49 protein-coding genes and 1 pseudogene (2 of these 50 only partly in view) are annotated in these 57,671 nt (G+C 71.2%); 36 read left to right on the top strand and 14 right to left on the bottom strand.

The features are described from left to right. Both ACIBSV_RS10025 and ACIBSV_RS10020 read right to left on the bottom strand, forming a co-directional pair. Positions 1 to 588, bottom strand: partial view of an NAD(P)H-binding protein gene (locus ACIBSV_RS10025; protein WP_395861181.1) — the 5' portion only. Its footprint begins 84 nt before the window's first position; 588 of the gene's 672 nt are visible here — the first part of the coding sequence; the start codon lies at positions 586 to 588; its stop codon lies off the left edge, out of view. 144 nt (positions 589 to 732) lie between these two features. After that, positions 733 to 1,704: a GlxA family transcriptional regulator gene (locus ACIBSV_RS10020; RefSeq protein WP_395861179.1), complete on the bottom strand. Its 972-nt coding sequence runs from the start codon at positions 1,702 to 1,704 to the stop codon at positions 733 to 735. 71 nt (positions 1,705 to 1,775) lie between these two features. On the opposite strand from ACIBSV_RS10020, the gene ACIBSV_RS10015 reads away from it, so the two are divergent. The 4 genes from ACIBSV_RS10015 (at position 1,776) to ACIBSV_RS10000 (ending at position 6,367) form a co-directional block, all read left to right on the top strand. Continuing rightward, positions 1,776 to 2,417 carry an HD domain-containing protein gene (locus tag ACIBSV_RS10015; protein WP_395861177.1) on the top strand — a complete coding sequence of 214 codons (642 nt, stop codon included), beginning with the start codon at positions 1,776 to 1,778 and terminating at the stop codon, positions 2,415 to 2,417. A 114-nt stretch (positions 2,418 to 2,531) separates the two neighbouring features. Then, positions 2,532 to 3,134 carry a DJ-1/PfpI family protein gene (locus tag ACIBSV_RS10010; protein WP_395861175.1) on the top strand — a complete coding sequence of 201 codons (603 nt, stop codon included), beginning with the start codon at positions 2,532 to 2,534 and terminating at the stop codon, positions 3,132 to 3,134. 136 nt (positions 3,135 to 3,270) lie between these two features. Beyond that, positions 3,271 to 3,480 carry a hypothetical protein gene (locus ACIBSV_RS10005; RefSeq protein ID WP_395861173.1) on the top strand — a complete coding sequence of 70 codons (210 nt, stop codon included), beginning with the start codon at positions 3,271 to 3,273 and terminating at the stop codon, positions 3,478 to 3,480. A 382-nt stretch (positions 3,481 to 3,862) separates the two neighbouring features. Next, a complete protein-coding gene (locus ACIBSV_RS10000; RefSeq protein WP_395861171.1) occupies positions 3,863 to 6,367 on the top strand; it encodes a hypothetical protein in 2,505 nt (834 codons plus the stop codon). 115 nt (positions 6,368 to 6,482) lie between these two features. Here ACIBSV_RS10000 and ACIBSV_RS09995 read toward each other — a convergent pair whose 3' ends face one another. Together ACIBSV_RS09995 and ACIBSV_RS09990 are read right to left on the bottom strand one after the other, a co-directional pair. Continuing rightward, the gene (locus ACIBSV_RS09995; RefSeq protein ID WP_395861169.1) at positions 6,483 to 6,992 is read right to left on the bottom strand and encodes a DUF4157 domain-containing protein; all 510 of its coding nucleotides are present in this window, start codon (positions 6,990 to 6,992) and stop codon (positions 6,483 to 6,485) included. A 559-nt stretch (positions 6,993 to 7,551) separates the two neighbouring features. Next, positions 7,552 to 8,989 (bottom strand): annotated as a pseudogene (locus ACIBSV_RS09990) (hydrolytic protein). Positions 8,990 to 9,191: 202 nt separating this feature from the next. Between ACIBSV_RS09990 and ACIBSV_RS09985 the strand changes: the two are divergent. The 18 genes from ACIBSV_RS09985 (at position 9,192) to ACIBSV_RS09900 (ending at position 30,437) form a co-directional block, all read left to right on the top strand. Next, positions 9,192 to 9,917: a response regulator transcription factor gene (locus tag ACIBSV_RS09985; protein WP_395861167.1), complete on the top strand. Its 726-nt coding sequence runs from the start codon at positions 9,192 to 9,194 to the stop codon at positions 9,915 to 9,917. Between the two features lie 305 nt (positions 9,918 to 10,222). Further along, positions 10,223 to 13,462 (top strand): hypothetical protein, encoded by a 3,240-nt coding sequence (locus ACIBSV_RS09980; RefSeq protein WP_395861165.1) that lies wholly within the window; start codon positions 10,223 to 10,225, stop codon positions 13,460 to 13,462. Further along, positions 13,459 to 14,163 carry a DUF4255 domain-containing protein gene (locus ACIBSV_RS09975; RefSeq protein ID WP_395861163.1) on the top strand — a complete coding sequence of 235 codons (705 nt, stop codon included), beginning with the start codon at positions 13,459 to 13,461 and terminating at the stop codon, positions 14,161 to 14,163. Before ACIBSV_RS09980 ends, ACIBSV_RS09975 begins: the two co-directional genes overlap by 4 nt. Then, positions 14,160 to 16,376: an ATP-binding protein gene (locus ACIBSV_RS09970; RefSeq protein WP_395861161.1), complete on the top strand. Its 2,217-nt coding sequence runs from the start codon at positions 14,160 to 14,162 to the stop codon at positions 16,374 to 16,376. Before ACIBSV_RS09975 ends, ACIBSV_RS09970 begins: the two co-directional genes overlap by 4 nt. 169 nt (positions 16,377 to 16,545) lie before the next feature. Further along, positions 16,546 to 18,084: a phage tail sheath family protein gene (locus ACIBSV_RS09965; RefSeq protein WP_395861159.1), complete on the top strand. Its 1,539-nt coding sequence runs from the start codon at positions 16,546 to 16,548 to the stop codon at positions 18,082 to 18,084. A 38-nt stretch (positions 18,085 to 18,122) separates the two neighbouring features. Continuing rightward, a complete protein-coding gene (locus ACIBSV_RS09960) occupies positions 18,123 to 18,563 on the top strand; it encodes a phage tail protein (protein WP_395861157.1) in 441 nt (146 codons plus the stop codon). Next, a complete protein-coding gene (locus ACIBSV_RS09955; RefSeq protein ID WP_395861155.1) occupies positions 18,560 to 19,039 on the top strand; it encodes a hypothetical protein in 480 nt (159 codons plus the stop codon). Before ACIBSV_RS09960 ends, ACIBSV_RS09955 begins: the two co-directional genes overlap by 4 nt. Then, on the top strand, positions 19,036 to 19,194 hold the full coding sequence (locus tag ACIBSV_RS09950) for a DUF6760 family protein (RefSeq protein WP_228387052.1): 159 nt from the start codon (positions 19,036 to 19,038) through the stop codon (positions 19,192 to 19,194). The genes ACIBSV_RS09955 and ACIBSV_RS09950 overlap by 4 nt, the downstream gene beginning before the upstream one ends. Before the next feature lie 2,557 nt (positions 19,195 to 21,751). After that, positions 21,752 to 22,114: a hypothetical protein gene (locus ACIBSV_RS09945; protein WP_395861153.1), complete on the top strand. Its 363-nt coding sequence runs from the start codon at positions 21,752 to 21,754 to the stop codon at positions 22,112 to 22,114. A 60-nt stretch (positions 22,115 to 22,174) separates the two neighbouring features. Next, positions 22,175 to 22,600, top strand: coding sequence for a phage tail protein (locus ACIBSV_RS09940; protein ID WP_395861151.1), 426 nt, complete (start codon positions 22,175 to 22,177; stop codon positions 22,598 to 22,600). 60 nt (positions 22,601 to 22,660) lie between these two features. Then, positions 22,661 to 23,398, top strand: a complete 738-nt coding sequence (locus ACIBSV_RS09935; RefSeq protein ID WP_395861149.1) for a LysM peptidoglycan-binding domain-containing protein — start codon at positions 22,661 to 22,663, stop codon at positions 23,396 to 23,398. Next, complete coding sequence (locus ACIBSV_RS09930) at positions 23,395 to 25,164, top strand: VgrG-related protein (RefSeq protein WP_395861147.1); 1,770 nt, start codon at positions 23,395 to 23,397, stop codon at positions 25,162 to 25,164. Before ACIBSV_RS09935 ends, ACIBSV_RS09930 begins: the two co-directional genes overlap by 4 nt. A 48-nt stretch (positions 25,165 to 25,212) precedes the next feature. After that, on the top strand, positions 25,213 to 25,533 hold the full coding sequence (locus ACIBSV_RS09925) for a PAAR domain-containing protein (protein WP_395861145.1): 321 nt from the start codon (positions 25,213 to 25,215) through the stop codon (positions 25,531 to 25,533). Further along, on the top strand, positions 25,530 to 25,970 hold the full coding sequence (locus ACIBSV_RS09920) for a GPW/gp25 family protein (protein WP_395861143.1): 441 nt from the start codon (positions 25,530 to 25,532) through the stop codon (positions 25,968 to 25,970). The genes ACIBSV_RS09925 and ACIBSV_RS09920 overlap by 4 nt, the downstream gene beginning before the upstream one ends. After that, positions 25,970 to 27,943, top strand: a complete 1,974-nt coding sequence (locus ACIBSV_RS09915; RefSeq protein WP_395861141.1) for a putative baseplate assembly protein — start codon at positions 25,970 to 25,972, stop codon at positions 27,941 to 27,943. The genes ACIBSV_RS09920 and ACIBSV_RS09915 overlap by 1 nt, the downstream gene beginning before the upstream one ends. Beyond that, positions 27,940 to 28,503 carry a phage tail protein gene (locus ACIBSV_RS09910; protein WP_395861139.1) on the top strand — a complete coding sequence of 188 codons (564 nt, stop codon included), beginning with the start codon at positions 27,940 to 27,942 and terminating at the stop codon, positions 28,501 to 28,503. Before ACIBSV_RS09915 ends, ACIBSV_RS09910 begins: the two co-directional genes overlap by 4 nt. Before the next feature lie 592 nt (positions 28,504 to 29,095). Continuing rightward, on the top strand, positions 29,096 to 29,629 hold the full coding sequence (locus ACIBSV_RS09905) for an NADase-type glycan-binding domain-containing protein (RefSeq protein ID WP_395861137.1): 534 nt from the start codon (positions 29,096 to 29,098) through the stop codon (positions 29,627 to 29,629). Positions 29,630 to 29,840: 211 nt separating this feature from the next. Then, a complete protein-coding gene (locus ACIBSV_RS09900) occupies positions 29,841 to 30,437 on the top strand; it encodes an aminotransferase class I/II-fold pyridoxal phosphate-dependent enzyme (protein ID WP_395861135.1) in 597 nt (198 codons plus the stop codon). Positions 30,438 to 30,519: 82 nt separating this feature from the next. Here ACIBSV_RS09900 and ACIBSV_RS09895 read toward each other — a convergent pair whose 3' ends face one another. Further along, complete coding sequence (locus ACIBSV_RS09895; protein WP_395861849.1) at positions 30,520 to 30,816, bottom strand: hypothetical protein; 297 nt, start codon at positions 30,814 to 30,816, stop codon at positions 30,520 to 30,522. On the opposite strand from ACIBSV_RS09895, the gene ACIBSV_RS09890 reads away from it, so the two are divergent. Continuing rightward, the gene (locus tag ACIBSV_RS09890) at positions 30,761 to 31,144 is read left to right on the top strand and encodes a DUF4232 domain-containing protein (RefSeq protein WP_395861133.1); all 384 of its coding nucleotides are present in this window, start codon (positions 30,761 to 30,763) and stop codon (positions 31,142 to 31,144) included. The two genes, ACIBSV_RS09895 and ACIBSV_RS09890, sit on opposite strands and share 56 nt — an antisense overlap. Positions 31,145 to 31,191: 47 nt before the next feature. Here the strand turns inward: ACIBSV_RS09890 and ACIBSV_RS09885 are convergent, their stop codons facing one another. Together ACIBSV_RS09885 and ACIBSV_RS09880 are read right to left on the bottom strand one after the other, a co-directional pair. Further along, entirely contained in the window at positions 31,192 to 31,323 is a 132-nt protein-coding gene (locus tag ACIBSV_RS09885) for a hypothetical protein (RefSeq protein ID WP_395861131.1), read from the bottom strand. A 93-nt stretch (positions 31,324 to 31,416) separates the two neighbouring features. Then, positions 31,417 to 32,151, bottom strand: coding sequence for a dienelactone hydrolase family protein (locus ACIBSV_RS09880; RefSeq protein ID WP_395861129.1), 735 nt, complete (start codon positions 32,149 to 32,151; stop codon positions 31,417 to 31,419). Positions 32,152 to 32,260: 109 nt separating this feature from the next. Between ACIBSV_RS09880 and ACIBSV_RS09875 the strand changes: the two genes are divergently transcribed. Beyond that, entirely contained in the window at positions 32,261 to 32,815 is a 555-nt protein-coding gene (locus ACIBSV_RS09875) for a MarR family winged helix-turn-helix transcriptional regulator (protein ID WP_395861127.1), read from the top strand. 180 nt (positions 32,816 to 32,995) lie between these two features. On the opposite strand, the gene ACIBSV_RS09870 is transcribed toward ACIBSV_RS09875, so the two are convergent. Continuing rightward, entirely contained in the window at positions 32,996 to 33,454 is a 459-nt protein-coding gene (locus tag ACIBSV_RS09870; RefSeq protein WP_395861125.1) for a MerR family transcriptional regulator, read from the bottom strand. Between the two features lie 288 nt (positions 33,455 to 33,742). Here ACIBSV_RS09870 and ACIBSV_RS09865 point away from each other — a divergent pair, with 288 nt between their 5' ends. Beyond that, a complete protein-coding gene (locus ACIBSV_RS09865) occupies positions 33,743 to 34,843 on the top strand; it encodes an SDR family NAD(P)-dependent oxidoreductase (protein WP_395861123.1) in 1,101 nt (366 codons plus the stop codon). A 54-nt stretch (positions 34,844 to 34,897) separates the two neighbouring features. Here the strand turns inward: ACIBSV_RS09865 and ACIBSV_RS09860 are convergent, their stop codons facing one another. Beyond that, positions 34,898 to 35,614, bottom strand: coding sequence for a hypothetical protein (locus ACIBSV_RS09860; RefSeq protein WP_395861121.1), 717 nt, complete (start codon positions 35,612 to 35,614; stop codon positions 34,898 to 34,900). A 777-nt stretch (positions 35,615 to 36,391) separates the two neighbouring features. Between ACIBSV_RS09860 and ACIBSV_RS09855 the strand changes: the two genes are divergently transcribed. The 5 genes from ACIBSV_RS09855 to ACIBSV_RS09835 all read left to right on the top strand — a co-directional run bounded on the left by ACIBSV_RS09855 (position 36,392) and on the right by ACIBSV_RS09835 (position 46,679). Continuing rightward, positions 36,392 to 38,707, top strand: coding sequence for an Orn/Lys/Arg decarboxylase N-terminal domain-containing protein (locus ACIBSV_RS09855; RefSeq protein ID WP_395861120.1), 2,316 nt, complete (start codon positions 36,392 to 36,394; stop codon positions 38,705 to 38,707). A gap of 174 nt (positions 38,708 to 38,881) precedes the next feature. Further along, positions 38,882 to 39,382, top strand: a complete 501-nt coding sequence (locus tag ACIBSV_RS09850) for a hypothetical protein (protein WP_395861118.1) — start codon at positions 38,882 to 38,884, stop codon at positions 39,380 to 39,382. Positions 39,383 to 39,435: 53 nt separating this feature from the next. Then, complete coding sequence (gene secD, locus ACIBSV_RS09845; RefSeq protein ID WP_395861116.1) at positions 39,436 to 41,769, top strand: protein translocase subunit SecD; 2,334 nt, start codon at positions 39,436 to 39,438, stop codon at positions 41,767 to 41,769. A 987-nt stretch (positions 41,770 to 42,756) separates the two neighbouring features. Continuing rightward, entirely contained in the window at positions 42,757 to 44,997 is a 2,241-nt protein-coding gene (locus tag ACIBSV_RS09840) for a hypothetical protein (RefSeq protein ID WP_395861114.1), read from the top strand. Between the two features lie 302 nt (positions 44,998 to 45,299). Further along, complete coding sequence (locus tag ACIBSV_RS09835; RefSeq protein ID WP_395861112.1) at positions 45,300 to 46,679, top strand: hypothetical protein; 1,380 nt, start codon at positions 45,300 to 45,302, stop codon at positions 46,677 to 46,679. 306 nt (positions 46,680 to 46,985) lie between these two features. On the opposite strand, the gene ACIBSV_RS09830 is transcribed toward ACIBSV_RS09835, so the two are convergent. The 3 genes from ACIBSV_RS09830 to ACIBSV_RS09820 form a co-directional block, all read right to left on the bottom strand. Further along, on the bottom strand, positions 46,986 to 47,588 hold the full coding sequence (locus tag ACIBSV_RS09830) for a hypothetical protein (protein WP_395861110.1): 603 nt from the start codon (positions 47,586 to 47,588) through the stop codon (positions 46,986 to 46,988). A gap of 413 nt (positions 47,589 to 48,001) precedes the next feature. Then, positions 48,002 to 48,754, bottom strand: a complete 753-nt coding sequence (locus ACIBSV_RS09825) for a DUF4389 domain-containing protein (protein ID WP_395861108.1) — start codon at positions 48,752 to 48,754, stop codon at positions 48,002 to 48,004. 366 nt (positions 48,755 to 49,120) lie between these two features. Then, the gene (locus ACIBSV_RS09820) at positions 49,121 to 49,852 is read right to left on the bottom strand and encodes a hypothetical protein (protein ID WP_395861106.1); all 732 of its coding nucleotides are present in this window, start codon (positions 49,850 to 49,852) and stop codon (positions 49,121 to 49,123) included. Positions 49,853 to 50,316: 464 nt separating this feature from the next. On the opposite strand from ACIBSV_RS09820, the gene ACIBSV_RS09815 reads away from it, so the two are divergent. From ACIBSV_RS09815 to ACIBSV_RS09790, 6 genes are all read left to right on the top strand, one after another. Continuing rightward, a complete protein-coding gene (locus ACIBSV_RS09815; RefSeq protein WP_395861104.1) occupies positions 50,317 to 50,478 on the top strand; it encodes a hypothetical protein in 162 nt (53 codons plus the stop codon). 84 nt (positions 50,479 to 50,562) lie between these two features. Then, positions 50,563 to 50,865: a hypothetical protein gene (locus ACIBSV_RS09810; RefSeq protein ID WP_395861102.1), complete on the top strand. Its 303-nt coding sequence runs from the start codon at positions 50,563 to 50,565 to the stop codon at positions 50,863 to 50,865. A 532-nt stretch (positions 50,866 to 51,397) separates the two neighbouring features. After that, positions 51,398 to 52,942 carry a rifampin monooxygenase gene (gene rox, locus ACIBSV_RS09805; protein ID WP_395861100.1) on the top strand — a complete coding sequence of 515 codons (1,545 nt, stop codon included), beginning with the start codon at positions 51,398 to 51,400 and terminating at the stop codon, positions 52,940 to 52,942. A gap of 488 nt (positions 52,943 to 53,430) precedes the next feature. Continuing rightward, positions 53,431 to 54,072: a transcriptional regulator gene (locus ACIBSV_RS09800; protein ID WP_395861098.1), complete on the top strand. Its 642-nt coding sequence runs from the start codon at positions 53,431 to 53,433 to the stop codon at positions 54,070 to 54,072. Positions 54,073 to 54,077: 5 nt separating this feature from the next. Further along, positions 54,078 to 55,211: an aminotransferase class I/II-fold pyridoxal phosphate-dependent enzyme gene (locus ACIBSV_RS09795; RefSeq protein WP_395861096.1), complete on the top strand. Its 1,134-nt coding sequence runs from the start codon at positions 54,078 to 54,080 to the stop codon at positions 55,209 to 55,211. Continuing rightward, positions 55,208 to 56,149 (top strand): ornithine cyclodeaminase family protein, encoded by a 942-nt coding sequence (locus ACIBSV_RS09790; protein ID WP_395861094.1) that lies wholly within the window; start codon positions 55,208 to 55,210, stop codon positions 56,147 to 56,149. The genes ACIBSV_RS09795 and ACIBSV_RS09790 overlap by 4 nt, the downstream gene beginning before the upstream one ends. 198 nt (positions 56,150 to 56,347) lie before the next feature. Here ACIBSV_RS09790 and ACIBSV_RS09785 read toward each other — a convergent pair whose 3' ends face one another. Together ACIBSV_RS09785 and ACIBSV_RS09780 are read right to left on the bottom strand one after the other, a co-directional pair. Further along, entirely contained in the window at positions 56,348 to 57,340 is a 993-nt protein-coding gene (locus tag ACIBSV_RS09785; protein WP_395861092.1) for a hypothetical protein, read from the bottom strand. 124 nt (positions 57,341 to 57,464) lie between these two features. Beyond that, on the bottom strand, positions 57,465 to 57,671 hold the 3' portion of the coding sequence (locus tag ACIBSV_RS09780; protein ID WP_395861090.1) for a TetR/AcrR family transcriptional regulator. Its footprint extends 456 nt past the window's final position; 207 of the gene's 663 nt are visible here — the last part of the coding sequence; its start codon lies off the right edge, out of view; its stop codon occupies positions 57,465 to 57,467.

Genomic DNA, 57,671 nt, shown 5'->3' with positions numbered 1-57,671 from the left:
CATCGCGCGACCCAGATTCTCGGTCGTGGTCACGTACTTGGGGGCCACCCGGCGCAGCAGCGGGTACAGCCGGGAGATCACCACGTAGAGCCTGCGATAGGTCGGGGTCCGGGACATCTCGCCGTGCGTCGCGTGGATGAAGCCGGGGCGGAACATGTACGCGCGGAACGGCATCGCGAGCAGTTCGTTCTCGGTGCGGCCCTTGACGCGGGCCCACATCGAGCGGCCGCGTTCGGTGCTGTCGGTGCCTTCGCCGGAAACGTAGACGAAGGTGAGCGCCGGGTTGGCGGGGAGGGCTCGGGCCGCGGCGAGGGTGTAGTCGTGGGTGATCCGGCGGTATTCGTCCTCGCGTTTGCCCACGGACGAGATCCCGAGGCAGAAGAAGCACGCGTCCACGGCTTCGAACTCGGGGGCGAGCGCCGAGAAGTCCGTGAAATCCGCGTGCACGATCTCGCGGAGCTTGGGGTCGGCCGTGCGGAGCGGTGCCCGGACGACCGCGGTCACGCGGGTGACGCGGTCGTCGCGCAGGCATTCGCGTAGGACGCCTTGGCCGACCATGCCGGTGGCGCCGAAGAGGAGCACGTGCACTGGGATCTCTCCTGGATAAGGGGTGGGCCGCGATGCTCGTCAACGGCCAACCGCACTCGGCCGCGAGGTCGGCGAGACGTCGGGTCAGGACCGGGTCGGCGAGCTTGGACTGGGCGTACGCGAGGTTGGGGCGGTAACGACGGATCAGAGCGGGCGGTCGCCGGTGTCGAAGGTGCCGCGGTAGATGCTGGGCGGCACCCCGAGTCGGCGTTTGAACAGGGTGCGCAGGTTGGCCGGGGTACCGAGGCCGGATTGCCGGGCCACGGCGTCCATGGGCAGGTCGGATCCCTCGAGGAGTTCGCGGGCCCGGTCGATGCGGGCGTCGAGCAGCCACTGCATGGGCGGCAGGCCGGTCTCCGCGTGGAAGCGCCGGATCAGGGTGCGCCGGGACAGCCGGGCCCGTCGGGCCATCTGATCGACGGTCAGCGGCTCGTCCAGGTGGCGTACCGCCCACGCGCGTACCTCGTCGAGGCCGCCGCCGCGCTCGGGCGGGGTGGGGTGGGCGATGAACTGCGCCTGACCACCCGCGCGATGCGGGGCCGCGACGAGGGCGCGGGCACGCTGATTGGCGACTGTGGCGCCGAGGTCGGTGCGGATGATGTGCAGGCACAGGTCGATGCCCGCCGCGACGCCGGCCGAGGTCAGCACGTCGCCCTCGTCGACGTAGAGCACCTGCGGTTCGAGAAGCACGGACGGATGGCGCCGGGCCAGTTCGGCGGCACGTTGCCAGTGGGTGGTGACGCGTCGTCCGTCCAGCAGTCCCGCGCCGGCGAGCAGGAACGCGCCGGTACAGATCGACACCATGCGGGTGCCGCGGGCGGCGGCCGCGGCGAGGGCCGTGCGCAGCGGCGGCGACGGGGGATCGGGTGGGACCAGGCCGGGCACAACGATCGTGTCCGCGTGCGCGAGGGCGTCCAGGCCGTGCTCGACGAGCAGCGCGGGCCCGCCGTGGACCGGGACGGGGCCGGGGTGCTCGGTACACACGGTGACCGCGTACGGGCTGCCCGGCCAATCACCGAACGCCTGGATCGGGATGCCGAAGTCGAGCGCCAGGACTCCGGGCTGGGCCAGCACGACGACCCGGTGCGGTCGGCAGGGCGGGGCTGGGGCGGGCATGGCACGATACTATCGAGACGTGGCAATCGTGTCACTCCCCTGGTCGGCGACCCACTGTCTACGGTCGGGGTATGAACACAGTCGCCGCCGTTCCCACCACACCGACGGCCCGCCGCGCGATCGAGTACGTCCGGGCCTGTGAATCGGCGCCGATCGCCGAACACAGCTTCCGCAGCTACCGATTCGCTGCTCTGTACGCCGCGCACCAAGGGCTGCGCCCCGGCGCGGACTTCGACCCCGACCTGCTGTTCCTCGCCTGCGCGCTGCACGACCTCGGGACGTCGTCGCACGCCGAGGGAAGGCAGCGATTCGAGGTCGAAGGGGCCGACCTGGCCGCGGCGTTCCTGACCGACAACGGGCTCGCGTCCGCCGACGTCGATCGGGTGTGGGAGGCGATCGCGCTACATACCTCGGCGGGCATCGCCGAGCGCCGCGGCGTCCTGACATACCTGACCCGCAAGGGCATCACCATCGACTTCGGCGTCGACACCGAGTGTGTCACCGATGCCCAGGCCCGGGCGATCCACGCCGAGCACCCTCGACTGCGGATGGCCGAGACTCTGGCCGAGGAGATCGTCCGGCACGCCCGGCGCGGTCCGGAGAACGCGCCTCGCTACAGCCTCCCGGGCGAACTGCTCCGCGAGCGGGGGTGGGACGGGAGCGGGCGGACACAGATGGAGGAGGCGGCGGCGAGTTCGCGGTGGGGGGCGTGAACGGGGCTGTCGGCTCCCGGTCGCGGCGTCGCGGCGGGACACGGTGCGCCGAACGACCGCGAACGGAAATCCCCGGAACGGAATCCCCATGACCACGAGCGAACGGGCGGTCCGATGACGACCTACGGTGTGCTGATCTTCGACGAGGCGGAGGAACTGGACTTCGCCGGGCCGTGGGAGGTGTTCGGTGCCTCCTCGTTGCTGCGCGGTGGGGTCGACAGCCTCGTGCTGATCGCCGAACGCCTCGATCCGGTGCGGTGCAGCCGGGGCATGCGGGTGCTGCCGGACCGCACCCTGGACGACCACCCGGACCTGGACGTACTGCTCGTCCCGGGTGGGCGCGGTGCGCGCGTGGTCCAGCCGGACAACCCGGTCGTCACAACCTGGCTGTCCCGGACGGCGGCGCGGACCGACTGGGTCGCGGGAGTGTGCACCGGTGCGTTCCTGCTGCACGCGGCGGGCCCGGCGCGCGGTCGGCGGGTGGCCACGCACCATGCCTACGAGGACGAATTGCAGGCACGCGGCGACGTCACGGTGGTGCGCGACGCGCGCTACGTCGTGGACGACACCCTGCTCACCAGCCAGGGCGTCTCGGCCGGCATCGACAGCGCCCTGTGGTTGGTCGGCCGGATCCACGGCCGCGACCACGCCCGGGACGTACGCCGATACATGCAATACGACCCGGCGCCGCCGTACCTGGCCGACGAACCACTGTGACCACGGGCGCGACGCGACCCGTTGGGGACGGCGTCCATCTTCTTTACCGGAGGTTCAGCGGGTGGTCGGTTACGGGCGGTGTCGAGGGGCGCAAGCTCATTGGTGGCACGGCTACTTCGGGGGAGTGGGAATCGGCATGGACGCACTGCTGCTTGTCGCGGTCTCGGTGGCGTTGGTCGGGGTGATCGGACTGCTCGTGGTGCTCTCGTTCGGCCGACGCGAGGGCGACTCGGGGTCGCGGGACCTGCTGCGGGTCGGAGAGGACGCCGGCAACGACCCGGTTGCGGCGGGCAATCGGGCTTCGGGCAGCACCGCCTGGATGCGTGGCGGCGGGGGCGGACTGTGAGGTGATTCCGGGTCGGGCCGCCCGAAGCGGGCGGCCCGGCATACGTCCGACGGGGGTCGCCGGGACGATCGGATGAACCCTGTGACCGCCCGGCGGCGCGCCACGTTCGAGGCCCGGGTCGGTTCACCCGTCTCGACCGCGACGAGCACCACGTCCTCGAAGCGCTCGCCGCGGACGGCCGCATCGGCTTCGCCCGGCGGTCGGGACGGCGAGTCCGGCACCGATGTTGGGCGGTCTGACGCCGGCGGGCGTCGGAAACGATCCGGAGCCGCCGTCGAGGGCAGCGATCTCTGCCCTCGAAGGCACCCTCGCGGACATGTGCCTCCCGCCACGGTTCACGAGACCATGACCTCGGCCCTCGTCGGCGTAGGAGGTCGGGTCCATGAGGCAGCGACAGGGCGAGCGGCCGGGCGCCGACGCGCACGACCACGCCGGACGCGACGGTCGCGAGCGGCCGCAGCACCGACCGACGCGGCCCCTCTCCCCCGCGCCCGCAACCCCCGGCCGGCTCACTCCCGCCACCGCGCTCGCCTTCCAGGGCTCGATCGGCAACGCCGCCGTGACCCGGATGCTCCGCGCGGATCCCGCCTCGCCCCCGCCGCTGCCCATCCAGCGCATGGACGGCGGCAACGGCGGCGCGGGGCAGCCCCCGCAACAGCCGCCCGCCGCGCAGCAGCCGACGCCCGAGCAGGTCAAGGCCGCGATCACCGCACTGGTGGACAACCCGCCCATGGTCAACTACGGCGCTCGCCGACAGGGCCGCGCGCATGGCGAGTTCTGGATGCGCTTCGCCCGCTCCAAGCAGGGCGAGGAGGCCGAGGAGACTCTGTCCGAGACCAGCGCCCTGCTCTTCGACAGCATGAAGGGCGCCCAGGAACAGGCCCGCGACGAGGACCCGGACAACGCCGCGGAGGACACCAACAACCGCGAAGTGCAAGGCATGCTGATCAACGACCGCCTGGTGTTCGCCTCGAACTACAACTCCTCGATCGACACCCTCGTGGAACGGGGGACACAGCAGGCCGGTGCGGATCCGACCCTGCAGGAGCTGCTGGAGATCGAGCAGAGCGACGAAGGACGTACCCGGGGCCTGCGCGGTCACGAGGCCGAGAACCTGCGCGCGAAGTTGTCCAGCTTTCGCCGCAAGAACGAGGCGATCCTCACCGAGCAGCGCGGCGCCGGCGAGCAGGGCCGAGGGCCGGACGCCACGGCCATGGCGCTGCGGGCCAAGACGGACTCGCCCGTCATCGTCGTGGACATCGAGGACCCGGACCTGCACACCATGCTCACCGACCGCGACCACGAGGGCCGGGTTTTCCTGCTCCGATTCGCGGCACTGGACCCCAGGACCATCACCAGGGGGAGGCACCAGGGGCAGCAGACGCAGGAGGGCTCGGTGCACGCGGAGCAGAAACTGCTCCTGGCTCTGCGCCACGCCGGCATCCACCCGCGGCGGGACGTCCGGGGGCCCATCGCGATCATGGGCAAGTACCGCCCCTGCATGGGCTGCGCGGCCGCGCTGATGTACTACCGGGAGCGGATGGGATACGCGGGTCTGAGCTTCGACGAGAACTACGGACACTACTTCCAGGGCTCCGTGGATTCCCTCTACACACACCAGCGCCACGTCATGGACCGGAACTACTACGACTATATCCGGCAGATGGTGCAAACCGACATCACCAGCACTCCCGCGATGGCGAACGAGGCTGCCCCGCAGGGAGCCCAGTTCCGGCGCGGCGGCCCCACCCTGCGCGTGCCCGGGCGCTACGCGTCGCGACAGGCCGACGTGACCCCGCCCACCAGCGACGCCGAACTCGACGACGACGGGATGTACACCCGGGTGCAGCGGCCGCTGGCGGACACCTGGACGCTGGACACGGCTCCCGCCGGGATCGGTCAGGGCTCGGCGACCCACACGATCCCGCGCCGCAAGTACGAGCGGCTCACCGATGATCAGGCCCGCGAACTCGACGGACTCTGGAACGGCACGAAGGGCGCTCCGCCCACCGACGAGAGCCGGCGGAGGGCGATAGAACTCGCGGATGAGTACAACACGCGCGACCGGATGACCCTCGAATACCTGGCGGGCGTCGTCGGCCTGCACCACGACCGCTTCGGCGGCTACATCGCCCGCTACCGCAGCGAGGGCCACTGGAAGCACGTGCCCTCGCGCTCCGGCAAGGTCGAGAGTGTGCCGAAGAACCGGAAGAAGGGCGCTCCCGAGAAGCAGTTCACCAAGGGCGGCGACCTGGACGAGGCCGGCAAGGACGTCATCAAGGGGGTGATTCGCAGCCTGCCCCGCAACTCCTGGTGCGCGGACTGGGAACGGATCCACCGCGGCGGCGCCGGCGGCGAACTCAACCCCACCCAGGCACCCGACGACCTGCTCAGGACACTCGCCCGACTCCGGCGCGACCAGGCCTACAACGTGCCGAGCATGTCCAAGTACCTGCACACGGGCGACAAGGGCGACAATCTACGCAAGGCCATCAGCCGCAAGGGCGACAAGTTGCTCGCCGCACACGAGGCGTCCACGAAGCCCGTGAAGACCGAGGACGTCGACATGGATCCGCCGCCGTCAGGCCGCCCGGCCGGATCCTCGTCCCGTCCCCGAGGCGGACAATCGCAGCGGCCTCCCACCCGTCCGGGGCCGAGCTCGCACGGCGGCCGGGCCGGGAACAGCATGGCCGAAAGCAGTGCGACCGGTGCCGGGCGCGCGCGACCGGTTCCCGAGGTCCCGGGCTACACCCTTCGCTTGGACGCGCGCAGCGGCCAGCCGTACTACCTCGACGAGGACTCCGGCTTCCACTACGCGTTCATCGACGGTCGCATGGTCCGCCTCTACGACGACGATGACATCGAGATGAGCGACGCCGGAAGGTGATGCCGTGCCGCCGGCAACGCGCCTCCGGTGGCCCGTACGGCGTCCACCACCCGCGCCCGGCACCGACCGGTCGGGAAGGTCACGGCGGCCGCCTCGGTGCGGGGTCGACCGTCGGCTACGCGGTGCCGGTGTCCACGAGAGTGGGGGTCGGGCCGCTCATCACCTTCCGTGCCTGCGCCTCCGCGGCCCTCTCCCAGCGGTCGTCGGGGTCGGAGACGGCCAGGCCGCGATGGTCGACCTCGCCGCCGACCGGGCCCTGCCGCTGCTGGAGGTAGTGGCCCAACTCGTGGGCCAGGGTGTGTTTGTCGCCCCCGTCGGAGCCCATGACCACGTGGTGGCTGGAGGTGTACGCGCGGGCGCCGACCTCGGCCGCGGAGCTTCGGGCCAACTGCCCGCTGTGCAGGCGTACTCCGGAGAAGTCGGCACCGCCGAACCGGGCCTCCATCTCCGCCCGCAGTCCGTTGCCGAGCGGTCTGCCCGGGCTGCGCAACACCTTGTGCACCAACGAACGTTGCACCGGCGGCTGTTCGGCGACGTGGCCGCAGTCGGGCCCGTGCTCGTGGCGTTCCCGCCGGATCATCCGCGCCACCGCGGCATTGCCGACCGATCGCTGCAGGTCGGCCACCCGGGCGGGGCTCGGCGCGGATCCTGGCGCGAGTCCGACGGGCCTGGATGCACCGGATCCCCTGCGCCGCTCCGGCTCGGGGGTCGAGCCCGCCGGGGTGCGCGGCCGGTCGGCGGCGGGTGTACGCATATCCGAGCCCTCCCGAATCCGAAGAGGTCCGTCGATCGCGGCGGAGCGGAGCGAGCGGCGGGCCGGCGAACGTCCTGCGATGCCTTCCTACGGCGTGGCCGGAGGCGGCGAACAGGGCCCGGCGGGCAGCCTTTCGGGCAAAGCGGGTTGCCCGTCGGATCCAATCCCAGGAACCGGTGACCCACAGGCATACGTACGACCGTGCTTGGGGAATGCCCCATCCCGAGGCGCGGTTGCGCCTCATCGACCGCGGAATCGCCGCCGGATGCCCGACGAGCCCTTGTCGGGGGCAACGACGACGACACGCGGCGACCCCACGAGAAGGCACGAGAACACGCGTCTCGGCAGGCCGATTTCGGCCGGCCTGCCGATGTCGGCTCTTCTCATGAGTGCCGGAGGAGGTTAAAACTGTCCGGTGTGACGGATGTTGTCATTGGGTTCTGCTGAGCACACCACTGACGTTGAGGACTTCATGGCACCCGGCCGCCTGCTGTCCCGTGGCGGGTGTCCCGGGCTTGGCGCAGGTCACGGCTGCCGTGACGGTCGCGTTCGCGGGAATCTGGATGGGGGTCACCCAGTGGTAGTCCTGATTGCGGAATGTCTCCAGTGCAATCGTGGTGATCTTCTGCTCGCCGAAGGAAATCGTCACCAGGCCCTCGTCGCCCTGGAAGTTCGAGACCACGATGTCCGTGATGGCAAAGACGTTTCCGTCCGGGACGCGGTATGTGCCCGCCTTGTCGGCTCCGCCGTCCGTCTGCACGTCGATGGTCGCCGAACTCTGCCGCCCGGCCCCGCCGCTCGTGCCCGTTCCGGTGCCCGAGCCGCCACTCGCGCCGGGTTTCGCCGGGCCGTTCGCGGGGGCCGTCGACTCGCCTTGGCCGACGCCCTGGCCCTCGGCGGCATTCGGCGCGGCGTTCGCCTGCTGCTCCCGGGCGTCTCGCGCCACCTCCTTCTCGGCGGCCTTGGTTCCGGCCTGTTTCGCGGTACTTCGCACCGAAGGCCGAACCAATGCGAACCAGGCGACCAGCAGGGCCAACAGCACCGCCAACAGGATCAACAGCCACTTCGGCAGCACCGGGAGCTGCACGAACTCCCCCGGCAGGGCCACCGGTTGCGCGGTGATCGCATCCCGGGAAGGCTGCTCGACGACGGCCACGCCCCCGGGCTTCGCGGCAGGCTCGGGGGAGGCTGCGGAGGCGATTCCCGACGCGGTCGCGGACGTTCCGTCGGGGCCTGCCGGGCCGACGCCCGCCACCGCTTCGACAGCCTCGACGATCCCGGCCTCGGCCTCGAACGCCCACGACCGACGCCCCGAACCAGATCAACTTCCGGGCCCGGAGCCGCAATCGCGCCTCGGCGGACTCGCCGGGCGCCAACCGCAGTCGCTCTGGCGTACACGCGAGAGCGAGTTCCTCTCCGGCCTGTCGCCCCACCAGGGCGACGTCGACGGCGGTGTTCCCCTGGTTCCGCACCGCGACGCGATACCGCCCCTCGAGCCAGCCGCGCCGGCGCCGGGGATCCAGCTCCGCGCGCAATTCCCGGAACGCCTCGACGACGACGGTGGTCTCCGGTACCACCACCGACTCCGGGTGTTCCGCCGGCAGGACGCGGACGCCCAGAGGTATCTCCCCGGCCCGCACCTCGGGCGACCTGGGCGGCGCGAGGCGGATCGTCACCTCCTCGGACGTGCCCGGGTACAGCGAGACGCGCGCGGGTTCGACGGTGCTCCACGCGGCGCAGTCGCCGACCACCTCCAGCGCGTACGCCTCGACGATGTCGCTGTCGTTGCGCACGGTCAGGGTCGTCGTCGCCTCACCGCCGGGCGACACCGTCACCGGTGGGATTTCGATTTCGGCAGGTGTGGTCACGACCCGAACGTAGGTCGCCGACCCCTCCCCACCGCAGAGACGGGAGGGCAACGGGCGGGCAGACGCGCTGCCCCCGGCGCGCACGGCCGCACTGCGCCCACCTGTCCGGCACGCGCCCACGACCGCTGACCGACGGCAGTTCGACGGGACGCCCCAACGCCCCCCACCCAGCGGCAGAACTCCAACGAACGGACACCGAGCGATGACATTCCAGGCCTCGACGTCGGAGCCACAGACCCCTCGCCCACCGCACGGCCCCGCGACGACCACGAAGATCGTGCGCGACCCCGCGCCGGCCGAGGCGCCCGGCCGCGTCTCCGTCGCCGTGTACGCGGAGGACCTCATCCTGCACACCGGCGTCGTGCAACAGCTCCGCCGGCGCCCGGAGATCAAGCTGCTCACGGACGCCGAGGCGGAGGGGGCGCAGACCTCCATCGTCGTCGTGGACACCGTCGACGACGCCACCGTGCAGCTCCTGCGCCGTCTGCAACGCAACACCTCCACCCGCACCGGACTGGTGGTCGGCGTGTTCGAGACGAGCTCGCTGCAGACGATGATCGAGTGCGGAGTAGCCGCCGTCTTACGCCGCTCCGAGGCCGACCAGGACCGGCTGGTCCACCTGGTGACGGCCATGGCGAACGGGGAGGGAGTCCTGCCGGGCGACCTACTCGGCAAGCTCCTCGACTACGTCGGCAGCCTCCAGCGCACCGTGCTCGACCCCCGAGGACTCACCCTCTCCACCCTCACCGCCCGCGAGGCCGACATGCTCCGGCTGGTCTCGGAGGGCTACGACACCGCCGAGATAGCCCGCAAGACCTCGTACTCCGAGCGCACCGTCAAGAACGTGCTGCACGACGTCTCGACCCGCCTGCAATTGCGCAACCGGGCCCACGCCGTCGGCTACGCCATGCGCCAGGGACTGATCTGACCCCGCGTCGGTGAACGGGCCCCGGGGTCGGGAGCGAACCCCGGGGCTCGTACGACGACCGCACGGGCAGCACGACGACCCGGCGAGCAGGTCGACCGGCGCGAGCGAGACGAGCACCGGGGACGGGTGCAATGAGCCGGCGCGGGTGCGATGGCCGCAAAGGGCAGCGGTACTTCCCCCGCCCCGGGTACTCCCGGCCTGTTCCACACCGGCCCGCGACCGCAAGGCTGGCCTGCGCGGACCTGTGGACGCCGGCCCGCGCGAATCCATGAGGGCCCCGGCTCGGCCCGACTGTGAGGTGGAGCGTGATCGGCACCGTTGGCTCGACCCCCGGGCGCGGCCGATTGGGTGGACTGACCGGTGTCGCCCTGCTGTTGGTCCCGTTCGCGGTGCTGGGCGTCACCTCCGCCGCGCTGCTCGCGCCGAACGCGGCGCCCCCGCCCCGGGCCGCGCGGGCCGATCTCGCGGACCCGCCGGGCACCGGGCGAATCACCTTCGCCGGCACCGAACACCGCAGCTTGGGCCGGGTATCGACCACGGAGCGCAGCGAGCCGCTCTTCGGCCCCGGCCCCGCGCACTTCGACGCGCAGTCCTCCGCACGCGGCGATCAGCTCGTCTTCACGAGCCTGCGCGACGAAGCCCGTCCGCAGGTGTACCTGCGCGACGCCGCGGGCGGCATCCGCAGGCTGACCACCGGACGCGACGCCGCACACCCCGAACTCGCCCCGGACGGACGGTCCGTGGTCTTCGAATCGGCGGAGCCCGGCGGCCCCGGCGGGGGCACCCAACACGATCTGTGGCTGGTGGGCACGGACGGAAACAACCTCCGCCGCCTCACCGACGGCCCCGCCGACGAGACCTCCCCGACCTTCTCCCCCGACGGCACCCGGCTCGCCTACTCCAGCAACGCCGACCCCGCCGCCGGCCGGCAGATCCTCGCGCGCGCCATAACCGGCGGCCCGGAGACCCGACTCAGCCACGCCCCGCCCGGCGACGCGACCGAACCGGCCTGGAATCCGGTGGACGACCCCGCGCATCGCGACCGAATCGTCTTCACCCTGGACACCGGACCGCAGACCGGACCACGCCTGTGGGAAACCACCGGAAACGGCACCGACCGCCCCCTCCTCACCGGCGGCCCGGCCGGCTGGCGCACCGAGTCGGCCGCGTGGCTGCCGGGGGGCGACGGCCTGCTCTTCCTCAGCCCCGACCAGACCTGCGGCTGCGACCCGTTCGCCAACGTCTACCGGGTCCAGGACGCCCCCGACGCCGTCCCGGACCTGGTCCTGAAGGAGAACCGCGCGGTCGACGCGCCGACCTGGCTCGGCTCGCCGACGAGCGGAACGGTCCTCGTCACCCGGACCACCGCCGACGCCTCGCACGTCGCGACCCTCCAGGACACCAGGCCCGACGGCTCGGATCCGCGCGACCTCGGATTCGCCATCCTCGAGGAGGATCCGGAGGCCGACACCAACACCGACCCGGCGCGCGACCCGCTGTTCAACCCCCGAGCGGGCTTCGACCCCTGGACCGAACGGCAGAACTACACCCCCGACGGTCGGCGGATCGTGGCGACCCGCTTCGAGGACGGCGGCAACGGCCGACGGATCGAACGCATCTGGCTCACCGACGCCGACGGCGCGAACGCCGGCGCACTGCCGCTCGCCGGACGCGGCTCCGACGATTGGGACACCGACCCCACCTTCTCCCCCGACGGCACCCTGCTCGCGTTCACCCGCACCTCCCCCGGCGGTGTCGGACCGGCCTCCGGCCCCGGCCGGATCCTGGTGGCCAACGTCGCGACCGGCGCGATCGTCGCCCGGATCGACCCGCCCGCCGGACAACCGGCCGGCTCCGACGCCCAGCCCACCTGGTCCTCGGACGGCACGACGATCGCCTTCACCCGCACTGCCGTGATCGACGGCAACGGCGGCAACAAGCACATCTGGACCGTGCCGGTGGGCGCCCTGGACCGGCAGCGCGACCTGAGCGCGACCATCTGCCCCGCCGGTTGCCAGGTCATCGACGACAGCCCCGCCTTCTCCCCCGACGGCCGTTCTCTCGCGTTCAACCGCAAGGACGGCGGCGGCCGTGTCAACGAACGCGCCGGCATCCTCCTGACCACGCCGACCGGCGCCGACTGCCGTGTCGTACTCCCGCTCGGACTGCGCGAGGACCCCACCGCCTGCGGCCGGAACCTCCCCGACACCTCCGCCACCGGTCCCTTCCAACCCCGCGACGTCGCCTGGTCGCCCGACGCGAGCCGACTGGTCCTCAGCTCCCGCCGCGCCCTCGCACCCAACTCCCCCGAGGGCCTGTCCACCCTCGACCTCGCGTCCGGCGTGCTGACCCCGTTCGCCAACGGCCTGCCCGGCCGACAGAAGGAACCGGGCTACCAGCAGTCCGTCGACCTCGCCGTCGGCGCCCCACCCACCGCCCCACCGGTCGAGATCGGCGCCACCGTCCCGCTGACCGTCACCGTGACCAACCACGGCCCCGCGGCCTCCCCGGGCACCGTCTTCACCGTCGACGCCCCACCCGGCCTCCGGCTGGACACCCTGACCTCCACGGCCGGCACCTGCGCCCCCGGCTCCCCCCAGTGCGACCTGGGCGTACTCGCGCCCGGCGCGAGCGTACGGGTGACCGCCCGACTGACCGGTGTGACCAGGGGCGACCAGCAGGTCGGCTGGTCCGTCGCCGGCGCGGTCGTGGACCCCAACCCGGGGGACAACGCGGCGCGGACCGTCGTCCCGGTGGTACCGGTGACCCCGCCCTCGTCACCACCCCCGTCCACGCCGCCCCCCTCCACCCCTCCACCCACCTCGCCGCCCCCCGCGTCTTCTCCGGCACCGCCGCCCACCACCCCGCCCGCCCCACGGCCGCCCGCGCCGCCGGCGCCCCTGGCCGGCCCCGGCGTCACGGTCACCGCACAGCCCAATCCCGGCTTCGTCGGCGGCCGGGTCGTGGTCACCTACGTCGTGCGCAACGGAAGAAACGCCCTGGCAACCGGACTTCGGCTCACCCTCGGCCTCCCCGGCGACATCCCGACCGGTCCGCTGCCGGCCGGCTGCCGCGCCGGAGTGTGCGCCCTGGGCGACCTCGCGCCCGGCGCCTCCTCCGTCCTACGCGTGGTCCTGGCACCGGATCGGGCCCTGCACACCGTCATCGACACGACGCTGACCACCACCGGTACCGACGCCGACCGCGCCGACAACACCGCCCACCTTCCGCTGGACATCCTCCAGCCGCGCATCATCGCCGTACCCCGCATCGGGAAGCCGGGATTCGTCACCTCCGTCCGCGGCGTCGATTTCCCGCCCGGCGCACCGGTCACGCTCACCTGGAAACCCGGAATCACCGCCGCCGCGACACCCGCGGCCGCCGGGACCGACTTCAGGTTCATCGCCCAACTGCTGATCCTGCCCAAGGACTCCACCGGACCGCGCGTCATCACCGCCACCGGCCCCGGATTCTCCCCGGTCAGCACACCGTTCCTGGTGGTGGCCGGCAGCATCGGCCCGCCCGACGAAGTGAGCCGCCGATGATCCACGAAGTCGACGAGGCACTAAGGCTGTTGCTCACCGAGGCCGGACTGGGCGAGAACGGCGTCGACCTCGTCTTCGACGCCCCGACCAGCGACTGGGCCGCCCGGCGCAACGCCCCGACGATCAGCGTTTTCCTGTACGACATCCGCGAGGACATCGGCCGGCGCAGGACCGGTGAGACGGAGGAACACGACGACGCCGGCCTGGTCGTCGGCCGACGTGCCCAGCCGCGCTGGTTCGACCTGACCTACCTGGTCACCGCCTGGACCAACCGCCCTCAGGACGAACACCGCCTGCTGTCCGAAGTGCTCCGCTGCCTGATCCACTCGGACATTCTGCCCACCCGCCTGCACACCGGCACCCTCGCCGAACTCGGCCTCGCCGTCCGCCTCGAGGCCGCCGGCCCCGGCGGCAACGGCCCCTCCGCCTCGGATCTGTGGTCCGCCCTCGGCGGCGACCTCAAGGCCTCCATCAACCTGCGCGTGTCCGCCCCGCTCGCCGGCGAACGTGTCCCGACGGGCCCACCGGTGACCGAGGGCCTGGTGGTGCGCACCGCCGCCGGCGCGCGGGACGTCGAGACGGGATCCGGCCGTCGGCTGCGCTACCAGGGCGTGTCCGACCCCGGCCCCGACGGCTTCGCCGCCGAACGCGAACGGCCCCTGCCCGCGGCCCGCCGGCGTCGCGGCGGTACCAGCGGATGACCCCCGACCTGCACACCCGCCCCGACGACACCGACGTCGGCCTCCGCGACCTGTGGGAACGGCTGGCCCGCGTCGAGGACCGGGTCCGACACGCCGTGGCCGCCCGCCGGGCGGTCGACCCCGATCCGGACGACCCCTATCGAGGCCAGTACCTGACCCCCGAGGCGGTCGAACGTATCCTGGACGACCCGCCGGCCATCCTGCCCGCCGCCGGCAACGGTGCCCGGTCGTCGGCGCGGCATCGGCCCACCGGCGGTCGACTCGGCCGCCTCGCCGCCGACTTCACCCTCACCGCGCTCGACGTCGAACTGCTCCTGGTGGCGATGGCGCCGGACATCGACCCGCGCTTCGAGCGCCTGTACGGCTACCTCAACGACGACCTCACCCGCCGCCGTCCGACCATCGGCCTTGCCCTGGAACTGTGCGACCTGCCGCTCGCGGGAGCGGGGCGCTTCCGCCTCTCCCCGTCCGCGCCCCTGGTCGCCGCCGGACTCGTGGAGATCGGCGACGCCGAATCACCGCTGCCGTCAAGGGTGTTGCGCGTTCCCGATCGCATCACCGCGCACCTGCTCGGCGACGACACGATCGACAGCCGACTCCTCGGCCTGGTCCACGTCGGGCGAGCCGGACCCGACCCCGATCCCGAACACACTCTCCGGGTCGGCCACGCCGTGGGCACCGGCAACGGGCTGGTCCACCTGCTCGACCGCGGCGGCGACCCGGGCCGCCTGGCCGTCGACGCGCTCGCCGCCGTCGGTCGACGCCCCTTGGTCGTGGACGTACTCGCCCTGGTCGCCACCCCGGCACCGGCACGGCTGGCCCGCGCCCTGGCCACCGAGGCCAGGCTCGACGGATCCGGCGTGGTACTGGGCCCGTTGGAAGCACTCGGCCTCGAACGAACCGGACACGGCCGACTCCTGCACGAGGTGTGCACGGCGTCCGGCGGAATGCCGCTGATCACCCACGGCAGCAAGGTCTGGGATCCCCTGTGGTCGCCGGAGAGCCCCCTGCAGTTCACCGTCACCCCGCCCTCGCCCGCACGCCGGGCCCGGCAGTGGCGGCGTGCCCTCGCCGACGCCACCGCAACCCCCGCCACTCCCGACGGACCCGACCCATCCGACCCATCCGACCCATCCAATCCGCCCGACCTGCCCGACGACGAACTCACCGATGCCGTGGTCTCGTACCGGCTCGACACCGACCAGGTCCGCAAGGCCGCCACCGTCGCCACCCGGATGGCCGAACTGGACGGACGTGCGATACGTTCGAACGATCTGCGCGCCGCCGTCCGGGCGCAGAACGGCGCGGGGCTGGAACGACTCGCCCGCCGCGTGCAACCCGCGGTCGGCTGGGACGATCTCGTCCTGCCGACCACCACCCGCCGCCAACTCGGCGAACTCGCGCTCCGCGCGCGGCACCGCGAACAGGTCCTTGGGCAATGGCGGATGCGCCCCGGCGGCGGCCGGGGGCGCGGCGTAATCGCGCTGTTCGCCGGCGAGTCCGGCACAGGCAAGACCATGTCCGCCGAGGTGGTCGCCGCCGCGCTCGGGATGGACCTGTACGTGGTGGACCTGTCCACCGTCGTGGACAAGTACATCGGCGAGACCGAGAAGAATCTCGAACGCATCTTCGTCGAGGCCGCCGAGGTGAACGGAATCCTGCTCTTCGACGAGGCGGATGCGATCTTCGGGAAACGCTCCCAGGTCAAGGACGCCCACGACCGCCACGCCAACGTCGAATCCGCCTATCTGCTACAGCGCATGGAGTCCTTCGACGGCATCGCGGTCCTGACCACCAATCTGCGCGCCAATCTCGACGAGGCGTTCACCCGACGACTCGACGTCGTCGCGGATTTCCCCATGCCCGACGCCCGGCAGCGACTCGCCCTGTGGGATCGCTGCCTGGGCCCGGAGCTGCCCCGCGACCCGGAACTCGACCTCGAATTCTGCGCGCGGCGCTTCGAGTTGGCGGGCGGTTCGATCCGCGCATGCGCGGTGACCGCCGCCTACTTGGCGGCGGAGACGGGCCGGCCGCTCACGATGGAACAGGTCGTGGCGGCGATCCTGCAGGAGTACCACAAGCTCGGCCGACTGGTCCTGGAAAGCGAGTTCGGCCCCTGGCTGGCCGGCGGTCCCGGCGGGCGGGATCCGGACGTCGCACACCGCGACGCGGGCGACCCCGTCCCGGGTCCGACCGGCCGCCCCCGCCGCTGAACCCACCCCCGGGCACGGCTCGGGCCCCCGCATGCCCCGGCCGAGTGCCCGGAAAGGCAGTGTGGTTGCCCCGGGTGCGGGACCTTGGGGCCTACGTGCAGCGGGACTTCGAGGGCAAGACTCGGCTTCGACCGAGATCCGACCCAGTGGGCCAGCCGAAGGAGCGAGCATGCCGACGTACCTCACCCCGGGCGTATACGTGGAGGAGGTGCAGTCCGGAGCGCGGCCCATCGAAGGCGTCGGAACCGCCGTGGCCGCCTTCGTAGGCTTCGCGGAGACCGGCCCCTTCCACCAGCCCACCCTGGTGACCAACTGGGACCAGTACGTCCAGACCTTCGGCACCTTCACCCCGGACACCTATCTGGCGCACGCCGTCTACGGCTACTTCGCCAACGGCGGCGGCACCGCCTACGTCGTCCGCGTCGGCGGCCCCGCCGAGGGGCCCGACAACGAACCCCAGGCCCTTCCGCCGGCACCCGTTCCCACCGCGATCGGCGGATTCCTCGTCTCGGCTCGCCCCGGAGCCGGCACCGACCTCTCCGTCGAAGTCGCCGACGTGGACGGCGAGAATCCCCCGGAGGACCGCTTCAAGCTGCTGGTCCGGCAGGACGGCACGGTGGTGGAGACCTACGAGGCCTCCACCCGCAAGAGCGTCCGGGGATACCTGGTCAACCAGGTCCGCGAGTCCAAGCTCATCGAGGTCACCGAACAGCCGGGCACGGCCCAGACCCGCCCGGAACGCCAGACCGTCGCCCTCCCGACCGCGCCCGCCGCCGCCCCGGACACCGGCGTGGCCCGCCACGACGCGGCCGAGTACGTCGGCGACGCGTCGGCCCGCACCGGATTCTCCGGCCTGGAGGCGATCGACGAGATCACCATGGTCGCCGTCCCGGATCTGATGAGCGCACACCGACGCGGCGACCTGGACGCCGAGGCCGTCAAGACCGTGCAGCTCGCGGTGATCTCGCACTGCGAGCAGATGGGCGACCGAGTCGCGATCCTGGACCCGCCGCCCGCGCTCAACGCGCAGCGGGTGCGCACGTGGCGCAACGACGACGCCGGCTTCGACTCGCGCTACGCCACCGTGTACTACCCCTGGATCAAAGTCTTCGACCCGGCCACCGGCCGCAACACACTGGTGCCGCCCAGCGGCCACGTCGCCGGCGTCTGGGCCCGCAGCGACGGCGAGCGTGGCGTGCACAAGGCCCCGGCCAACGAGGTCGTCCGCGGTGCGGTGGACCTGGAGATCCGCCTCAGCAAAGGCGAACAGGACCTGCTCAACCCGATCGGCGTCAACTGCGTCCGAGCCTTCCCCGGACGCGGCATCCGCATCTGGGGGGCACGTACCCTCTCCTCCGACCCGGCCTGGCGCTACCTCAACGTGCGGCGCCTGTTCAACTACCTGGAGGAGTCCATCCTCCTGGGCACCCAGTGGGTGGTCTTCGAACCGAACGACGACCGCCTCTGGTCGAGCATCCGACGCAACGTCACCGCGTTCCTCACCGAGGAATGGCGCCGGGGCGCGCTGTTCGGCCGCACGGCGGAGGAGGCCTTCTACGTCAGGTGCGACCGGCAGAACAACCCGCAGGAGTCGATCGACCTGGGCCGGGTCGTCTGCGAGATCGGCGTCGCACCCGTGAAACCCGCCGAGTTCGTGATCTTCCGCCTCGCCCAGTTCTCCGACAGCACCAGCCTCGTCGACGAGTGACCCGCACGACTTCCCCACCGGAAAGGTGACACAAGGCCATGGCAGAGGGCGATGCTCTTTCCACCCACGTCTTCGGCGTGCAACTGGGCGGCTATCTCGTCGAATCCATCCAGGAGATCAGCGGCTTGACCGTCGAGGAGGAGGTCGTCGAGGTCCGCCAGGTGACCGCCGAGGGCAAGCAGATCATCCGCAAACAGCCGGGCGCGCGCCAGGCCGGCGAGGTGACCATCACCCGCGGGCTCGACAAGAGCAGCGAATTCACCACCTGGATCAAGGAGACGCTGAACAACGGCGCCGTCGACACCGCCCGCCAGAACCTCACCATCGAGATCAAGGACTCCACGGGCGAGACGGTTCGACGCATCCAGCTCATGCAGGGATGGGCCAGCAAATGGGAGGGCCCCTCGCTCAAGGCGGGCGAATCCAGCGCCGCCACCGAGGCCGTCACCATCACCTTCGAGGAGATCGTGGTCGAATGAGGCGCAGAACGGTCACCGCCGGCGGCCTGGACGACATCCTCGAGGCCACCGCGCCCACCGAGTCGCATGCCGCGCCCGCACCCGTGCCGAGCCGCGAACGCCACGAACTGCGCACCGAGTTCGAGTTCGAGCTGCCGCGCGGCTACCTCGACGACGACGGCACGCTGCACCGGAACGGCTCGATGCGGCTGGCCACCGCACGGGACGAACTGCGCCCGCAGATCGACCTGCGGGTGAAGGAGAACCCGGCGTACCTGAGCGTTGTGCTGCTCAGCCAGGTGATCACCCGACTGGGCACGGTCACCGACGTGCACGCCGGCGTCGTAGAGCGCATGTACGCCACCGACGTGGCCTTCCTCCAGGACTTCTACCGACGGATCAACAGCGAGGGCCACACTCACGCGGCGGTGACCTGCCCGCTGTGCCACGGTTCGTTCGAGGTGGACCTCTCGGGTGGGCGCCTGGGGGAATCGTGACGTACGCGCTTCCTCGACTGCGAGAGGAAATCGCGTACATCGCCTACCACTTCCACTGGCAACGCGAGGACATCCTCGACCTCACCCACGGCGAACGACAGCAGTGGGTCCGGGAGATCGCGCGGATCAACACCCGCGTCAACGAAGGCGGGTGAACACGTGGGGTTGGCGGATCGACTCCGGCGGCGGGAACGCCGTGCGGCCCGGGCGGCTCTGCCGGACGCGGTCGGCGTCCCGACGGACGACGAACCGGTGGAAGGCCCGTCAGCGGAGCTGCACTCGGCCGCCGGCGACTGGGACGGTGGTTGGCGGCGGGTCACACCACCGGTGGTGACCACGGCGCGCTCCTCGATCGCGGTCAGCGACGGGCTCCGATTCCGGTCACGGCTCGCCTCCTGGCAGAACCCGGCGTCGGCCGGCGAACTGGGGCACGCGGTACTGCCGTCGGCACCGGCGGGGCTCATTCACGGGGTGGTCCGACCGGGCGTGGCATCGCGGACGATGTCCGAGGGTGGCCCCCTGCTGCTGCGGGTTGCCCGACCGGAGGCGGAAGCGGAGCCCGGGCCCAACACCGGGCCTGGGCCTGGGCATGGGCCTGGGCGGACGGCAACCGGCACGGGCGGCCGTAGGACCGAAGTCCCGCCAGGGTCCGTTCGGAAACCGACCTCCACCGCCTCGGGCGGCGGATCGCCCGTGCAGCGACTGGTCGTGGATCCCGCGACGCCGGAGAACGGCCCTGACGGGCCGAACAGCTCGAACGGTTCGAACGACGTTGAGGCAACCGGTGGGCTCTCGCCCGAGGTTTCCCCGCTCGCTCGGCCCGCCGCCGTACGCCCGCATCGGGTCCGCCCGTCCTTGGTCGTGGCCCGGCGGCCGGCAATGACCCTGCGTCGGGTGGCGGCGATCCCCATGCAGGCCGGCAATACACCCGACGCAGGTGTGGCGGTGCCGGGAAAGGCGGACGTCGCGCCGCCGGCCACCCCGGACAGCGGAACGGCCACCAACGCGAGGGGCGACGGGTCGGGAGAATCACCCCGTCCGCCCGGACGCGCCTCCGCGCGACGGCCCGCGACCGTACGCCCGGCACTGGGCACACCGATGCACGAACTTCCCACCGGGGCCGCGCTGTTCCCAGCGGCGAGCGAACCGATCGGACCCCGCCCCGGGGCGTCCGGACAGGGTGGCGCCGCGATGCCCATGGTGCAGCGGCAGGCAACCCACGACGCCCCGACGCCAACCACTGCGCCAAAGCCGGCGCAGCACGCCCACCGGTCACGCGTACGTCCGCCACAGTCGTCACCGGATCGGGAACCGGCACCACATCAGCCGTCGGATAAGCCATCGCCATCGCCCGCCCTCACCCAGGACCGGAGCGGCGAATCAGCCCCCGTCCGACCCGCGGCCGGCTCGCGGCGGCCCGACACCGACGCGACCTCGCCCCGGTCCCGGACCCGAATGGGAATCGGCGCCCCGCTCACAGCACTTCCGCCTACGGCCGGATCCACACTGCCGGGGGCCGCGCCACTGCTCGGTGCCGGCCGAAGCGCACAGATCCCGGCGAAACCCGTCGGCCACCGGAATCCGGTACCTCCGCAGGAGTCGCACACCGCGGCCGGGCCGATGTCGACCCGGGCCGGCGCATCGCCGCCGATGCCGGTGCGTACGCCCGACATCGCCTCGGAGCCCGGGAAATCCACCTCGTCGGTCCCGAGCATGCAACGCGCCGTCGAATCGGGACCAGCGACCCGCAGCGCTCCCGCCGATCGTCTCCCGGCCGGCAGCACGACCGTCGCACCGCCACGCTCGGCCGGCGGAGCCCCCGGGCCAGGAACGGACCCGAAGGCGGGGGAAGGCGTCACGACTTCGCCCACCGCGTCACGACCGCCCGTGGTGGTCGCCCGTCGCCTCCCCTCGGCGCACCGCTCCCTCCCGAAGTCCGCGGCCGACAACGACAGCGGCCACGGCCGCGCTCACGGCTCCCCCTCGGTCACCGGCCGGCGCTTCCGGTCGCTGCTCTCCGGTCGACCCTTGAGCGTCAACACCGGTGCGGGCAGCGGCTTTTCCGCGCCTCAGCCGACGTCCGGCGGCGGCCGGCCGGCAGTGCCGGTCACCTGGCGACGCGACGTCGACGCCGTACCGACAACGACGTCGCGGCAACCGTCGTCCGAGCGCGGCGACACGGCCGGGAGCGGCGGCCTGTTCGCCGATGCCGAGTCGGGCCGACCGGCAGACGCGCGCAGGAACCCCGCGTCCGGAAGCAAACCGCGTCGACGCTTCGCAATCCGGCCACGGACGATCCCGACGCCGCCCGGCGCCTCCGACCCGACGTTCCGGGTGCTCCCGGCGGCTCGTACAGACACCGGCGGGCGCACCGGCCCCACCGCGCCGACGACGAACACAGACACCCGTACCGGCATGGCAGGCCGTCGATCCACACACACCGCCGGTGCAACAGGTCGCCCGCACACCACGCGCAACACACCGAGCACGCCACTCCCCACGGTTCAACGCGCGACCGATACCCGGGCGACCCATACCGCTTCGGACCCCTCCACCCACATCGTCCCGACCGTCCGTCCGCATCCCCCGGCCCTGCCGGGCCCGCTCACCGGCGCGCCCCTCTCGCCCCACCCCTCCCCGCCCCTGGCCGCCGACGTCGTGCGCCCGCCATCGACCGCGCCCACACCGTCCCTGTTCGCGCACCCGCAACCCTTGGCGGTCCGCACCGTCCAGCGCACCCCGCCCGCAGGCAACGCCGCGGTCCTGCCCACGACACCATCCCCGACGCCCGGCACCGCACCCACACCACGGTCCCTCGCCGAGCGAACCGCCGCCGAACCGGGCGTCACCGGTATCCCGGTCACCACCACCCCCGCCCGATCCCGAACCGCCTCCGCCACGACCACCTCCACCGGTACCCGGGCCTCGGCGGAGGAGGCAAAGCCCAAACCGCTCCCCACCCCGGATCTGGAGGACCTGGCCCGACGCCTCGTCGAACCGCTGAGCCGACTCCTCCGTGCCGACCTTCGCCGAGGGCGCGAACGCGCCGGGCGCCCCTACGACAACCGACGCTGACCTCACAGGGCACGAACGAACCCGGTTCCCGCGTCGCGAGAAAGGCATGGAAACGAACGCATGGCGGACAACATCTTCGCGACGAGCGTGTTCTTCAAGCTCGCCATCGGCGGCAACGACCTGGGCGCCTTCCACACCTGTTCGGGTCTGGGCGCCGAGGTGGAGATGGAGCAGTACGCCGAGGGCGGCAACAACGGCTTCGCGTGGCAACTACCGGGACGAATCACCTGGTCCAACATCACGCTGACCCGCCCGGTCACCACCGATACCACCAAGATCGCGCGGTGGTTGAGCGAGATCATCCAACGGGTGGAACCCAAGGATGGCGAGATCGTGGCGCTCAAACCGGACCTGGGGCGAATCATCAGCTGGCAGGTGCTGGGCATCGTGCCGGTGCGCTGGCAGGGTCCGTCGTTCGATCCGGCGAACTCCCAGGCGGCGGTGGAAACCCTGGAAATCGCCCATGAGGGTCTGCGCCCGTCCTGACCGAAAGAGGCCCGACCCCGACCGAGCAACCCGCTCCGACCGACATTGGGGGAAGACAGCGTGTCACCCGCTGCCCGTACCAGCCGGGCCCGCGCCCAGTTGACCATCATGGAGCCGCCGGCCACGGTGGGCGCCCGGCCCGGCGGCCGCATCGCCCGCATCACGCTGCAATTCAATCCCGCGAAGTTGTCGCTGACCAAGAGCACAGAGTGGCGGCGGTCGCCGTCGCGGATGGCCGAGCAGTCGTCCCTGCCGGAATTCGTCGGCAGCGGGCCGCGCTCGTTGTCCCTGGAGGTCTTCCTCGACGCGACGGCCACCCACGACAACTCGGTGGAGAAGGCCGTGGAGCAGCTCATGCTGGCGTGCGTGCCCACCCCCGCCAGCCTGGCCGCCAAGAAGCCGGCGAGTCCGTGGGTGCGGTTCGACTGGGGCACGGCGAAGACCACGTCCTTCGACGGGGTGCTGTCCAACTTCTCCGTGTCGTACACGCTGTTCGACGTCGACGGGAAACCGTTGCGCGCCACGTGCTCGTTGTCCATCGAGGAGGCCGGCTCCGCGCCGGCGGGCCAAAACCCCACCTCGGGCTCGCCGGAGGCGCGCCGCACCCACCGCGTGGTGGCCGGGGACAGTCTGGCCCTGCTGGCCTGGCACGAGTACGGCGACGCCACGCTGTGGCGCACGATCGCGGAGGCCAACGACATCGACGATCCGATGACCCTCGCCCCCGGCACCGAACTGCTCGTCCCCGCCCTGGGCGAGCCGGAGCGGGACGAGCCGACGTGGAAGGACCCCGCATGACGCCCCCAGGCCGGTCGTTCGCGGCCGATCCGATCGTCGAGGCGCCCGGCGAGTTGCCCGCGGCGTGGGTGGCGCAGCTCGTCGCGTGCGAGGTCGACGAGAGCGTCGGCCTGCCCGACACCGCACTGTTGTCCTACCGCGACCCCGACCACCAATTGCTCTCCGCCACCGGGATCGGCATCGGCACGCCCGTGAAGATCTCCGTGGAGACGGCACGGGACCGCACCCGCGAGCGCCTGTTCACCGGCGAGGTGACCGCCATCGAGTTGGACTCGGACACCACCGGTTCGTTCACCGTGATCCGCGCCTCCTCCAAGGCGCACCGCCTGCAACGCGGCCGCAAGGTGGTCGCGTTCCGCAACATGCGCACCGCGGACATCGTGCGCAAGGTCGCCGCCGGCGCCGGGCTCGCCTGCGGCCGCATCGAGGCCGCGCCGATCATGCACAAGCAGCTGACCCAGGCCAACGTCTCGGACTGGGAATTCCTCCGCCACCTCGCCGCCGAGAGCGGTGCCCAGGTCGGCGTCGACGACAAGGGCCTGCTGCAATTCGTCAAACCCAGGGCCGCCTCGACGGCGCCACCCCCGTCCACACCGGCCGGCCGAAGTCCCGTCGTCCTTGAATACGGCCGCAACCTCCTCGCCTTGCGCGCCGTGCTCACCGGCGCCGACGGGGCGGCCGACGTCGAGGTACGGGGCTGGAACGTCACCACCAAGACCCCGCTCGTGGCCAAGAGCCCATCCGTGACCAGCACCACGGTCGCCCCGGGGATGAGCCCCAGGGTGGTCGGGCGCGCCTTCGGCGCGGCCACCCGAACCACCATCGCGGACACCCCCTACCGCACCCAGGCCGAGACCCGCGCCGTGGCGAGCGCAACGGCGGCCACGGTGAGTTCCGGCTTCGGTGAGGTCGAGGCGGTCGCCGAGGGCAACCCCAAACTCCGCGCCGGCGAACCCGTCACGCTCGGCAACGTCGGGCCCGCCTTCTCCGGCCGCTACACCGCGACCGCCGCGCACCACGTCCTCGAACCACACCGTGGCTACCGCACCACCGTCGTGGTCAGCCCCGTCTCCGACCGCTCCCTCGCCGGACTGGCCACCGGGGCCAACGCACCCTCGCGCGGACCCCGCATGCCCGGATTGGCGATCGGCATCGTCACCGACGTCCGCGAGGAGGGCAACGCCCAACGCGGCTGGGTGCGGCTGAAGTTCCCCTGGCTCGACGACACCTACGTCACCGACTGGGTCCGCTCCGTGCAGTGGGGCGGCCGAGGCGGCGGTGGGGTGTTCGCCCCCGAGGTCAACGACGAAGTACTCGTCGGCTTCGAACAGGGCCTGCTGGACTGCCCGTACGTGCTGGGCGGTTTGTACAACGGCGTCGACAAGCCATCCCCGCACGACGTCCCGCTGATCGACCGCACCAGCGGCAAGGTCAACCGCCGTTCCCTCGTCTCGCGTTCGGGCCACCGACTCGAACTCCTGGACACCGCGCGCGGGCAGTCCGGCGTGCGGTTGGCCAGTGGCAACAAGCGCCTGGAGGTCCGCCTGAACGAACGGGCCAACATCATCGAACTGACCGTGTACGCGCCGACCGGCCGCCGCCCCGCAACGTCCGTGACCCTGTCCCCCACCGGCATCACCCTCGACGCGGGCACCGGCGACGTCACCATCAACGGCCGCTCGGTCGACATCAACGGCAAGACCGGCGTCACCATCGACGGCGGCCTGCTCGGCGTGCTCAAGGCCCGGCTCATCCGGATCAACTGAGCGCCGCATACCCGTGGTTCATCCACCCACAGCCAAGGAGCAGCGACGATGCCCCCCGCAGCCCGCACGGGCGACACCACCGACCACGGCGGCGCCCTGACCACCCCGCCACCGGGTGCCGCAGCCGCCGTCGCCACCGTCCTGATCGGCGGCCGCCCCGCCGCCGTCACCGGCACCCTGCACGTGTGCGTGGTCGTACCGCATGTCGCACTCGGCCCGGCCAACGTCGTCCTGCCCAACCCGGCCGCCGCCGGCACCGGCGCCGTCCTGATCGGCGGCCTGCCCGCGGCCCGCGTGCGCGACACCACCGCGTGCGGCGCGCACATCGTCACCGGCGCGCTCGACGTCCTGATCGGAGGGCCGATGTGAGCGGACGATTCATCGGCCGCGGCTGGGGATTCCCGCTGCGGGTCGGCCCCACCGGCGGCATCGGCATGGTCGAGCGTGACCGGGAGATCGAGGAGGCGATCCGACTCGTCCTGGGCACCGCACCCGGCGAGCGACCGATGCGACCGGAATTCGGCTGCGGCATCCACGACTACGTCTTCGCCCCCGGCGACGGAGCCACCGCCGGACGGATCGCGCACGAGACCCGGATCGCGCTGGAGCGCTGGGAGCCGCGGATCGAGGTCGGCGACGTGCTGATCGCCTTCGACACGGTCGACGAAGGCGTGCTCTACATCGACATCCACTACACCGTGCGCGCGACCAACGACACCCGCAACCTGGTCTTCCCCTTCTACACCATCCCGTCGTCGGAGAGTCCGGCCGACCCGCAGGCCGCACCGAACGCGGGGGGGCGCTGATGGCCCTGCCCTCACCCAACCTCGACGATCGGCGCTTCCAGCAACTGGTCGACGAGGCAAAACGATACGTGCAGCAACGCGCGCCCGAATGGACCGACCACAACGTCTCCGACCCCGGCGTCACCCTCATCGAGACGTTCGCCTACATGGTCGACCAACTCCTCTACCGCCTCAACCGCGTCCCGGAGAAGAACTACGCCGCGTTCCTCGACCTGCTCGGCATCACCCTGTTCCCACCCGCCGCGGCCACCGCCGACGTCGACTTCTGGCTGTCCGCGCCGCAACCGGAAACGGTGCACCTGCGTGCGGGCACCGAAGTGGCCACCACCGGCAACGAGACCCGCGAACCCGTGGTGTTCGCCACCACCGACGACCTGGCCATCGTGCCCAGCAGCCTGATCCGCCTGGTCACCGCGCCCGTCTCCGGCGGACAACACGACCGCACCACCGCGCTCGCCGCCGGCACCGACATCCCCTGCTTCCAACCCCGCCCCGCCCCCGGCGACGCCATGCTCCTCGGCCTGCCCACCGCCGTACCCCGATGCATCGTCGCGGTCCGCCTCGACAGCCGCGTCGAGGGCGTCGGCGTCGACCCCCGCCAACCACCCCTGGTCTGGGAGGCATGGGACGGAGCGCGCTGGATCGGCTGCGAGCTCGGCTCCGACAGCACCGGCGGACTCAACCGACCCGGCGAGATCATCCTCTTCGTCCCCGCCGGCCACACCGCCTCCGTCGTCGCCGGCACCCGCGCCGGATGGCTGCGCTGCCGCGTAGTCCCCGCCGAGGCCGGCCAACCCTTCTACGCCGAGACCCCCACCATCCGCGAAGCCGAGGTGTTCACCATCGGCGGCACCGCGGTCGTCGAACACGCGGAGACAGTCACCGACACCCACCTCGGCGTCTCCGAGGGCGTCGCCGGACAACGCTTCGCCCTCAGCCGGTCACCCCTGCTGCTCGACCGCGAACCGCCCGTCGTCGAGGAGTCCTCTCCCGACGGTTGGCGCACCTGGACGGCCGTCGAACACTTCGGCGCCTCCGCCCCCGACGACCGACACGTCCGCGTCGACGCCACCACCGGCGAGTTCGCCTTCCCGCCCGCCGTCCGCGAACCCGACGGCACGATGCGCCACTACGGCGCAGTCCCCGCTCAAGGCGCCCACCTGCGCGTGCCCCGCTACCGCACCGGCGGTGGCACCGCCGGCAACGTCGCCCGCGGCGCCATCCGCGTGCTGCGCAGCTCCGTTCCGTACGTCTCCGACGTCGACAACCGCGAAGCCGCGCACGGCGGCGTCGACGGCGAGACCGTGGACAACGCCAAGACCCGCGCCCCCACCGTCCTGCGCGTGCAGGAACGCGCGGTCACCGCCCGCGACTACGAGATCATCGCCTGCCAGGCGGCCCCCTCCGTACGCCGCGTGCGCTGCCTCCCGGCCGTCCCCGGCGAACCCGGCGCCGTGCGCGTCCTGATCGTCCCCGACGCCGTCGCCGAGGAGGGCGACCGCCTGCGCTTCGAGCAACTGATCCCGTCCGAGCACGTCCTGTCCACGATCACCGAACGCCTGGACGAACGCCGCCTCGTCGGCACCCGCCTGATCGTCGAACCCCCCGCCTACCAGGGCGTCACCGTGGTCGCCCGGCTGATCGCCGCGCGCCCCGGCGACGTCGACCGGGTCCGCGAAGCCGCACTCGCCGCCCTGTTCCACCGGCTCGACCCCTTGCACGGCGGACCCGACGGAGACGGCTGGCCGTTCGGCCGACCCGTACAGTACGGCGAGGTGTTCGCCGTCCTCCAACAAGTCGACGGTGCGGAACTCGTCGAAGAGGTACGCCTGTTCCCGGCCGACCCGATCACCGGACGCCGCGGCGGGGCCGCCGAGCGCATCGAAGTCGCGGCCAACGCCCTGGTGTTCTCCTACCAGCACCAGGTCGTCGTCACCGCCCGCCAAGCGGCCCGCAGCGACGGACCCGCATGACCAGAGCCGCCGTACCCGGCCTGCCCACCCCCCACCCCATCGGCGAACTGCTGCCCGCCCTCTACGCCGACGACGACCTGGCCCAACGTTTCACCGCTGGTCTCGACACCGTCCTCGCCCCCGTCTTCGCCACCCTCGACAACCTCCCCGCGTACCTCGACCCCACCCTCGCCCCCACCGACTTCCTGCCCTGGCTGGCCGGCTGGGTCGGCATCGACCTCACTCCCGCATGGCCCGACGGTCTGCGCCGGGCAGTCGTCGCCCGCGCGGTCGAACTGCACCGATGGCGCGGCACCCGCCGCGGCCTGACCGAACGCCTGTGGTTGTGCTGCGGCGTACACGCCGACATCACCGACGGCGGCGGCGCGACCTGGTCGGCCGAACCGAACTCCGCGCTCCCGGCCGCCCCGACCGGCGAACTCCTCGTCCGCGTCCGGCCGGCCCGCACCCCCGACGTCGACGAGGCCCGCGTCCACGACGTCGTCCGGGCCTCCTGCCCCGTCCACCTCATCTACCGGATCGAAATCCTGCCCGGCCCACCCCACCCGAGTGAGGACTGAAGAACCCATGCGCTCATGTCCGACGTGCGGGGCAGCCAACGAAGAAAACGACGACTTCTGCGGCAACTGCGGGTCGTACCTGGGCTGGTCACAGGAGCCGAACGAACCACCGGCAACGCCGCCCGGCGACACCCCCGTGTCGATGCCACACACCGCCGAGAGTCCCGCACCGCCGGAGCCGACGACCGCGCCCCCCGCACCGCCGCCGGCGACGCCGCCCCCACCCACCACCGAGCCCTCGGCCGGTCCCGCGCCGGTCCGACCGACCGCCCCGCCAACGCCCCCCACAGCGCCCCCGTCCCCCACGCATCCCACCGCGCCGGCTCCCCGCACACCCCCCGAGCCGGCCCCGGTACTGCCGGTGCAGCCCGCGAAACCCGTGGCACCACGCCCCGTCGTCCGAGCGATCGGCACCGACGACGCCCAGGACGGCCCACCCTGCCCGGTCTGCGGCACCCGCAATCGCCCCGACCGTCGCTTCTGCCGCCGCTGCGCCGCCTCGCTCCACACGCCCCCACCCACACCGACCCTGCCCTGGTGGCGCACTGTTTGGCCGTTCCGCCGCCGCGTCCGCACGGGGTCGGGGCAGCTGGTGCGGCGCCTGATTGCCCTCCTGGTCGTCATCGCCCTGGTGATCGCCGGCTTCCTTCTCGTCCCGGCCGCCCGCTCGCTCTTCGAGGACACCAGAGACAAGCTCGGCAAGGCGGCGCAGATCACTCCGACCACCGTGACCGCCGACGCCGAAGCCCCCGGACATCCCGCCGGCAACGCCACCGACGGCCTCACCAACGAGTATTGGGGAGCCCCGGCCCTCGGCGACACCCTCACCTGCGCCTTCGCCGCCCCCTTCCGGCTGGTGGGCGTCGTGGTCAACAGTGGGGTCTCCACCGCAGCCGAGGAATTCCGCCGCGCGCCACGGCCGACCCGAGTCGACCTGCTCATCACCACCACGGACGGCCGAACGACCACCCGCGCCATGACCCTCGACGACCGGCCGGGCCCACAGACCCTCCGCATGGGCATCGGCAACGTGACGTCGGTCCGGGTGACCATCCGCGCCGCAACCGGCGCGACCCCCGAACAACCCATCGCCCTCGGCGAAATCGAGTTCTTCCGCCGCACCTGAGCCCCGGCCGGCCCTGATCGGGTCCCCGTTCTTTCGCGGGGCTCCTCGCTCCGAGGAGAAACGCACCGACCGAGCGACGAGCCGACGTTTTCGCCCCCTCCGCCAACGGCCGGTCGGCACGGTGAAGGGTTCACGCTCGACGCCGTCGGCCGGGCCGTGCCCACGCGGCCGTCCGCTCCCGCAAGGTGTCTGCCGCCGCCACGTTGCCCGGGTGTCGGGGCCCAGCGATCGCGCACGCACGTTCGTGGGCAGCTACGACCGGGTCATCGGCGTCGACAGCATGTCCAAGTCGTACGGGCTCTCGGGCCTGCGGATCGGTTGGGCGGTCGGCCCCTCGCAGGTGATCCGCGACCTGTGGCGGCGACACGAGTACGCCGCCATCGCCACCGGCCGACTCGACAACATCCTCGCGGGCATCGCGCTGGAGGAGGCCACTTCGACGCGGATGATGGCCCGCAACAGGGCGGCGATGAGAGAGGGTTGGGCCCTGTTCGAGGACTGGCAGCGATCGCTCGGCGGGCTCGTCCGGGCCCATCGCCCGATGGCCACCCCACTGGTGTTCCTGCGCTTCGCCACCTCGCTCGACTCGGTGCGGGCCGGACACCGGATCCGTACGGGCGCGTCCACACTGATCTGCCCCGGCGAGTACTTCGGCTTCGACGGCTACCTGCGGATGAACTTCGGCTTCGGCCGGGACCCGGTTCGTCGGTCGACGGGCCGGGTTCCGCATCGCGTCTTCGCCGCAGGAGTCTGCGGGCGGGCGCGGCGCGACGTCGGGCGCGGATCGGCGACCGCGTCCACGCGGTGATCCGCGGCGTCGGAACCTCCTCCGACGGGGCATGTGATGATCGTCGGATGACAACGGGGCGGCGTGGCCGGTGGGCGTGGGGTTACGGGCTGCTCATGGCGGCGGTCGTGGCGGGTGTGAACGGGTGCGCGGACCAGTCGGGGTCGAGGACGCGCAATGCCGGCGGAAGCGGTTCGTCGTCCATACCCACGCTCTCCGAGGGCAGCGGAACGTCCTCCGCGCCCAGGGACCGCGACGCGTCGACGACGTCGAACACCGGGTCCCCGCCCGCCCGTTGCCCGGAATCCGGGCTTCGGATCACGGCGGAGGAGCCGGAGGCCGCGATGGGGCTGCGGGCGATGGGTCTGACGATGGTCAACTGCGGCGATACGACCCGCACCGTGACCGGGTATCCCGCCATTCGCGTCCTCGCCGCCGACGACACCGAACTCGACGTCGCGATCGAGCCGGGGGCTGCCTCGATCGCCACCATCGACACCCTCCGGGCCGAGCCGCGACCGGTGACGCTGCGTCCCGGCGAGCGGGCGATCTCCGGGGTGGCGTGGCGCAACACCGTCACGAGCGCGGCGGGCGCCGATCCGAGCGGGCACCGGCTCGACGTCGCGCCGTTGCCGGGGCAGGCCCGGCAGCGGCTACCGATCCCGGGTGGGATCGACCTCGGCGACACGCGACGCCTGGGCGTCGGCCCCTGGCACACCGCCGGTTGACCGGTCGGGCCCTGCCCCGCCCGCCCTCCCCGCGGCGAACGGGCGCGCTACGGCCGAAGGGAGTCGTCCGGATCGAAGTCGCCAGGCGCGGGAACGAAGTCGATCCGCACCGCCACCGGCGCGCCCGTGGCGTCGAGATCCACGAACAGCGGGAAGAACCCGTCCCCCCGACTCGTCATCGCGCACAGGATCCTGGCCCCGTCGACCTCCACCGTTCCGGCCTCGACGTCGGAGGCACGGAATGCCCGTCAACGCCGTTCAGGGCCGGAGCCTCAGCCGTTGCCCAGGGTGCTTCCGAGGAGGGGCAGCAGGCGGTCCCAGTGGAGCTGCATCGCGGCGGGGTCGAAGGCGTCGGTGTCGGCCATGGTGAAGCCGTGGACGGTGCCGGGGTAGATCTCGGAGGTGTGGTCGACGCCCGCGGCATCCAGGGCCTGGTTGAGCTCGCCCAGGGCCTCCGGCGTCAGGTCGGATTCGGCGTGGCCGAAGAGGACCCGGGCGGTGAGCTTGGCGAAGCTGTCGGGCCCGTCGGCACCCACGGGACCGTGGAATCCGGCGACGGCGGCCACCCGGCCGGGGTGCGCCGCGGCGGTGCGTACCGCCAGGAGACCACCGATGCAGTAGCCGGTCACGGCGACCGGTCCGGCGCCGACCTCGGGTTGGGCGGCGAGGAACCCGAGGTAGGCGTCGGCGTCGCTCAGGACACGTTCGGTGGTGTGCGCCTGGATCAAGGGCATCAACCGGGCGATGATCGCGGGCCGGACCTCTTCGCCGATGTACTCGGGAAGTTCGACCACCGGTGCCGGGCCGTGCCGGTAGAAGAGGTTGGGCACGAGCACGTAGTACCCATGCCCGGCCAGTTCGCGGGCGATCTCCCGCAGCACGGGCCGGATGCCGAACCCGTCCGCGTACATCAGCACCCCCGGGTGCCGCCCGCCACCTTCGGGGAAGGCGGCGAATGCGTCGGCTCGGCCATCCGCGGTGGGGATCTGCACTGTCTTGATGGGCAAGGTCGTCCTTCCTTGGAGTTCGCTCCATTAACGTTAGTCTCACTATCGTTTTGGGCGTGAGCGAACCTATACCGTTAGTTGGACTAATGCAACGGGTAGCATGGGTGCCATGATCAGCGCCGAATCCGCAGACATGCCCGACGGCGGCGGGCTCAGGACACCCGACCGGCTGCGCCGGCGGGCGAGTCGGCTCCTGTCGCAGCTCGGCGTGCCGTCGGACCGGCTGATCACCGAGGGGCTGGCCCGGGTCGAAGCCCGCAAGTGGCACTATGCCGTGCTTGCCTCGCTACAGGATTACGGGCCGGGCAGCCAGGCGGAGCTGAGCACACGCTCCGGCATCTACCGCAGCGACATGGTCGGCGTGCTCAACGAACTGGCCGAGCGTGACCTCGTCGAGCGCGCACCGGACCCCGACGACCGGCGCCGCAACATCATCACCATCTCCGCCCGGGGCCGCCGCCGGCTACGCCTCCTCGACCAGGTCCTGGACGACCTGCAGGACGAACTGCTCGCCCCGCTGAGCCCGGCCGAACGCGACCAGTTCGTCCGGTTGCTCACCCGCCTGCTGGACCACCACACCCGCGACAGCCAGAGCGCGACCCGCACCGAACCCGCACGGAGGCCACATCCGGAACCTCCGGGCGGGGGCGCCCGCGCCAGGTGACCGGTGCTCGAATACGCCCGAAGGAATGGAACGGCCGGGCCGCCTCAAGAAGTTGTCATGGCCCACCACCAAACATTCCCGGCCAACCCGCAACATCCCGACCCACACCACGGCCCACCACCCACCGCCCCCGGAACCACCGCGGATTCCGCGCCCCGTCGGCCGGCAGGGGTCCGGGTGCTACGGGGTGTGCGGACGAGCGAATCCGGCCCGGTGACTCGGATCGTCCCGGACCTCCGGCCCACGCGCGGTGGTGGCCTCGCCCCGAGATCGCCGGCGGCCTCGGGGCCGGGTGTCGGTGAGGAGGGCGTCGAGCGCGTCCCGGGACGCCTCCAACGCCGCCATCGACGCACTGATCCGCGCACGCTGTCGGTTGAGCTGCTCAACCAATCCCGGACAGCCCGAGGGGACGGGGTGTCCCCCGTCGTCGTGGACACAGTGCAGGACACGGCCTATGACCGCGGTCGGCAGGCCGGCCGCCAAGAGCAGGCGGATATGGCGCACCGCGGCGACGTCGGAGGCCGTGTACTCCCGGAAGCCGTTCGCCGACCGCAGCGGCCGCAGCAGGCCCTGTTCCTCGTAGTAGCGCAGCAACCTGCGACTCACACCGGCCTCTTCGGCCAGATCCCCGATACGCATGAGACTCCCCGACGCTGTCGATGACGCCACCACGCCCGCCCTCGCCATCGGGCGTCGCGGACGATGGGGAAACGGCCCGAAGCGCTTGCCGATTCCCGACCGCGCCGCCTCGACTCGGTCCGAGTCGCGCGCGCGTCCGACTCCGATGGGCCGGGACGCATTCGGGGTGGGCTGCCCGCACGCGGCGCGTCGACCCGGCGCACGACTTGACCCTCACATCGGTGTGACGATCTAACGTCCCGCGCTACGAACCCCCGCGAGCGCGAGGGAACACGAAGGGAGACGGCAATGCCGGGAGTGATCATCATCGGGGCGGGACCGGGGATCGGTGCCGCCGTCGCACGGAGGTTCGCGGCCGAGGGGATGCCGATCGCGCTCGTCGCGCGCACGCACGCGTCACTGGACACGGTCGCCGCGTCGATCGCCGGTCACGACGTGCCCGTGACGCGGCTGTCGGCCGACAGCGCGGACGAGAGCGCGCTGCGCGCTGCACTCGACGCGGCGGTCGACGCCATGGGGACGCCCGATGTGGTCGTCTACAACGCCGCGATCGTCCGCTCGGACACACCCGGGCAACTCACGACGCTCGAACACGGCCGCACCTGGGCGGTCAACGTCCTCGGCGCGCTCACCGCCGCCTCCCACACCGCCTCCGCCCTCGCCGAACGCGGCGGTACCTTCATCGTCACCGGCGGCATGCCCGAACCCAAGGCCGACTACGTCAGTCTCTCCCTCGGCAAGGCCGGGCTGCGGGCCCTGGTCACGATGCTGGACCAGACCTACGGCCCCGACGGCGTACACGTCGCCGCCGTCACCGTCGCCGGACCGGTCGCCCCCGGCACCGACTTCGACCCCGACGACATCGCCGAACACTATTGGCGGCTGCACCGCCAGCCCCGGTCCGCGTGGCAGCGCGAGGTCGTCCACGACGGACGCACCGGCGCTGACCGACGCGTCGGCGACGATCCGGCCGAAGGAACCGCCACCCCACCCGACACCGACCGCGACGCGCCCGCACAGGTCGTCGCCGACTGGCTGGACCGCTTCCGCACCGCCTTCGACGCACACCACGTCGGCGACATCATCGACCTGTTCCATCCGCAAGCCCTGTTCCAAGGCATCGACACCGAACCGGCTTCCGGCCGAGAGGCCATCGGTGCCTACTACACGGCCGTCGCCCCCGGGACCACGGCGACGACACGGCTCCTGCACGCGCGCCGCCTGGGCGACCGGACCGTGACGGCCCTGGCCGACGTGGACTTCTCCCCACTCACCGGGGACACGGTCCCGGTACGCGTGTCCATCGTCGCCCGCCGCGACTCCGACGGCTGGACCGCGCGGCATTACCACGCGGCCCGGCGGGTCACGCCGGAATCACATCCTTCCTGACACAGGCGCCCCCGACCGTCCTCGGACGCCAAGTCGGTCCACCCGGAGGTGTCGTCACGCTGCACTCCTCGGAGCCTCCGGCTCGCATCCCGCCCGGACGATGGCGCTGCATCGGGCAACCAGCGGCGCGACCGCGTCGGGATCGGTCCGGGGCCCGGGGAAGCGCGTGATGGCCAACCCGACACAGGCGAAAGGCAGCGGCCACACGCCGAGCGTGCAGAAACCCGCCATGGCCCACGGCAACCAGCCGCCGACCCCGCAGGCCACCGCGATCGCCCAGGCCGTCAACCCGGGAAACAGCGCCGCCGACGCCATGGCCAGGCGCAGCATGCGCCGGTGCCGGCCGCCGTGCGTCGGCGGGAGACGCGCCAACACCGGTGGCGCGTGCTCGTGCAGCACGGCCTTGAAAGCATCGCTGCGGTCGATCTCCTCGAAGGTGAGCCCCTCGTGGAAGTCTTCGACAAGCAACGCGTAGAGCGCGACCTGCACGGGATCGTCGGTCGGCCTGCGGTGTCGGTCCAAGGCCCGGACGACGCGTCGCCGCGAGACGAAGACCAGACCTGCCTCGCGGAGCCCGTCGACGGCAAGCTCGCGCGCCGACACCTTGGGAACCGCGAACTCCGCGGCCTGGTAGAGGTTGATCGGCAGCGCCGCAGCCGCTTTCGCCGCGGCGAACTCCGCAGGTGAGGCAGGCCGCTTGGACAACGCCCCCAGCACGAAGTAAACCGCCACCAACCCCACGGGCACCAGCAGCGCAACATCGTTGTTCACGTACCCCCACCCCCGTCGCGACAGCTGCCTGAACTACGGACGGCACAGGCGACGGACGAGCCGTACACACCCGGCGGCGCGGCCACCTCCCCCATCCCCCATTCCCCGCTCCCTTGCCTCATGCCTCGCGCGGGCCGCCGCGAGCGCGGCGCGCCCGCCGCCGAACCGGGCCCGCGCAACAAGGAATTCGAGGGCTCGCCTGCCCCCTCCGCCGGCCGCGCCGTTGTGCGGGCGTGGCCTCGCTCGCCGAAGGCGGCCACGTCACCACGCAAATGCTCGACCGCCACCCTCGGGGCGCCGACGACCACGGCTCCGGCGCCGCCTGATGGCGTTCAGCAGCGGCATCACGGCCACTTTCCCGGCGGTCGTCCATGCCGCAGCTTCTCTCTCCCGTCCGCGGCAAGCATCTCAACCGGCCGCTGCCCCGTCAGAGGGAGCTCCCTCCGGCCGGGTGCAGCGTGGCGGCGCGGGTGCGGTTCATCCGGTGCTGGAACGGATCGAACGTGAGAGCCGCCCGTCGGCCGCCCGCCGCCTGCCGCCCGCCGCCCGCCGCCTGCCGCCTGCCGCTGTGCACGCCGGGGGCCGTTTCCGGACCGGGGTGTCCGTGTCGCAGACACACCGAAACTCGGCCCGAAAGTCCACGCCGGAGTCCTCCACGCATCAACCTGTTTAGGCCATCCGGGTTGTCATCGGCAAAGAACCGTCTCCCCGGCGATCGGGCGGCCGATCGTGGAGGAGGACGGCCGACGGGTCGTCCAGGGGCGGGAAGGAGTGCGAATGTCTCCTGGAACGGTTGTGTTCGCGATATCCGAGGCGGTTGACGGCGACGGCGTCCGGGCCGAGCAACTACGACGCATCCGAGCGGTACTTCAGGCCGATGGCTTCGATGTGCGGTGTGTGACCCGAGCGCGGGACGCGGCGGGCGTACTGGGATCCGACCCTCGTGTGGTGGCGGCCGTGATCGATTGGGAACTCGAAGCGGCGGACGCCCATTCGGACGCGGCCGCCGTGTTGCGCGCGGTCGCCGAGCGTTTTCGGGACCTGCCGGCGTTTCTGGTTCTCGACCACCACGATCCGGCGGAACTGCCGTTGTTCGTCGCGGAGACCGTGGTCGGCTACGTGTGGTTGTCGGAGGACACGCCCGGCTTCATCGCGGGTCGGATCGCGCACGCCGCCCGCACGTATCAGGACGCGCTGCTCCCGCCGTTCTTCGCGGCGTTGCGTCGGTTCGACGACTCGTTCGAGTACTCGTGGCACACCCCGGCCCACGCGGGCGGGGTGGCGTTTCTGAAGTCCCCGATCGGCAGCGCGTTCCACGAATACTTCGGCGAGCAGCTCTTTCGTAGTGATCTGTCCGTGTCGGTCGCCGAGTTGGGATCGCTGTTCGAGCACACCGGGCCGATCGGCGCGGCGGAGCGCAACGCGGCGCGGGTGTTCGGCGCGGATCGCACCTACTTCGTACTCGGTGGCGACTCGGCCGCCGACCGCCTCGTGGGTCACGCCTCGATCGGGCTCGACGAGATCGCGTTGATCGATCGCAACTGCCACAAGTCGGTCCTGCACGGCCTGGTGATGTCCGGGGCGCGGCCGGTGTATCTGGTCCCGACCCGCAACGGCTACGGACTCGCCGGCCCGGTCCCGCCGAGCGCGCTCACCCCGCAGGCACTGCGGGCACGGATCGCGGATCATCCGTTGACCACGGACGCCGTCTCGCCCGTGCCGGTGTACTCCGTGTTGACCAACTCGACCTACGACGGCCTGTGTTACGACGCGGTACGAGCGGCCGGCACGCTCGGGCAGAGCGTCGCGCGGGTGCACTTCGACGAGGCGTGGTTCGCGTACGCGCGCTTTCACCCGCTGTACGCGCATCGCTTCGGGATGTCGGTGGGCCCGGAGACATTGCCCGGGCCGGAGCGGCCGACGGTCTTCTCGACCCAGTCCACGCACAAATTGCTGGCCGCGCTCTCGCTGAGCGCGATGGTGCATGTGCGGGACACCCCTCGGGCGCCGGTGACCCACGACCGATTCAACGAGGCGTACATGATGCACGGTTCGACCTCGCCGCTCTACCCGATGATCGCCTCACTCGACGTGGCCACCGCGATGATGGACGGCCCACAGGGTCGCTGCCTGATCGACGAGGCGGTGACCGAGGCGGTGCGCTTTCGCCGGGCGATGGTGCACCTGGGCCGCAGAATCGCCGCCGCCGGGGACCGCCCCGCCTGGTTCTTCGGAGTGTGGCAGCCCGAGGAGGTGGTCGACCCGGCCACCGGCGAGGCCGTGCCGTTCGCGGACGCCCCACCGGATCTGCTGCGCACCGATCCCTCCTGCTGGCAACTCGCTCCCGGCGCCGCGTGGCACGGCTTCCCGGACCTGGAAGAGGGCTGGTGCCTCCTGGATCCGGTGAAGGTGACGATCACCTGCCCGGGCACCACGGCCGGCGGCACGATGACCGACTGGGGCATCCCCGCTCGTGTCCTGACCGCCTATCTGGAGACCCGGCGCGTCATGGTCGAGAAGACCGACACCTACAGCACGCTGATCCTGTTCTCCCTGGGCATCACCAAGGGCAAGTGGGGCACGCTGCTCGACGCGCTCACCGACTTCAAGGCCCGATACGACGAGGGCGCGCCCCTGGCGGAGGTGCTGCCCGAGATCGTGGCCGCACATCCGCACCGCTACCGGGACCTGACGCTGCGCGACCTGTGCACGTCGATGCACGAACACTTGCGTGACGCGGGCCTGGTCGGACTTCTCGACGACGCCTTCCGCATCCTGCCCCGGGCCGCCGCTCCGCCACAGGCGTCCTTCCGCCGGCTCATGCGGGGCGACACCGAACGCGTCCCGCTCACCGCCGCTGCCGACCGTGTCGCGGCGGCCATGGTGTGCGTCACCCCGCCCGGCATCCCGGTCCTGCTGCCGGGCGAGGAAATCGGCGCGGCCGACGGCCCGTTGCTGCGCTACCTGCGCGCGCTGGAAGACTTCGACCGACGCTTCCCCGCCTTCGGCAGCGAAACCCACGGCGTGACCATCGACGACGACGGCAGCTACCTGATCGAGGTCGCGGGCCGCAGCCAACCCTCGAAGCGATGAACACCCGCCCGGTTCCCCGGCCTGGGTGTCGCCCGGGCCACGGTCTCACTACAGGCGGCCCTCCGGCGGTGGGAATCGCATGCGGGGAACCCCGGACGGCCGGCCGGGCGTTGCGTGTGTGAACCGAATCGTGCCCACATCGGCGTGGGAACGGCGCAGACCCAGGAGGGCGCGATGACCCGGCGACACGTCGCCGCCAGTCGTCGCCTCGTCGGCTCCGCGGCCACGCGCCGCCGCCACGCGGATCCCCGCACTCGCCGGGGTTTCCGGCGCGGCGGATGGCTCCGGGTGCTGATCGCGGTCGTCCTCGCGCTGCTCGGCGCGGTGACTTCCCCCGCGTCCGCGCGCGCGGTCGCGATACCCGATTCCGACCATGTCTCGGTCTCCGCGCACACCACCGCCGATCCGGGGCACGTGCGCGACATCGCCGACGAGGCGACCCGCGACGTGCGACGCGGCCCGCCGGCGCCGTTCGCCACCCGCGACCTGCCCAACGAGCGGCACCACCTCCACCACTCCCACGACGCGGCGCTCGTGGGGCACGTTTTCGCGCTCCTGTGCCCCGCAGGGCATCGAACCGGCGCGCCGGCCGCCGACGCCGACCCTTCACCCCGCCGTTTCGCGCTCCCGACGGGTCGCGCTCCACCGTCTCCCCGGGCTCCAGACCGTCCCTGAGTCCGATCGCCGCGCGTCGACCACCGGCCGCGGCGTATCCGTGGAGACCATCCTTGCCACGTGCCACCAAGGTGCGGGCGTTTTTCGCCCTCGCCATCCTCGTCATGTCCACCTACATCGCCGCGACCGTACCGCCGCGCCTCGGCCTCGACCTGCGTGGCGGCACCCAGATCGTCCTGGAAACCCGGGACTCGCCCACCGCGAAGGCCGACCGCGACGCCACCGATCGAGCCCTGGAGGTGCTGCGTCGTCGAGTCGACGCGCTCGGCGTCTCCGAACCCGACCTGGTCCGCTCGGGCGACCGACGAATCATCGTCCAACTACCCGGCGTGCAGGAGCCGCGCCGGGCCGCCGAGGTGCTCGGCCGAACCGCACAACTCACCTTCCATCCCGTTCTCGAGGTCGCCGACACCACGGAAGCCACGACCTCACCCGACGCCGGCGGGCGACGGATACTGCCGGACGAGTCCGGCCGGATGCTGACGCTGGACGCGGCACGGATGACCGGAGCCGACGTAGACAGGGCCGAAGCCCTCCTGGAGCCGGCCGGCGGCGGCTGGCACGTGACGCTCGACCTGCGCGGTCGGGGCGAACGGGCCTGGGCCGAGTTGACCGGGGACGCCGCGTGCGCGCCTCCGGGCACGCCCGCGCGGCGCGTGGCGATCGTCCTGGACGGCAAGGTCGTCTCGTCGCCTCAGGTCGACCCGTCGGTGGGCTGCGACACCGGAATCCTCGGCGGATCCACCCGCATCACCGGCGACTTCGACAAACGCGAGGCCCGCGAGTTGGCGCTGCTGATCAACGGCGGCGCGCTGCCGGTCCCGGTCGAGACGGTCGAACACCGCACCGTGGGACCCACGCTGGGCGAACAGGCCATCGAGGCCGGCATGTGGGCCGCGATCATCGGCGCCGCGCTGACCGCGCTGTTCATCGCGTGCGTGTACCGCCTGCTCGGCATCCTCGCCGCGGTGGCCCTGGCCGGCTACGGGCTGATCGCGTACGCCGCCCTGGTCGGCCTGGGCGCCACCCTCACACTGCCCGGACTCGCGGGATTCGTACTGGCCGTCGGCATGGCGGTCGACGCCAACGTGCTGGTGTTCGAACGGGCCCGCGAGGAGTACCTCGCGCGAACCGCACCGGCCCTGCGTCCGTCACTGACCCGAGGCTTTCGCAACGCGTTCGGTGCCGTCGCCGACTCGAACGTCACCACCCTGATCGCGGCCGGCCTGCTGTTCTTCCTGGCCACCGGTCCGGTGCGCGGATTCGGGGTGACACTGGGCATCGGCGTGCTCGCGTCGATGGTCAGCGCGCTGGTGGTCACCCGGGTCCTGGCCGAGTTCGCCGTGAGCCAGGCGGCGGTACGACGCCGGCCTCGGATCAGCGGCATCGCGCACGCGGGCCCGGTGCGCGAGTGGCTCGCCCGACGCGATCCGCACCTCATGCGGCACCGCCGGCGCGTGCTCGCCGTCTCCGGCGTGCTCGCGCTGGGCCTGGCGGTGTCCGGCGTGGCGGTACGCGGCGTCGACTTCGGCGTGGAGTTCACCGGCGGCCGGCTCGTGGAGTACTCGACCGCCCAGTCGGTCGATCCGGACCGGGCCCGGTCCGCACTGGCCGACGCCGGGTTCCCCAAGGCCGTCGTGCAGACCTCGGGCGATCGCGAACTCACCGTACGCACGGGAAAGCCGACCGATGCCGAGGAGGCGCGGATCACCGCGACGGTCGACGAACTCGGCGGCGGAGCGGAGAAGGTGCGCGACGAGTTCATCGGTCCGAGTCTGGGCAGGGAATTGCGGCTCAAGGCCGTGATCGCCCTCGGAATCGCGCTCGCCGCCCAACTGGCATACCTCGCGGTGCGGTTCCGCTGGACCTTCGGGGTGGCCGCGGTCGTCTCCATGGCACACGACGTGCTGATCCTGGTGGGCGCCTTCGCGTGGCTGGGGCGCACCGTCGACGCGGTGTTCCTGGCCGCGCTGCTCACCGTGATCGGCTACTCGGTCAACGACTCCGTCGTCGTCTTCGACCGAATCCGCGAACTGCGCCGCACGCCCGCGCACGGCAAGCGCTCACTCGCCCGGATCACCGACACCGCGGTGCTCCAGACCCTGCCGCGCACCGTCAACACCGGTTCCGGCGCGTTGTTCGTCCTGGTCACGCTGGCGGTGTTGGGCGGCGACTCACTGGCCGACTTCGCGCTGGCGTTGCTGATCGGCGTGGTGGCCGGCACCTGCTCCACGGTGAGCGTCGCCGCGCCTCTGGCCGTCGTGTTGGAGTCGCGCGCGACCCCTTCGCCGCCACGCGCGGCCCGATCCCGAACCTCGCCCGACCATCGCGGCCACGGCCCCCGCCGTCCCGGCCACGCGCCCCGCGACAACGGCGCACGCGTCTGATCCCACCCACCAACGCACCGACCGATCCCGTGAAACAGGCCCGGCCCCTGCCGCCGGACCGGTTCGTTCGCCGACGAGGACCTCGGCCGCTTCACCCCCGACAACAGTCCGCCCACTCCGCTCCACCACGGGGCACCGCCGTCGTGCACGCGCCGAGAGCAACGGGGAGCTCTCGGCCGACGTGCTGAGCACAGCCGCGAACTCGGCGTGCCGCCGACCGATCGACATCGCCGAGTTCGCGGGCCCGGGTCCGAGCAGGCGGCAGTTCCGCGTACTCACCGGCACAGCGCCGAGCTGCACCCCGCGGCGGGGGTTCGGGACGGCGGCTCGCCCACCCGGTTCTCACCAAGCGGGCGGAACGGGCTTACGACGGAACCTGCGCGACACAACGCCCATCATCACAATATGAATAAACATCGCAACTGCCCTGTACTGCACCGAACTTGCGCACAATACGACCGCTCCGCCGTCGCAACGGGGCCACATTCGAAATTCGGAATTCGGAATTCCGATTGGCCCGAACCTCAGATGTTGCTCAAGTGCGATTCCCAGGCCACATTCGCCGCCGGTAGCTTCGCTCCCGAGCCGCAGGGCTGATCATTGGGATGTCCTGTGGGTGTCTACCCGCGATCCCCACTGATCGTTTCCCCGCACACATGGCGCGCCGGCGGTCGAAGCAGAGGATTTCCGACAGCAGCCGAGTCCGTGGGCAAACGACCGGGTGGTCCCGACCTCGTTGTCGAAAGGACACCAATCATGGCATCTGGCATATCTGGCAAAAATCCGAAGCGCCGACCCGTCAAAGGGACCCGGATCGCGGCCGGGCTCGTTTTGGCCGTGACCGGGGTCCAAGTGCTGGAGGCGGCCACCGCAGTGCGGGCCCACGCCGACGAACCGAACCTGCCGGAACCCGGTAACAACCGAGGGCCCAGTTTGTCCTGGCGTGTCATGGACGCGCTTCAGCGGAATGTCCCCATTACGCCGGACATGGTGCCACGTGATGCCAAGTTCTTCATGTCGAAGCTTTTCGTGGCTTCGATCATCCAAACGACCATCACCGAAGCCCGGCTCGGCGGTCCTTTCGTCAACCCACATCTGCACAGTTGGCTTGTTACCGCCAAGGACGTCGCCGCCGGTGTCAACTTGTTCATGGCAGAGCGCGCAAAGACCATTCAGGGGGCCGAGAACGAAGCCCGCACGATTCTCCGGGAGCGAAGCGCGGCGGTAGCGGACTACGTCGCAGAGCTGCGCAACGGACCGGTGAAAAACCCCGATGTCTTGCGGAATCTCGCCCTGACGGAGGCCGCCTACCAGGGGCTCGACGACAAGTACAAGCATGTGGAGATCAACGAATTCGCCAAGAACATCGTCGACGAGCGTGAGCGGGTGAAACTCAGCCCGATCCGCGACGTGCGGAGCGACCCGGTGCTCCGCAGCCTCGCCGAGGAGACCTTCGCGAGGTCCAGGGTGGCCCCCGCGTTGACCGACGCATTGGAGTACGAGGCCATCAAGGCCGTCGAAGCCACGGACCCGAACAAGTCGGTGAAGGAGTTGCGGGGCCGGAGCTTCCTGGACTACCAACTCTCCAAGTACAGCGACCGACTTCCCAAGCCCGGAACCACCTCCGGCTACCCGGACGGACCCGAGAAGCCCGGCGGCGACCCGGCGGGCAAGGGAACGAACAACCCCAAACCGGTGACGAACGGGCCCTCGGGCGGAGCGGCCGAACTGCCGCGCGGGGAGACGCCGGAGGCGGGCAAACCCTCGACCGGCCAGGGCAACGGCACGCCTGAAACGGGTCGTGGAGGCGCGACCGAATCGTCCGGGCGCGGCGGTAGCACGGAGAGTACGACAACCCGCCCCGGGGCGGGGAAGCCGGCGGCAGGCGAAGGCAAGTCGGCTGCGGGCGAGCCCGCGCGCGGGTCGGGCGGCACGCAGACCGACCCCCTCCGCGCACCCGGAGGAACCACCGCCGGCGAGCCCGAGGCCAAGCCCGCGCCTACCGCGGAGCCCAAGGCCAAGCCCGGGACCGCGGCGGAGCCCGAGGCCAAACCCGCGCCCGCGGCGGAGCCCGAGGCCAAGCCCGGGACCTGGGACGAGACGAGGCCGACCGTGCCGCGGGAGGCTCCCGTCGAACCCGCGGCGAAGCCTCGCACCGCCACGGCCGAGAAGCCGGCAGCACCGGAGTACACGCCGAAGACCGCCAGGTCGGCCACCGAGGACGCCTTCACCCGCAACGTCAACATCGCCGTGAAGCAGAACGCCGCGTTCGAGGTGGCGGCGTTCGCACTCGAGCAGGTTCAGGGCCGGCTGACGTCGGACTACCTCAACTGGATGGTGCGCCGAGCACAGCAGGACCCGCAGTTCGTGGACCGGTACCTGACCCAGTACGGGAACTGGCAAAGCATGAGCTGGGCCGAACGGCGCCGGTACGAGGTCGACCACTTCTTCGACGACGGCCTCGACTTCATCAACTCGGTGGCCTTCTTTCCGGAGATGGCGAAGTACATGCAGGCGATGCAGAACTTCTACCGGCCGGCTTCGCCGGGTGACCCGGGCATGACCTCGACCGAGGTGACCGTCGAGCCGTACACCGGCGGCGGGCAGACCACGGACGCGGCCAACCGCATAACCCTGGGCCCGGACGGCCAATGGCACGACCGGTCGCGCATCTACATGCTCACCGACCGCGACAAGAAGGCCGCGCCCCCGCCGGCCCGGACGCCCGCCGAAAAGCAGGCCCCACCGCAGACGCAGAGCCGGCCTCCGGCCAAGGCGCCTGCCAAGTCGGGTCCGCAAGCCAAGTCGGGGGCCCAGCAGAGCGTCGACGCCAAGATGCGCGAGAAGAGCAACCGCACACCGGGCAAGTCGGGCACCAGCGGCAACAGTGTCAACCCCGACCGCTCCAACGGCAGTTCGTCCGAGTCCCACAACAACCGGCTCGGAGAGGGCGGTGGCCACAAGCCTTCCGGTGGCGGCGCGCCGGGACCGTCCGGTGGCGGCTCGTCCGGGCCCTCCAACGGCGGGTCGGGTACGAGTCCCGGAACCGGTGGCAGCAGCAACAGCAGCGGCAACGGCGGCTACGGCGACAACGGCGGTGGCGGCAGCGGCAACGGCGGCGGTGGCGGACAGTCCAGCGACCCCGGCCCCGACTCCGGGAACAAGGGCCTCGGCTTCGGCGGCAAGTCCTCGGGAGGCGGCGGCTCGGACGCGTCCAAGCGCGTGTGACCGACGGTCCGCCGTCCGGCTCCGGCAGGCCGGACCGGGCGGCGGACCGTGACAGCCGAACGTACGAGAACGGGCGCCTGACCGCCACCGGCCGACCCGGGCGAACCACCTTCTGCGTACGGTGCGTTCGCGGAAAATGAAAACCCGGGCCCGGCTGCTCCCCAAGCCTTGGGGGGCCGGGGTCGGGCGTTCCCGCCATCGGCAGGCGCGGACCGGATACTGCGGTCCTCCGGTGGTCTTCCGGTGGTCTTCCGGTGGTCTTCCGGATCGTCCGACCTTCGAGGCTTTACGGGGAGCGCGGTATGTGGGCACCAGGGACGGTCTTCGGCGACCGATACACCTTGGCCGAACAATTGATCGACGGCAGCGCTGCGGAGGTGTGGTCGGCGGACGACGCCGTACTCGGCCGGCGAGTCGTGATGAAGATCCTGCATCCGGAACTCGGCGCGCACGCCGTGGCCGTGGAACGGTTCCGCAGCGAGGCACGACTCGCGGCGACGCTGGGTCCCCCCGGAGTCGTCGGCGTCCACTGCAGGGACAGGACCGAGGACGTCCCAGAAATCCCTTATGTCGTGGTGCAGTTCGTGGACCGCAGTGCGCTGAGCGGAAGAGCCGCCGCGAACGGCTCGATAGCCTACGAACAAATCCCCGACGTCGTGGCGCAGACGCTGGAGGCGTTGCATGCGCAACATCGCCACGCCATCGTGCACCGCGACGTCGAGCAATCCGGCCCCACGCCCCGAACACTCAACCCTGCCGCGAGCCGGCCCGCCCGCAGGCGTAGCCGAAAACACCGCACGGCCGTCGCCGCGTTGCCGGCCGCCGCCGTCATTGCGGCGGTCGCCACCGCTCTGTTCGTGCTCCACTCGCCTGCGGACACCACCCCCGAGGCACGAAACGGCGGGCCGACGAACGCGCAGACGCCGGTCGCCCCGGGCACCGCATCACCGGAGGCGACACCGCAGGCCGACACCGGAGCACCGACGGGACCCGGCGCCGCACCGTCCAGCGCGCCCGAGGATCCGACGACCGCGCCGGCGACGGACCCGCTCTCCGTCCCGGACGGGCCTGCTGTGAGCGGGAGTTCGGCCCCGGTTGCGCCGCCCCCGGCGGCTCCTGTCAGGCCGACACCGGCCGGAGCGACGAAGCGCACCGCGGCCGGGAGTACCGGCTCCACGCAAGCCGGCGGCACCTCCACGAACAGCGGCGCGCGGCAACCGAGCCGCCCTGTCGCCAAGCCGGCCGCCGCGGCCCCGGCAGCCGCGCCTGCGGTGCCCGCCGGATGCGGCGGCTCGGGCTGGGCAGCCATCACCAACGTCGGCGACGGCACGAGGGTCGGCATCGACACCGCGAGCCCCGGCGTCGGCAGCAGGCTGGTCATGGGGGGACACACCGAATACGGCTGGGTCACCGCGCAGGTCGGCCCCTGGAAGAACATCCGGGCCTGCAACACGAGCGGCCTGACGATCGTCCCGACGTCCGGCGGCGGCGGGTCCCCATCCCTCGGCACCGCCGTCTTCACCGACGGACTGCTGAACATCAGCGCGGCGCCCACGTCGGGCGCTTCCCTGATCACCGGTTTCACGGGCACGCAGTGCCTGACCGACAACGGCCCGGGCCGCCAACTGACCTTCGCCTACTGCGTTCCGGGAAACAAGGCCCAGCAGTGGTACATCCGATAGTCGGCGTGCCGACGTGGACTCGAACCCGGTGCCTCAGCGACCTGGTTGCGCGTCCAGGGCTCGGCCGAACACCACCTGCACGACGCGTTCTCGACCGGCGCGGGGTCGCCGTTCGTCCTCCCGCCGCGCGGGTCGCCGGCCGCCCTTCCCGGGACGGCGGCCTCGGTATCGACGTACCGTTGCGCCCATGACTTGCGCGACGCGCTGAACGAGGTGGACCCGGCACCCACCGATGCGCGAAATCCCCGCGCCCGGAAGCACGTCGAGGCCGACGTCCGGTCCACGCCGTGACCGGACGCCTCGGCGCTACATCCCCTGGTCGCGGGAGGCGGCGGATCGCCTCCCGTTTTGTGATCCGAGGTTGTGCACCGGAGTCTTGGCTGTAGGCACCATGAAGTCGACGCCGACTGCGGGCCCGAACGAAAGGCTCGCCGCCGACTTTGCCACCGTCATCTTCCCCCCGATGATCCCGGAGTGGCGGGTGGGGGCGGCCTTGGCGGTACGGGACCTCTGGGGGGCGGGAGCCGCGCGGATGATCTTGGCTTCCGCCTCTTGCTTCGCCTTGTCGAAGGCCGCCCAGGTGTCCGCTTCATTGTGCGGGACGGGCCTCATGTCCTCGGCGAGCGATTGGAGAAAATCACCGTTGCTCTTCGCGCGATCCAGCCTCTCTCTCCTATCCATCAGCTTGTCGTGCGAAGGAACATCGTTCATGTCGTCCGCTATGCGCGCGTCCCACAAGGCCTGGTCGCGTTCCCGCTCCCGGGCCTGTTCTCGCTCGGCCTCCACGGATCGGGCAGCCCAGCGTTCCGCGGCGCGTTCCGGGGCGTTGCGAATCGCCTCGACTCCTCGCCTGACCGCGGTTCGCAAGCCGGGAGCGCGTGGCCCGACGCTCGGCGCGACCGTGGGCATTGGGGGTATGACCATGGGTGCGGGTGCGGGTGCGGGCGCGTGTGTCGGTTTCGGCGGCATCTCCTTCGCGCTCTCCCGCGTCGATCCGGACGGTCGCGCAGGCGGTTCGAGGGGCTGGGACATGTCGGACCTCCAAGGGATCGTCGGTCGAAGGACGCGACCCACAGGCGCTCGATCAAACGCCCTGGCGCGACGCGGACCTGATCATTTAAGCACTTTGCCTCGATCGGGGATCCGGTCAAGACCCGTGCTGCGGAATTCGGATGATCCACGAGGCGAACACAAAGCCCTCGTCGCCGCTGCCGCACGAGTGCGATGGCGTCGCGCAGTTCCTCACCATTCGCGCTGTGTTGGGGCGCGCCGGGGCCCACGTCACCGGAGCCTCGTTCACAGCTGCGAGGGCACGCGTCTGCCTAGTTCCCGATGGCGGGGATGATCGACGCGGTCGAGGCGCTCGCCAGTCCGATCACCAGGAACAGGGCGATCAGACCCCGCCCGAGCCCGCTGATCAGCAGCGGGCGCGTCGCGGAGCGATCCGTGCCCGCCTCCCACATAGCGGCGTCGCCGAACAGACCCTTCGGGTAGGCCGACGTCACGAGCAGGCCGTACGCCATGAAACGCATCCGATAGCGCACGATCGCCGCGGTGGCCTCGAACAGCGGATCCGGCATCCGGCCGGCGATCAACACGATCAACCACAGCACGAAGGACACCGCGAACCACCCTGCCCACGCCAGGGCCTGGACGACGAGGGCGGGAATGATCAGGATGATGCGGAAGAACACGGCGAGCCGGTTCAACCGCCCCGGCCGCAGCCCCACCCGAACCGGATAGTCGGCCGGGGTCGTCAGGGCGAAGGGCGGATACCGGTCGACCAGCAGCATCTGACTCGCCGTCACCCGCGTTTCGTAGCCGATGAACCCGCACAGGTACGACGCGATCGGCCCGGGCAGTCGACCCATGACGAGCGCGGCGAACCAGCCCACGAACACCAGGACGGTCGCCACCAGGCCCAACACCCACACGACGATGAACTGCGGGATCAGCAGGAGGTAGCGGAACAGCACGGTGAGCCGGCGTTGCCGCCCGGGAGCGGGCATGTCGAGAACGGGCAACCACTCCCCCCGCTCGGCCACCGATGTGCTGCCCCAGGTCCCGGTCGTCATGGTGTGCTCCAGACTCGGCCGACGGTCACCGTCCCCACGCTGACAGCGGGTGACCGGGAGGGCATCCGGGCCGACCCGGACGAGTGAACCCCTCACCCATCCGCCGGCACTCACGCCGAGGCCAGGCACAACACCGGCACCGCGGCGGCCATCAGGCCGAGGACCTCTGCCGGTGCCACGCCGTGGTCCGGCGGATCGGTTGACCTCGCGGTGGCGATCGAGGGGCGGCAGAGCGGTCGGTAGAAGCCGCCCGCCGATGTGTGGCGCCATCGTCCTCGGCAGTCGCCGGGGGCGCGGTCGCCGTCGCATTTTTCCGCACCGGTTCCGTGGGCCGCCGGATGTGTTACCCGAGCACCGGGCGCCCGGTCAGCGTTTCGGGCGGCGTCTGCGTGTCGTGGTTTCGGGCTCGGACTTGCGGGGCCAGTCGGCGCCGAGGTCTTCGGTGGTCCAGTCCCAGAGGCGGAGCATCTTGTCCAGGTCGGAAAGCGGGCGGGGCCACGTCCGCGGCGCGTCCGGATCGTAGCCTTCCAGCCGGGCGGGAACAGGAGGCGGCGCCGGTTTCGGACCACGCGACCACTTCCACCTCTCCTCGTGGACCATGCGCCGGCCCACGTAGAGCGCGCTCATGTCGCCGCCGATCAGATCGGCGTGCAGGGGCTCGATCATGGCCGGCCACTTCTCCGGCCGCTCCAGCCAGAACGTCATTTCGCTGTCCTCGCCGAAGCGGCGGATGGTGACCACCACGGTTTCGCCCTCGATACGCGACGTGACCGCGCTCCCGTACCCCTTCTCGTCCTCGTCCTCTGTGACGTACGGCTTCACCTGCTCGGCGAGTCCGGCGGGGAGTCGAAACGACACGGACATCTGCCCGTCGCCGCGAAAATAGAACAGACGATCGAACATGGGCGAGAGTTCGTCGAACTCGATATGGGTGTTCGATTCGGCGTCGAAGACGTAGTCGGCGTGGAACCACGTCGAGCCGACCTCTACGAACGGGCCCAATGCCCGTAACTCGGCTATCTGTTCCTCGGTCAGCTCACGGCCGACGGTGTGCCCCGCGTGGTGGATCCGAATCGGAATCTCGTTGTGCCGGCCCATCGTGCGCCCCCAGCGTCGACCGCTTCACCTTGTCGGGGCCTTCCTACCAGGCTCGTCCGTCTCGGCACCGGCACTTTGCCCTGACGACACAGCGCTGCATGTCGCCTGCATCCCACCGGATCCACACCCTCGCTGTTCGGCACGCCGGCTCACGGAATGTCTGTCGAGTCGACGTGCCGAGAATTTGGCCGAGGTTGTGTCGATCGCCACGAGGAGCCTTCGCGGCCTCGGGCGGGTCCGTCCGGACCTCGTCGTCGCGGCCCGGCACGAGACCGGTGGTGTTTTCCTTGTCGAGGCTGTCCTCCGCACCGGACCCCGGGACAAGGAATCATGTTTGTGGAGGCTCTCGGTGCCGAACTTCGGGCTGAGGAGGCCGCCGCGGCACCGCCATCGATCGTGTCCCCGGTTGCATAATTCTCCGGGACCTCTCCACACATCTGCCGTAGGCGTGCAAATATGAGGCCATGAGTAGTGCGCATCCCGAATCCGGCCCGGCTGCCGAAGTCGACTGGACGGACGGCATTCCCGTTCCGCCTCTCGACTACGTGCCCGCGGACGAGTTCGAGCAGGCTCTCCAGAGGGCCCTGGACGAACTCCTTCCCCTGTTCGAGGATGCGGGCCTGTAACCCGTGTACGCACTTTCGGATGACGATCTGCGCCGGATCAACGCTCGCGTCGGGGGTACCGGCCGGGAAAGAGACCCTCGTCTGTTGGGTTCCCTCCAAGCAGCCGTCTACGGCCGCGGGTTCGAAAGGGCGCTCAACCCGACGCTGCCGCAGAAGGCCGCCGCGTTGATGAGCTACATCACGCAGGTCGCGGTCTTCGAGAACGCCAACGAACGCACCGCGCTGACGGCCGGAACCGTCCTGTGTGTGGTCAACGGCCACCGCATTGTCTGGGCGGACCCGAAGGAAGCCGATGCCTTCATCCGGGCCGTGGGTTATGCGCACCCCACGGTGTCGTGGATAGCCGACCGTATCGAAGCGCGGCTGCAACCGATTCCGTCGCCGTAGCGCCCGCCCCTGTACCGCCCCGCCCCTATACCGCCCCAGTACCGCCCCGCGTGGTGCCCGACGCCGCATGACTGGTCGAGTCGGCAAAGCCTGGGCCATGGACCGCAGTCTCCGGGTCGGCGTCGGCCCGAACCGCATCCCGGGGGCGCTCACGTCGGTCGCGATCGGTGTGGCGCCGAGCTGCGCAACCGCTTACGGCACCGGCCACGGCCGCTTGGCCGCCTCCACAGGCCCGGGCACGTCCGGCACGCGCGCTCGACCCACGGTGCGAGCCCCGGGTACGGCACGTGTCTCGGACGGCTGAGGGGACGAACCGTTCGTCGCACCGGGCGGTCGGCCATGCGTGCAAAATGATTGGACGGGATGATGTTCGGGCTTGTAGCTTCCAGTTGCCCGTGACACCGCCCGAGGAGGTGAGACCCATGAACGCTGTATCGATGTGGGTGCTCCCCCTTGCCGTCACGGTCGGGCGATTGATGTAGGTATCGCCGGGAGCGCCTCGCCAACAAGGCACTCCTGAGAGGCAATACCTATGCATTCTCCGCATTTCAGCGTCGAGCCGTCGGCGAACGATACGGTCGAGCGCGACTTCACCGCGGACAACGCCCCCGGGCTCCGGTCGCGGGCCTCCCACTCCGATCGCGCGCCCCTCATGTTCGACGTGATCATTGCCGGGTGCGGGCCGACCGGCGCGATGCTGGCCGCCGAACTGCGGCTGCACGACGTGCGGGTACTCGTCCTGGAGAAGGAAACCGAGCCCGTGTCGTTCGTCCGGATCGTCGGTCTGCACATTCGCAGTATCGAACTGATGGCAATGCGCGGACTGCTGGAGCGCATCCTCGAACACGGAAGACGACGTCCGGCCGCCGGATTCTTCGCCGCCATCGCCAAACCCGCACCCCAGGGCCTGGATTCCGCGCACGCCTACCTGCTGGGCATCCCGCAACCGGTCGTCGTCCACCTGCTCGAGGAACACGCGATGCAACTGGGTGCGCAGATCCGGCGCGGTTGCGCGGTCGCCGACTTCGAGCAGGACGACGAGGGTGTGACCGTCGAGCTGGCCGACGGCCAACAGCTGCGTTCGCGCTATCTCGTCGGTTGTGACGGCGCGCGCAGCACGGTGCGCAAACTGCTCGGCGTCGGCTTCCCCGGTGAGCCCTCACGGACCGAGACGCTGATGGGCGAGATGGAAGTGGGCGTCCCACAGGAGGAGATCACCGCCAAGGTGAGCGAAATCCACACAACCGACAAGCGATTCAGCATCGGGCCCTTCGGCCAAGGGGTATATCGCGTCGTGGTCCCCGCCGCGGGAGTCACCGATCGCGCGGAGCCGCCCACCCTCGAGGATTTCAAACAACAGCTGCGCGCCGTCGCCGGAACCGATTTCGGCGTGCACTCCCCGCGCTGGTTGTCCCGCTTCGGGGATGCCACCCGGCTGGCCGAACGGTATCGGGTCGGGCGGGTGCTGCTGGCCGGCGACGCGGCACACATCCACCCGCCCACCGGCGGACAGGGCCTCAACCTGGGCGTTCAGGACGCATTCAACCTCGGCTGGAAACTGGCCGCACAAATCCGCGGCTGGGCGCCGGAAACACTCCTGGACACCTACCAGACCGAACGCCATCCGGTTGCCGAGGACGTGCTGGACAACACCCGCGCCCAGATGGAACTGCACTCCACCGAACCGGGTCCGCAGGCCCTGCGCAGGTTGCTCACCGAACTGATGGACTTCGACGACGTGAACCGCTATCTCATCGAGAAGATCACCGCGATCGACATCCGCTACGACTTCGGCGCAGGCCCCGACCTGCTCGGCCGCCGCCTGCGCGACATCGACACGAAACACGGCCGCCTCTACGATCTGCTGCATCGCGGGCGCGGCCTGCTGCTGGACCGCACCGAACGCCTGACCGTCGGCGGCTGGTCGGACCGGGTCGACCACCTCGCGGATCCCACCGCGGTACTGGACGTTCCGTGCGTCCTGCTACGCCCCGACGGCCATGTCGCCTGGATCGGCGACGATCAACAGGACCTGGACGACCATCTCTCCCGCTGGTTCGGCAAGCCCGCCCACTGATCTCGCCCGAGCAACCGACAGGGCCCACGAGAACGACCGGAACAGCCGGTAGCGACTGACCACCGCAAGGCGGGAGCCGGCATCAGCCGTGGTGCTCCGACGCCAGGGTCGACCCGCGAGGAGGATGGCCTCCGAGCGACGACCGGAAGACGGCGGAGGAGCACCACGGGGTGGATCGGCGCAGACGTCCGACGAACACCGGCGGCGACCGGCTTGGAGGTCCCCCCGCGCCACCCGCCCGCACAACGACGCACGCAAGACAGAACCGACGCCCTGCACACCATTCGCCTCGGCGCAAATCCGTTAAGCGCAGGGCCATTTCACGCCCCTGCGTTCTCAGCCCACACCGCCATCCGGAACCACGAACGACCGGTCACACGATCCCTCGCCCATCCGTCGCGGCGCGCGTGGTCTGTGGCAGCTGCGTTCGGGCTCCGAAGGGGTGCGCCGGTAGACTTGGTGTCCAAATTGGACGTAGAGTCCACATCATGAACGTGGAAGAGAGCCGGGACCCCCGTGTGCGAACGTGGGCGCCGGTGTGTCGGGCGGTCGCGCTGTTGCTCGGCCCGTACGCCGAGGTCGTCCTGCACGACCCGGAGACCGACCGGGTCCTGGAGATCTGGAATCCGATGACCTCCCGCCGCGCCGGCGATCCTTCGCTGCTCGGCGAGTTGGACGAGCTCGGCCCGTCCACACAGGAGGTGTACGGGCCGTACGAGAAACTGCTCGCGGACGGCCGCCGGCTGTCCTCGGTCAGCGCGATCCTCCGGGACGACCGGGACCGGCCGTCGGCGGTGCTGTGCATAAACCTCGACCGCACGCCGCTGGAACGGGCCGCGGCGGTCCTGTCCGCCTTCGGCGCCCCGACCGTGGGGCGCCCCGAGCCATTGTTCGAGCAGGACTGGTCCGAGCGCATCCGGCACATCGTCGGCAGCCACGTCCGCGAAACGGGTCGCCCCATCGACCGCATGACCCGCCAGGACCGCCTGGTCGTCCTCGGCCGGCTGGACGAGGCCCGGGTGTTCGCGGTCCGCCGCGCCGCACCGGTCGTCGCCGAGGCCCTGCGGGTGTCCCGCTCCACCGTCTACGGCCTGCTGGCCGAGCTCCGAGCCCAGAGCGCGAAGGACTGACGCACATGACCCGGCTGCCCGACTTCCGCCTGGAAACGTACTTCTCCCGCTGGGAGTTCACCGCCCGCCACCATCTGACCGCCTCCGACGCCCAGACGATGACACTCCGCGAGTTGCTCGCACTGGCCGACGACAAGGACCGCGACGCCTTCGACAATCTGTCCCTGGGCTACACGGAGACCTTCGGCGACCCGGCCCTGCGTGCGGTGATCGCCTCGACGTACGAGCACGCCGACACGGACGACGTCATCTGTTTCGCCGGCGCCGAGGAAGCCCTCTACCTGGCGATGAACGTCCTGCTCGACGCCGGTGACCACGCCGTCGTGGTGACCCCCAACTACCAGGCCGCCGAGACCGTGCCGCTGGCGCTGTGCGAGGTCACCGGCGTGGCTCTCGCCGCGGACCGGGACTGGGCCCTGGACCTCGACGCGGTTGCCGCGGCCATCCGGCCGAACACCCGGGTCGTCTCGGTGAACTTCCCCAACAACCCCACCGGCAAGGTCATCGACAGCGCCGACTTCGTCGCCCTGGCCCGACTGTGTGACGAGCGCGGCATCCACCTGTTCAGCGACGAGGTCTACCGCGGCCTCGAACGCGACCCCGCCCGCACCCTGCCGCAGGCCGCCGACCTGTCCCGAAGCGCGCTGTCGTTGAACGTGACCTCGAAGGCCCTGGGGCTGCCCGGACTGCGCATCGGCTGGATCACCTGCCGCGACCGCGCGCTGCGCTCGCGCCTGGAGCGCGCCAAGCACTACACCACCATCTGCAACTCCGCGCCCGGCGAGGTCCTGGCCCGCATCGCGCTCAAGGCCCGCGAGACGATCCTGGACCGCAACCGCGCACTGATCACCGCCAATCTGCCGGTTTTCGACGCGTTCTTCACCGAGTTCGCGGACGACTTCCAGTGGCGGGCGCCGGACGGCGGATGCGTCGCCTACCCCCGATACCTCGGCGCCGACGGGGTGGAGGAATTCTGCACCCGTCTCGTGGAAGAGGCCGGCGTCCTGCTGCTGCCCGCGAGCATCTACCGCTCCGAACTCACCGCCACCCCCACCGACCGGTTCCGCATCGGCATCGGCCGCCGCGACCCGGAGGAAGGACTCGCCGCCTTCGCCCGGTGGATGCGAGCGCGCCGATGACTCTCCCCCTCTTCGACACTGCCGCCATCGCGAAGGCCGCCACCAGGCGGCTGGTCCTGGATACCGTCCGGGACGCGCTGATCGCGCACGCCGAGGGCCGCACCAGCGTGCCGCCGCCACTGCACATGGACTTCCCTGAAGCCGACGGGGACTGCCACGTCAAAGCCGGTCGGATCATCGGCGCCGCCGACTTCACCGTCAAGATCGCGACCGGCTTCTACGGCAACCCCGACCTCGGCCTCCCCTCGAACCACGGTCTGGTCTGCGTGTTCAACGCCCGCACCGGACAGGTGCGCGCGCTCCTCGACGACGGCGGCGCGCTGACCGCCTGGCGCACCGCGGCCGCAGGTGCGCTGATCACCCACGCCATGGCCCGGCCCGACGCCGTCACACTGGCCGTCTTCGGCACCGGTGAACAGGCCCGCCTCCAGGCCTCCTGGCTGGCCGAACTCCGCCCGGTCGGCATGGTGTTGGTACACGGTCGCAACCCGCGCAAGGCCACCGCCCTGTGCGACGAGCTCAACGCGAACGGCCTGCCCGCCCGGCCCGCTTCGGCGCGAGAGGCGACCGCCGCCGACATGCTCATCACCACCACCCCGGCAACCGCACCCGTCCTGGACGCCGCCCACGTGCGCGAGGGCGCGCACGTGACCGGCATCGGCACGGACATGCCGCACAAGAACGAGCTGCCGCCGGCGCTCTTTCACCGCGCGGGGCTCATCGCCACCGACGACCACGACCAGTGTCTCGACCACGGCGACTTCGGCCACGCCGTCCGCGCCGGGGCCGCCGCCCGTGACGACGACATCGCGGCCGGCCTGTTGCTCAAGGAACCCGTCGACCGCTCCCACAGCGCGATCACGGTCGCCGACCTCACCGGCGTCGGAGCACTGGACGCGGCAGTCGCCTCGGCCGTCCTCGGCCGACTCCCGCTCTGAACACCGAAGCCGCCCGGGCGAAGCCGGTCGTCGATACCGAAGCCGACGATGGCCCTCGGCAGCGGAAGGCGGCCCCAGGCAGCGGATGGCGTCATGGAGCGCCGTGCAGGCGGCAGCAGAGCGAAGACGAACGCGGAGGCGGGCTCGGGGAGGGACGCCCGGGGCTCTGTCGGTCAAAGCTTCGTGCACATGCCCTCGTCAGATCTCCGGAAGGCCCAACCCGTGCATGTTCGGCGCGTGGTCGCTCTCCCCCCTCAGCCACACCATGTGGACCAGATCCTCCAGGCGTACGTCCTGCGCGCGCAGGGCGTGCACCAATGCCCGGGCCGCGGGCTCGGCGTCACCCGGCCCGGGGTTCGGCACGCGAATCTCGGGGAGCCGCACCGGCCCGGTACCGAACTGCCAGCCCGTCCCCGACTCCAACAGCGCCTTGCGGGCCCCGTCGGCCGCCTCCAGGTGCAGTTCTTCGGCGGAGCAGGAGAACTGCACGAACCGTGAGTCGTCGTCGTCCGAGGTTCGGATCACCATGTCCAGGCTGTCGTCCAGCCGGCCCATGTCCGTCACCAGCGCCTTCAGCGTCTCGCCCAGCCACCGGCCGAACTCGTCCCAGGTCTCGGCCTGGCGGACTCCGGGTGTGAACGCCTTCCGCAGCGCGGCATGGCGATAGAGGTAGCCCTGCCACACCCCGAGCTCGGCAACGCTGTCGTCGCGTTCACCCCATTCGGCGAGTTGGTACTCGTGGTGCTCGACCACCTTCGTGGCGAGCAACCGCAACCGCACCCGGTCCCTGGTCCATTCGATCTCCAGAAGGGTCTCCTCGCGGCGCCAACGCAGCACAGGACCGGGTCCGCGCCGGATGGGCGCCGGCCCCATCCGCGCCTCGGCCGCCCCGTTCGCCGCCTTGAACACCGCTCCCAGAACGCCGTCATCGTCCGTACGCGCCAGGTCGCACTCCAGCGAGGTGAAACAGCCCTCACCCGGCGACCCCAGGACATGGCCCCGGTGGGCGTAATTCCATCCACCCGGCAACGGCCCGACAAACGTCAACCCATGCCTGACCTCGGAGCGCAACGTCCACCCCAGATCGGCGGTCACGCGCTCCACCGCGCCCCGATCCCACTCCCCCATGGACATCACGTCGAACCGGGCAACCAGGTCATCGATCTCGGCATCGGTCAATCTGACGGTCATATCCGGGATGCTATCGAGGCCCTCCGACGCCTTGGAGAGCACAGCGGCGACATACACGGAAATCGTCTCGCCCGGGCAGCCTCGGAGGGCACGACGCCCGAGCCGAACGTCGCGGCGGCTACTCCTACGCCCGTTCGGCGCAGAGCTGGGTGGTCAGGGTCGCGCGGGCCCACTCCTCCCAGGCATCGGGGGACCAGCCCCGGTCGCGAACGAAAATCAGGTACAGCTCGGGACTGAGCAGTCCGTACAACAGGTCGGCGGCGCGGGCGGTGTCGATGTCGGGCCGGGCGTCGGGCTTGGCGGTCAATGCCGTTGCCGCGGCGTGCTGGAC

Source organism: Embleya sp. NPDC050154 (assembly GCF_044460165.1).
GTDB lineage: Bacteria > Actinomycetota > Actinomycetes > Streptomycetales > Streptomycetaceae > Embleya.
This window is presented reverse-complemented; position numbering and strand designations above follow the sequence as displayed.

What these genes read in the sequence shown, in the direction of transcription:
- ACIBSV_RS10015 (WP_395861177.1), top strand. Translation starts at nt 1,776, where the DNA reads ATGAACACAGTCGCCGCCGTTCCCACCACACCGACGGCCCGCCGCGCG.
- ACIBSV_RS09930 (WP_395861147.1), top strand. Translation starts at nt 23,395, where the DNA reads ATGACGCCCCCAGGCCGGTCGTTCGCGGCCGATCCGATCGTCGAGGCG.
- ACIBSV_RS09795 (WP_395861096.1), top strand. Translation starts at nt 54,078, where the DNA reads ATGACCCGGCTGCCCGACTTCCGCCTGGAAACGTACTTCTCCCGCTGG.
- ACIBSV_RS09985 (WP_395861167.1), top strand. Translation starts at nt 9,192, where the DNA reads ATGACATTCCAGGCCTCGACGTCGGAGCCACAGACCCCTCGCCCACCG.
- ACIBSV_RS09815 (WP_395861104.1), top strand. Translation starts at nt 50,317, where the DNA reads ATGAGTAGTGCGCATCCCGAATCCGGCCCGGCTGCCGAAGTCGACTGG.
- ACIBSV_RS09835 (WP_395861112.1), top strand. Translation starts at nt 45,300, where the DNA reads ATGTGGGCACCAGGGACGGTCTTCGGCGACCGATACACCTTGGCCGAA.
- ACIBSV_RS09875 (WP_395861127.1), top strand. Translation starts at nt 32,261, where the DNA reads ATGATCAGCGCCGAATCCGCAGACATGCCCGACGGCGGCGGGCTCAGG.
- ACIBSV_RS09855 (WP_395861120.1), top strand. Translation starts at nt 36,392, where the DNA reads ATGTCTCCTGGAACGGTTGTGTTCGCGATATCCGAGGCGGTTGACGGC.
- ACIBSV_RS10000 (WP_395861171.1), top strand. Translation starts at nt 3,863, where the DNA reads ATGAGGCAGCGACAGGGCGAGCGGCCGGGCGCCGACGCGCACGACCAC.
- ACIBSV_RS09975 (WP_395861163.1), top strand. Translation starts at nt 13,459, where the DNA reads ATGATCCACGAAGTCGACGAGGCACTAAGGCTGTTGCTCACCGAGGCC.
- rox (WP_395861100.1), top strand. Translation starts at nt 51,398, where the DNA reads ATGCATTCTCCGCATTTCAGCGTCGAGCCGTCGGCGAACGATACGGTC.
- ACIBSV_RS09800 (WP_395861098.1), top strand. Translation starts at nt 53,431, where the DNA reads ATGAACGTGGAAGAGAGCCGGGACCCCCGTGTGCGAACGTGGGCGCCG.
- ACIBSV_RS09830 (WP_395861110.1), bottom strand. Translation starts at nt 47,588, where the DNA reads ATGCCCACGGTCGCGCCGAGCGTCGGGCCACGCGCTCCCGGCTTGCGA.
- ACIBSV_RS10005 (WP_395861173.1), top strand. Translation starts at nt 3,271, where the DNA reads ATGGACGCACTGCTGCTTGTCGCGGTCTCGGTGGCGTTGGTCGGGGTG.
- ACIBSV_RS09940 (WP_395861151.1), top strand. Translation starts at nt 22,175, where the DNA reads ATGGCGGACAACATCTTCGCGACGAGCGTGTTCTTCAAGCTCGCCATC.
- ACIBSV_RS09885 (WP_395861131.1), bottom strand. Translation starts at nt 31,323, where the DNA reads ATGACGAGTCGGGGGGACGGGTTCTTCCCGCTGTTCGTGGATCTCGAC.
- ACIBSV_RS09970 (WP_395861161.1), top strand. Translation starts at nt 14,160, where the DNA reads ATGACCCCCGACCTGCACACCCGCCCCGACGACACCGACGTCGGCCTC.
- ACIBSV_RS09850 (WP_395861118.1), top strand. Translation starts at nt 38,882, where the DNA reads ATGACCCGGCGACACGTCGCCGCCAGTCGTCGCCTCGTCGGCTCCGCG.
- ACIBSV_RS09955 (WP_395861155.1), top strand. Translation starts at nt 18,560, where the DNA reads ATGAGGCGCAGAACGGTCACCGCCGGCGGCCTGGACGACATCCTCGAG.
- ACIBSV_RS09840 (WP_395861114.1), top strand. Translation starts at nt 42,757, where the DNA reads ATGGTGCCACGTGATGCCAAGTTCTTCATGTCGAAGCTTTTCGTGGCT.
- ACIBSV_RS10010 (WP_395861175.1), top strand. Translation starts at nt 2,532, where the DNA reads ATGACGACCTACGGTGTGCTGATCTTCGACGAGGCGGAGGAACTGGAC.
- ACIBSV_RS09865 (WP_395861123.1), top strand. Translation starts at nt 33,743, where the DNA reads ATGCCGGGAGTGATCATCATCGGGGCGGGACCGGGGATCGGTGCCGCC.
- ACIBSV_RS09870 (WP_395861125.1), bottom strand. Translation starts at nt 33,454, where the DNA reads ATGCGTATCGGGGATCTGGCCGAAGAGGCCGGTGTGAGTCGCAGGTTG.
- ACIBSV_RS09915 (WP_395861141.1), top strand. Translation starts at nt 25,970, where the DNA reads ATGGCCCTGCCCTCACCCAACCTCGACGATCGGCGCTTCCAGCAACTG.
- ACIBSV_RS09890 (WP_395861133.1), top strand. Translation starts at nt 30,761, where the DNA reads ATGGGGCTGCGGGCGATGGGTCTGACGATGGTCAACTGCGGCGATACG.
- ACIBSV_RS10020 (WP_395861179.1), bottom strand. Translation starts at nt 1,704, where the DNA reads ATGCCCGCCCCAGCCCCGCCCTGCCGACCGCACCGGGTCGTCGTGCTG.
- ACIBSV_RS09910 (WP_395861139.1), top strand. Translation starts at nt 27,940, where the DNA reads ATGACCAGAGCCGCCGTACCCGGCCTGCCCACCCCCCACCCCATCGGC.
- ACIBSV_RS09790 (WP_395861094.1), top strand. Translation starts at nt 55,208, where the DNA reads ATGACTCTCCCCCTCTTCGACACTGCCGCCATCGCGAAGGCCGCCACC.
- ACIBSV_RS09825 (WP_395861108.1), bottom strand. Translation starts at nt 48,754, where the DNA reads ATGACGACCGGGACCTGGGGCAGCACATCGGTGGCCGAGCGGGGGGAG.
- ACIBSV_RS09960 (WP_395861157.1), top strand. Translation starts at nt 18,123, where the DNA reads ATGGCAGAGGGCGATGCTCTTTCCACCCACGTCTTCGGCGTGCAACTG.
- ACIBSV_RS09785 (WP_395861092.1), bottom strand. Translation starts at nt 57,340, where the DNA reads ATGACCGTCAGATTGACCGATGCCGAGATCGATGACCTGGTTGCCCGG.
- ACIBSV_RS09925 (WP_395861145.1), top strand. Translation starts at nt 25,213, where the DNA reads ATGCCCCCCGCAGCCCGCACGGGCGACACCACCGACCACGGCGGCGCC.
- ACIBSV_RS09820 (WP_395861106.1), bottom strand. Translation starts at nt 49,852, where the DNA reads ATGGGCCGGCACAACGAGATTCCGATTCGGATCCACCACGCGGGGCAC.
- ACIBSV_RS09965 (WP_395861159.1), top strand. Translation starts at nt 16,546, where the DNA reads ATGCCGACGTACCTCACCCCGGGCGTATACGTGGAGGAGGTGCAGTCC.